This window comes from Stenotrophomonas sp. TEPEL, assembly GCF_004348785.1.
Lineage (GTDB): Bacteria > Pseudomonadota > Gammaproteobacteria > Xanthomonadales > Xanthomonadaceae > Stenotrophomonas > Stenotrophomonas indicatrix.
The window spans coordinates 4,206,218-4,263,046 of record NZ_QQXJ01000001.1; the positions used below are offsets into that span (position 1 = coordinate 4,206,218).

At 67.6% G+C, this 56,829-nt stretch carries 47 protein-coding genes and 1 tRNA gene (1 of these 48 running past the window's edge); 22 read left to right on the forward strand and 26 right to left on the reverse strand.

Annotation, left to right across the window (positions count from 1 at the left end; genetic code table 11):
• Positions 1 to 235: 235 nt before the first annotated feature.
• Positions 236 to 1,660, reverse strand: coding sequence for a sugar porter family MFS transporter (locus tag TEP_RS19225; RefSeq protein WP_132826349.1), 1,425 nt, complete (start codon positions 1,658 to 1,660; stop codon positions 236 to 238).
• A 186-nt stretch (positions 1,661 to 1,846) separates the two neighbouring features.
• Here TEP_RS19225 and fdxA point away from each other — a divergent pair, with 186 nt between their 5' ends.
• Entirely contained in the window at positions 1,847 to 2,170 is a 324-nt protein-coding gene (gene fdxA, locus TEP_RS19230) for a ferredoxin FdxA (protein WP_132826350.1), read from the forward strand.
• Between the two features lie 237 nt (positions 2,171 to 2,407).
• Here the strand turns inward: fdxA and TEP_RS19235 are convergent, their stop codons facing one another.
• On the reverse strand, positions 2,408 to 2,923 hold the full coding sequence (locus TEP_RS19235; RefSeq protein WP_105163848.1) for a hypothetical protein: 516 nt from the start codon (positions 2,921 to 2,923) through the stop codon (positions 2,408 to 2,410).
• A gap of 32 nt (positions 2,924 to 2,955) precedes the next feature.
• Positions 2,956 to 3,849, reverse strand: coding sequence for a 4-hydroxy-tetrahydrodipicolinate synthase (gene dapA, locus TEP_RS19240; protein ID WP_025879443.1), 894 nt, complete (start codon positions 3,847 to 3,849; stop codon positions 2,956 to 2,958).
• Positions 3,850 to 4,013: 164 nt separating this feature from the next.
• Between dapA and TEP_RS19245 the strand changes: the two genes are divergently transcribed.
• From TEP_RS19245 to TEP_RS19280, 8 genes are all read left to right on the forward strand, one after another.
• Entirely contained in the window at positions 4,014 to 4,574 is a 561-nt protein-coding gene (locus TEP_RS19245; protein ID WP_025879444.1) for a glycine cleavage system protein R, read from the forward strand.
• Between the two features lie 91 nt (positions 4,575 to 4,665).
• A complete protein-coding gene (locus TEP_RS19250) occupies positions 4,666 to 5,145 on the forward strand; it encodes a peroxiredoxin (protein WP_032977901.1) in 480 nt (159 codons plus the stop codon).
• 84 nt (positions 5,146 to 5,229) lie between these two features.
• The gene (locus tag TEP_RS19255; protein WP_025879446.1) at positions 5,230 to 6,630 is read left to right on the forward strand and encodes a PhoH family protein; all 1,401 of its coding nucleotides are present in this window, start codon (positions 5,230 to 5,232) and stop codon (positions 6,628 to 6,630) included.
• Positions 6,627 to 7,133: a hypothetical protein gene (locus TEP_RS19260; protein WP_132826351.1), complete on the forward strand. Its 507-nt coding sequence runs from the start codon at positions 6,627 to 6,629 to the stop codon at positions 7,131 to 7,133. Before TEP_RS19255 ends, TEP_RS19260 begins: the two co-directional genes overlap by 4 nt.
• 10 nt (positions 7,134 to 7,143) lie before the next feature.
• Entirely contained in the window at positions 7,144 to 7,812 is a 669-nt protein-coding gene (locus TEP_RS19265) for a YoaK family protein (RefSeq protein ID WP_059063786.1), read from the forward strand.
• Between the two features lie 319 nt (positions 7,813 to 8,131).
• Positions 8,132 to 8,941 carry a bifunctional hydroxymethylpyrimidine kinase/phosphomethylpyrimidine kinase gene (gene thiD, locus TEP_RS19270; protein WP_132826352.1) on the forward strand — a complete coding sequence of 270 codons (810 nt, stop codon included), beginning with the start codon at positions 8,132 to 8,134 and terminating at the stop codon, positions 8,939 to 8,941.
• On the forward strand, positions 8,938 to 9,864 hold the full coding sequence (locus TEP_RS19275) for an alpha/beta fold hydrolase (protein WP_132826353.1): 927 nt from the start codon (positions 8,938 to 8,940) through the stop codon (positions 9,862 to 9,864). The genes thiD and TEP_RS19275 overlap by 4 nt, the downstream gene beginning before the upstream one ends.
• Positions 9,855 to 9,931: transfer RNA gene (locus tag TEP_RS19280), tRNA-Arg, on the forward strand. The genes TEP_RS19275 and TEP_RS19280 overlap by 10 nt, the downstream gene beginning before the upstream one ends.
• 601 nt (positions 9,932 to 10,532) lie before the next feature.
• Here TEP_RS19280 and TEP_RS19290 read toward each other — a convergent pair.
• The 6 genes from TEP_RS19290 to TEP_RS19315 all read right to left on the reverse strand — a co-directional run bounded on the left by TEP_RS19290 (position 10,533) and on the right by TEP_RS19315 (position 17,673).
• Positions 10,533 to 12,137, reverse strand: a complete 1,605-nt coding sequence (locus TEP_RS19290; protein WP_132826355.1) for a glucan biosynthesis protein D — start codon at positions 12,135 to 12,137, stop codon at positions 10,533 to 10,535.
• Between the two features lie 48 nt (positions 12,138 to 12,185).
• Entirely contained in the window at positions 12,186 to 14,651 is a 2,466-nt protein-coding gene (locus tag TEP_RS19295) for a serine/threonine-protein kinase (protein WP_132826356.1), read from the reverse strand.
• A gap of 19 nt (positions 14,652 to 14,670) precedes the next feature.
• Positions 14,671 to 15,237 (reverse strand): ECF-type sigma factor, encoded by a 567-nt coding sequence (locus TEP_RS19300; RefSeq protein ID WP_025875449.1) that lies wholly within the window; start codon positions 15,235 to 15,237, stop codon positions 14,671 to 14,673.
• 69 nt (positions 15,238 to 15,306) lie between these two features.
• Positions 15,307 to 16,119, reverse strand: a complete 813-nt coding sequence (gene mutM, locus TEP_RS19305; protein ID WP_132826357.1) for a bifunctional DNA-formamidopyrimidine glycosylase/DNA-(apurinic or apyrimidinic site) lyase — start codon at positions 16,117 to 16,119, stop codon at positions 15,307 to 15,309.
• Positions 16,120 to 16,138: 19 nt separating this feature from the next.
• On the reverse strand, positions 16,139 to 16,474 hold the full coding sequence (locus TEP_RS19310) for a hypothetical protein (RefSeq protein WP_132826358.1): 336 nt from the start codon (positions 16,472 to 16,474) through the stop codon (positions 16,139 to 16,141).
• Complete coding sequence (locus TEP_RS19315) at positions 16,471 to 17,673, reverse strand: fatty acid desaturase (RefSeq protein ID WP_132826359.1); 1,203 nt, start codon at positions 17,671 to 17,673, stop codon at positions 16,471 to 16,473. Before TEP_RS19315 ends, TEP_RS19310 begins: the two co-directional genes overlap by 4 nt.
• A 209-nt stretch (positions 17,674 to 17,882) precedes the next feature.
• On the opposite strand from TEP_RS19315, the gene TEP_RS19320 reads away from it, so the two are divergent.
• Positions 17,883 to 18,641, forward strand: coding sequence for an ATP-binding cassette domain-containing protein (locus TEP_RS19320; RefSeq protein ID WP_240790767.1), 759 nt, complete (start codon positions 17,883 to 17,885; stop codon positions 18,639 to 18,641).
• A 46-nt stretch (positions 18,642 to 18,687) separates the two neighbouring features.
• Here the strand turns inward: TEP_RS19320 and TEP_RS19325 are convergent, their stop codons facing one another.
• Positions 18,688 to 19,887: a DUF4785 domain-containing protein gene (locus tag TEP_RS19325; RefSeq protein ID WP_132826360.1), complete on the reverse strand. Its 1,200-nt coding sequence runs from the start codon at positions 19,885 to 19,887 to the stop codon at positions 18,688 to 18,690.
• Positions 19,888 to 19,898: 11 nt separating this feature from the next.
• A complete protein-coding gene (locus tag TEP_RS19330) occupies positions 19,899 to 20,777 on the reverse strand; it encodes a hypothetical protein (protein WP_132826361.1) in 879 nt (292 codons plus the stop codon).
• Positions 20,778 to 21,010: 233 nt separating this feature from the next.
• Here TEP_RS19330 and TEP_RS19335 point away from each other — a divergent pair, with 233 nt between their 5' ends.
• Positions 21,011 to 21,838 carry a phosphatase PAP2 family protein gene (locus TEP_RS19335; protein ID WP_132826362.1) on the forward strand — a complete coding sequence of 276 codons (828 nt, stop codon included), beginning with the start codon at positions 21,011 to 21,013 and terminating at the stop codon, positions 21,836 to 21,838.
• Between the two features lie 85 nt (positions 21,839 to 21,923).
• Here the strand turns inward: TEP_RS19335 and TEP_RS19340 are convergent, their stop codons facing one another.
• A complete protein-coding gene (locus tag TEP_RS19340; protein WP_132826363.1) occupies positions 21,924 to 24,194 on the reverse strand; it encodes a TonB-dependent receptor in 2,271 nt (756 codons plus the stop codon).
• A gap of 159 nt (positions 24,195 to 24,353) precedes the next feature.
• On the opposite strand from TEP_RS19340, the gene TEP_RS19345 reads away from it, so the two are divergent.
• The gene (locus TEP_RS19345; RefSeq protein ID WP_132826364.1) at positions 24,354 to 25,358 is read left to right on the forward strand and encodes a TIGR00266 family protein; all 1,005 of its coding nucleotides are present in this window, start codon (positions 24,354 to 24,356) and stop codon (positions 25,356 to 25,358) included.
• Positions 25,359 to 25,522: 164 nt separating this feature from the next.
• On the forward strand, positions 25,523 to 26,515 hold the full coding sequence (locus tag TEP_RS19350) for a patatin-like phospholipase family protein (RefSeq protein WP_132826365.1): 993 nt from the start codon (positions 25,523 to 25,525) through the stop codon (positions 26,513 to 26,515).
• Positions 26,516 to 26,542: 27 nt separating this feature from the next.
• Here TEP_RS19350 and TEP_RS19355 read toward each other — a convergent pair whose 3' ends face one another.
• Positions 26,543 to 28,546, reverse strand: coding sequence for a hypothetical protein (locus TEP_RS19355; RefSeq protein ID WP_132826366.1), 2,004 nt, complete (start codon positions 28,544 to 28,546; stop codon positions 26,543 to 26,545).
• A 107-nt stretch (positions 28,547 to 28,653) separates the two neighbouring features.
• Positions 28,654 to 29,136: an Lrp/AsnC family transcriptional regulator gene (locus TEP_RS19360; RefSeq protein ID WP_025875473.1), complete on the reverse strand. Its 483-nt coding sequence runs from the start codon at positions 29,134 to 29,136 to the stop codon at positions 28,654 to 28,656.
• Positions 29,137 to 29,261: 125 nt separating this feature from the next.
• On the opposite strand from TEP_RS19360, the gene phhA reads away from it, so the two are divergent.
• Entirely contained in the window at positions 29,262 to 30,155 is an 894-nt protein-coding gene (gene phhA, locus TEP_RS19365; RefSeq protein WP_025875475.1) for a phenylalanine 4-monooxygenase, read from the forward strand.
• A gap of 30 nt (positions 30,156 to 30,185) precedes the next feature.
• On the forward strand, positions 30,186 to 30,836 hold the full coding sequence (locus TEP_RS19370) for a DUF4375 domain-containing protein (protein WP_132826367.1): 651 nt from the start codon (positions 30,186 to 30,188) through the stop codon (positions 30,834 to 30,836).
• A 29-nt stretch (positions 30,837 to 30,865) separates the two neighbouring features.
• Here the strand turns inward: TEP_RS19370 and TEP_RS19375 are convergent, their stop codons facing one another.
• From TEP_RS19375 to TEP_RS19415, 9 genes are all read right to left on the reverse strand, one after another.
• A complete protein-coding gene (locus TEP_RS19375) occupies positions 30,866 to 31,963 on the reverse strand; it encodes a GDSL-type esterase/lipase family protein (RefSeq protein ID WP_132826368.1) in 1,098 nt (365 codons plus the stop codon).
• Positions 31,964 to 32,065: 102 nt separating this feature from the next.
• Positions 32,066 to 32,821, reverse strand: coding sequence for a 2-dehydro-3-deoxy-D-gluconate 5-dehydrogenase KduD (gene kduD, locus TEP_RS19380; protein ID WP_132826369.1), 756 nt, complete (start codon positions 32,819 to 32,821; stop codon positions 32,066 to 32,068).
• 82 nt (positions 32,822 to 32,903) lie between these two features.
• Positions 32,904 to 33,752: a 5-dehydro-4-deoxy-D-glucuronate isomerase gene (gene kduI, locus TEP_RS19385; RefSeq protein WP_032978442.1), complete on the reverse strand. Its 849-nt coding sequence runs from the start codon at positions 33,750 to 33,752 to the stop codon at positions 32,904 to 32,906.
• A 187-nt stretch (positions 33,753 to 33,939) separates the two neighbouring features.
• Complete coding sequence (locus TEP_RS19390; RefSeq protein ID WP_093820319.1) at positions 33,940 to 34,998, reverse strand: LacI family DNA-binding transcriptional regulator; 1,059 nt, start codon at positions 34,996 to 34,998, stop codon at positions 33,940 to 33,942.
• 38 nt (positions 34,999 to 35,036) lie between these two features.
• Positions 35,037 to 36,626, reverse strand: coding sequence for a family 43 glycosylhydrolase (locus tag TEP_RS19395; RefSeq protein ID WP_132826370.1), 1,590 nt, complete (start codon positions 36,624 to 36,626; stop codon positions 35,037 to 35,039).
• Between the two features lie 17 nt (positions 36,627 to 36,643).
• Positions 36,644 to 37,927 (reverse strand): TRAP transporter large permease, encoded by a 1,284-nt coding sequence (locus TEP_RS19400; protein WP_025875489.1) that lies wholly within the window; start codon positions 37,925 to 37,927, stop codon positions 36,644 to 36,646.
• Positions 37,928 to 37,930: 3 nt separating this feature from the next.
• Positions 37,931 to 38,464, reverse strand: a complete 534-nt coding sequence (locus tag TEP_RS19405; RefSeq protein WP_032978576.1) for a TRAP transporter small permease — start codon at positions 38,462 to 38,464, stop codon at positions 37,931 to 37,933.
• Positions 38,465 to 38,474: 10 nt separating this feature from the next.
• Positions 38,475 to 39,476: a TRAP transporter substrate-binding protein gene (locus TEP_RS19410; RefSeq protein ID WP_132826371.1), complete on the reverse strand. Its 1,002-nt coding sequence runs from the start codon at positions 39,474 to 39,476 to the stop codon at positions 38,475 to 38,477.
• A gap of 39 nt (positions 39,477 to 39,515) precedes the next feature.
• Entirely contained in the window at positions 39,516 to 40,325 is an 810-nt protein-coding gene (locus TEP_RS19415) for a 2-keto-4-pentenoate hydratase (RefSeq protein WP_165933953.1), read from the reverse strand.
• A 175-nt stretch (positions 40,326 to 40,500) separates the two neighbouring features.
• On the opposite strand from TEP_RS19415, the gene TEP_RS19420 reads away from it, so the two are divergent.
• Genes TEP_RS19420 through TEP_RS19430 form a run of 3 tightly spaced genes read left to right on the forward strand, consistent with a single transcriptional unit; the run spans position 40,501 to position 43,742 of the window.
• Positions 40,501 to 41,484 (forward strand): alpha/beta hydrolase, encoded by a 984-nt coding sequence (locus TEP_RS19420; protein WP_132826373.1) that lies wholly within the window; start codon positions 40,501 to 40,503, stop codon positions 41,482 to 41,484.
• Positions 41,481 to 43,103: a carboxylesterase family protein gene (locus tag TEP_RS19425; RefSeq protein WP_132826374.1), complete on the forward strand. Its 1,623-nt coding sequence runs from the start codon at positions 41,481 to 41,483 to the stop codon at positions 43,101 to 43,103. Before TEP_RS19420 ends, TEP_RS19425 begins: the two co-directional genes overlap by 4 nt.
• Positions 43,104 to 43,154: 51 nt before the next feature.
• Positions 43,155 to 43,742 (forward strand): cysteine dioxygenase family protein, encoded by a 588-nt coding sequence (locus TEP_RS19430; RefSeq protein ID WP_132826375.1) that lies wholly within the window; start codon positions 43,155 to 43,157, stop codon positions 43,740 to 43,742.
• A gap of 92 nt (positions 43,743 to 43,834) precedes the next feature.
• Here the strand turns inward: TEP_RS19430 and TEP_RS19435 are convergent, their stop codons facing one another.
• Together TEP_RS19435 and TEP_RS19440 are read right to left on the reverse strand one after the other, a co-directional pair.
• Positions 43,835 to 47,638 carry a LamG-like jellyroll fold domain-containing protein gene (locus TEP_RS19435; protein WP_132826376.1) on the reverse strand — a complete coding sequence of 1,268 codons (3,804 nt, stop codon included), beginning with the start codon at positions 47,636 to 47,638 and terminating at the stop codon, positions 43,835 to 43,837.
• 136 nt (positions 47,639 to 47,774) lie between these two features.
• Positions 47,775 to 50,537: a TonB-dependent receptor gene (locus TEP_RS19440; protein ID WP_132826377.1), complete on the reverse strand. Its 2,763-nt coding sequence runs from the start codon at positions 50,535 to 50,537 to the stop codon at positions 47,775 to 47,777.
• A gap of 285 nt (positions 50,538 to 50,822) precedes the next feature.
• On the opposite strand from TEP_RS19440, the gene TEP_RS19445 reads away from it, so the two are divergent.
• On the forward strand, positions 50,823 to 51,842 hold the full coding sequence (locus TEP_RS19445; protein WP_132826378.1) for a sugar kinase: 1,020 nt from the start codon (positions 50,823 to 50,825) through the stop codon (positions 51,840 to 51,842).
• On the forward strand, positions 51,829 to 52,467 hold the full coding sequence (gene eda, locus TEP_RS19450) for a bifunctional 4-hydroxy-2-oxoglutarate aldolase/2-dehydro-3-deoxy-phosphogluconate aldolase (protein WP_099844519.1): 639 nt from the start codon (positions 51,829 to 51,831) through the stop codon (positions 52,465 to 52,467). The genes TEP_RS19445 and eda overlap by 14 nt, the downstream gene beginning before the upstream one ends.
• 50 nt (positions 52,468 to 52,517) lie before the next feature.
• Here the strand turns inward: eda and TEP_RS19455 are convergent, their stop codons facing one another.
• On the reverse strand, positions 52,518 to 54,368 hold the full coding sequence (locus TEP_RS19455; RefSeq protein WP_240790728.1) for a sigma-54-dependent Fis family transcriptional regulator: 1,851 nt from the start codon (positions 54,366 to 54,368) through the stop codon (positions 52,518 to 52,520).
• Between the two features lie 222 nt (positions 54,369 to 54,590).
• Here TEP_RS19455 and adh point away from each other — a divergent pair, with 222 nt between their 5' ends.
• Positions 54,591 to 56,120: an aldehyde dehydrogenase gene (adh, locus tag TEP_RS19460; RefSeq protein WP_132826380.1), complete on the forward strand. Its 1,530-nt coding sequence runs from the start codon at positions 54,591 to 54,593 to the stop codon at positions 56,118 to 56,120.
• Positions 56,121 to 56,194: 74 nt separating this feature from the next.
• Positions 56,195 to 56,829: the 5' portion of an alcohol dehydrogenase AdhP gene (gene adhP / locus TEP_RS19465; protein WP_132826381.1), read on the forward strand. Its footprint extends 394 nt past the window's final position; 635 of the gene's 1,029 nt are visible here — the first part of the coding sequence; it begins with the start codon at positions 56,195 to 56,197; the stop codon falls past the right edge of the window.

The following is a 56,829-nucleotide window of genomic DNA, read 5'->3' on the forward strand; positions in this document are numbered from 1 at the left end:
CCTCCTGACAGTTTCACGGTGCCAGCGGATGCACTGAAGCGCTGGTCGGCTGTTGCTGCAGCGCGCGGGAAACCGTCCAGAGCCGGCGGGGTCACCCAGGGCAGGACCGTTGGCGCCATGGATGGCGCCATCGAGCACCATGGATGGGCTTTTGCGTGTCCTGGAGAGGGCGGCCTGCCCCCTCACACCGTGGACAATCAGGCGCCGACGAAATGCAACCGAAGCCAGGCACACGTCAGCCTTCCATCTGCTCCAGTTCCTTGCCCTTGGTCTCGCGCACGTAGCGGATGACGAAGATGATCGAGAAGATCGCGGCGACGGTGTAGATGCCGTACGCACCGGCCAGGCCGATGCCGGCCAGCAGCATCGGGAAGGTCACGGTGATCGCGAAATTCGAGGTCCACTGCGCCGCACCCGCCACGGCCAACGCCGGGCCGCGGATCTGGTTCGGGAACATCTCGCCCAGCATCACCCACATCACCGGGCCCCACGACATGTTGAAGAACACCACATAGACGTTGGCCGCTACCAGCGCCAGCCGGCCCATGCCGTCGGACAGCTGCAGGCGCCCCTCGGCCAGGCTGCCGCTGGCGAAGGCCACCACCATCAGCACCAGGGCCACCGACATGCCGACCGAACCGACCCACAGCAGCGGCTTGCGGCCGATGCGATCGATCAGCACCACCGTCAGCAGACAGGCGCCGATGCTCAGCGCACCGGACAGGACGTTGATCAGCAGTGCATCGCTTTCCGAGAAACCCACCGCCTGCCACAGCACCGCGCCGTAATAGAACACCACATTGATGCCGACCAGCTGCTGGAACATCGCCAGGCCGATGCCGACCCAGACGATGGGGCGCAACTTGCCGGTGGCCTTGTTGAGCAGGTCGCCGAATCGCGGCTTGTGCTGGTCCTGGGCAAGGCTTGCTTCGATCTCGGCCTGCTTGTTCACCGCGGCACGTTCGCCGTACAACCGGCCAAGTACCGCCCTCGCCTGCGCCTGCCGGCCCTTCATCACCAGGAAGCGCGGGCTTTCCGGGATCACCAGCAACAACAGCAGGAACAGCAGCGACGGCAGTGCCTGCATCCAGAACATCCAGCGCCAGGCTTCCCGCCCCAGCCAGAGCGGCTCGGTCGACGCACCCGCCGCCCGGGCCAGCAGATAGTTGCTGAGGAACGCGGCGAACAGGCCGCAGATGATCGCCATCTGCTGCACGGTCGCCAGCCGGCCGCGATAGCGCGCAGAGGCGACTTCGGCGATGTAGGCCGGCGACATCACGCTGGCCGCACCGACGGCGAATCCACCGAGCACGCGTGCGCAGACGAACAACCAGGAGGCATGTGCAGCGCCGGCGCCCAGCGCCGACACCAGGAACATCACGGCCGCCACGATCAGCACACCACGGCGCCCCAGCCGATCGCCAAGCCAACCGGCCACGAACGCGCCGATCGCGCACCCCAGCAGCATCGAGGCGACCTCGAAGCCGAGCGCGGCCTCGCTGGAGTTGAAGGCCTGGCGCAGGCCATCGACGGTGCCATTGATGACGCCACTATCGAAGCCGAACAGGAACCCGCCGAGGGTGGCGGCGCAACTGATCAGGACGATGAAGGCTGTGTTCTCACCGCCGTTGGAGGCGGCACCGGGCTGGACTGGCGACATGAAGGATCCTGCAAGGAAGGGGGCCGACCGAAGCGGGCCGGCGGCCCTGGCAGCGTCGCACAGGGCGGGCATGCCGCCAAATAGGCCCTCGGGCCACCCATCCGCCCCACTTTCACACGGCAACCGACACCGGGGGCCAACCTGTTCTAGAATTGGCAGGTTCAGAAAGCGATTCGCCCTCTACCCATGCCATTTGTCGTCACCGAAAACTGCATCAAGTGCAAACACACCGATTGCGTGGAAGTGTGTCCCGTGGATTGCTTCCACGAAGGCCCGAACTTCCTGGTGATCGACCCGGACGAGTGCATTGACTGCACCCTCTGCGAGCCCGAGTGCCCGGTCAACGCGATCTTCCCGGAAGACGATGTTCCCGCGGGCCAGGAAGGTTTCGTCGCCCTCAATGCAGAACTGGCGAAGGATTGGCCGGTGCTGACCGTGCGCAAGGACCCGCCGGCCGACGCCGGTGAGTGGGATGGCAAGCCGGACAAGCTGAAGCTGCTGGAGCGCTGAGGCGCAGGCACCATGGCCCTGGTAGCTGCCAACCCTGGTTGGCACCAAGGCGCCGACCAGGATCGGCGTCCACCACGGCAAGTACGGACCAGCAGCAATGAAAAGGGCGCCCAAGGCGCCCTTTTCCGTTCTGGCCCTGGTAGCTGCCAACCTTGGTTGGCACAAAGGCGCCGACCAGGGTCGGCGTCCACCACGGCAGGTGCGAACCAGCAGGATCCGCACCCGCCCAACCGGCCATTACGGGGCCAGCTTGGCCTTCAGCGCGGCAATCAGCTTCACCGGGGCTTCGGCGGTGGCCGGCAGGCCACGCGGGTCGACCGCGGAGATGTAGGCACCGGCGTCGACGGCGACCACGCGGACCAGGAAGTTGCTGCCTTCATAAGCCACGTCGTACGAACCCAGCAGCTGCGCGCGGGTAGCGATGGTCAGGCCTTCCACGCCTTCCAGCGCGGTACCGACCTTGGCGAAGGCTTCATCCTTGCTGCCGGCAATGGTGAACCCGGTGGCGCTGACCGCGGGGGTGGCGGCGGCCGGGGTGGCCGGCTTGGTCGCCGAGCTCAGGGTCGGCACCTGGTTGTTGCCGGCGCCTGCCGGCAGGTTCAGGTCCGGCGGCACTTCCAGCGGACGCACTTCCGGGGCCAGAGCGTAGTCGCCCTTGACGCCACGCTTGAAGCAACCGGTGGTGCCGGCTGCGGTGGCCACGGCAAGGAGCGCGAAGGACAGCACGCGGACGGCGGAAACGGATTGGCGCATGTGAATCTCCTGGATCAGACCAAGACGGAAGGTCAGTGGCTGGAAAGGGCTTCGAGGGCGGCGATATCGCCGGCGAGATGGTCGGCGGCAGGCGCGTGTGCGGCCGAAAGCGGCAGCAGCGGCAGGCGCAGATCGTGACCGATGCCGATCCGACGCAACAGCGCCTTGACCGGAATCGGGTTGGATTCGACACCGCAGAAGTCATGGAACGGCTGCAGGCGCGCGTCCCAGGATTCAACGGCTTCATGGTCGCGGGCAGCGGCCAGGTCGCACATCCGGCGGTAGGCGCCGGGCAGCACGTTGGAACCGACCGAGATCAGACCGTCCATGCCGGCCTGGATCGAACGTGCGGCCGTGCCGTCATCGCCGGTGAGCACGGCAAAGGTCGGGCTGCGCAGGTCAAGCAGTGCCCGCACGCGGCCGGTATCGCCCACCGCTTCCTTGATGCCGACGATGTTCGGATGGCTGGCGAGCTCGGCCACGGTCTCCGGCAGCATGTCGCAGCCGGTGCGGCCGGGCACGTTGTACAGCACCACCGGCACTCCGGCCTGGTCGGCGACCGCGCGGTAATGCGCGATCAGGCCAGCCTGGGTCGGCCGCACGTACGGCGGGGTGACCACCAGCGCGTGGGTGGCGCCAAGCGCGGCAGCACGGCGGGTCTGTTCGATGGTTTTGGCAGTGCCGGACAGGCCGGTACCGGCCAGGACCGGAACGCGGCCGGCGATGCGTTCGACCGCGCTGGCCAGCAGCTGGTCGTACTCCGCATCGGAAAGGGTGGCTGCCTCGCCGGTGGAGCCGGCAACGACAACGCCTTGGACGCCGCCCTCCAGCTGCAGGTGCAGCAGGCGCTGCCAACCGTCGGGGTCGAGTGCGCCGTCGGCCCGGAAGGGGGTCGCCAGCGCGGTGATGAGGCCGGAAAGGGACAAGGACGTGCTGCTCTTGGCTGGGGAGGGAAAACGTCCGCCACGGAAGGGCGCGGGCGTTCTGAATGTTACTTGCGGCGCGAAAGCACGGGCAAGTATGCTGGACACCGGTGGATCCCCGCCTCTGGCGGGCATTCAGACTAACGCATGCATTACCCGGAATCGCCTTGACCGACACCACCCCGCGCCCAGCGCCGAGCGAAAACCACCTCCTGATCAACGCCTATACGACGCATCCGGAGTCCCCCCTGTTGTCCGTCACCCGTCGCATCGCCGACAGCGGGTGCAATCTGGTGGATGCACGCCTGGCCACCGTGGGCCGCGATGTCTCGGTGACCGCGCTGGCCACCGGCTCCTGGGATTCGGTCGCCAAGCTGGAAGCGATGCTGACCCGGCTCGAGCGCGAGGAGGGCCTGAAGCTGGTGTGGTATCGCACCGAAGCCAAGCAGGCGCAGTCCAACCTGCTGCCGTACATCGTCGAGGTGATCGCCGCCGACAAGCCGGGCATCCTGTTCCAGCTGGCCGACTTCTTCGACCGCCAGGGCATCACCATCGAGACCCTGCAGAGCACGCGCTACCGCGCCATGCAGACCGGTGCGGAAATGTTCAGCGCACAGGTCACCATCGGCGTGCCGGCCAACATGCATATCGCCGCCCTGCGCGATGATTTCCTCGAGTTCTGCGACCACTTGAACCTGGACGCGATCATGGACCCGATGAAGTTCTGATTGAAACCCTGATTCTTCGCGCGCTCCTCACGGGCGCGTGGCGTTTCATGCAATTGTCGTAGAAAGAACCCAGGCTCGACAGAAGGACCTCATGAACAACGGCGATACCCTGGACAGCACCACCCTTTCCCTGCCGCTGGCGCTGTCCGGCGGCGCCCAAGCCACCCTCGGCGATTACGCCGGCCAGTGGCTGGTGTTGTACTTCTACCCCAAGGACAGCACCCCGGGCTGCACCACCGAGGGCATCGACTTCAACGCACTGCTGCCCGACTTCAGGAAAGCGGGCGCGGTCGTGCTTGGCGTCTCCCGCGACTCGGTGAAGTCCCACGACAACTTCTGTGCCAAGCAGGGCTTCGCGTTCCCGTTGGTCAGTGATGCCGACGAAGCGCTGTGCAGCGCCTTCGACGTGATCAAGATGAAGAACATGTACGGCAAGCAGGTACGTGGCATCGAGCGCAGCACCTTCCTGATTTCCCCCGACAGCCGCATCGTGCAGTCATGGCGCAAGGTCAAGGTCGCCGGCCATGCCGACGCCGTCCTCGCCGAACTGAAGGCCAATCAGTCCAAGTGAGTCCCATCGCCCACTTTGTCCGCCACCACCCTGCCCTGCAGCAGGTCGTGGTGGTTTTTCCCTGTCCGTAACCAGGAACCGATGATGACCCGAGGCAAGCGCATCTACGTGCTGGATACCAACGTGCTGATGCACGATCCCACCGCGCTGTTCAAATTCGAGGAGCACGATGTCTACCTGCCCATGCAGGTGATCGAGGAGCTGGACAACGGCAAGAAGGGCACGACCGAAGCGAGCCGCAATGCGCGCCAGGTCAGTCGCTTCCTCAACGAGCTGGTGCAGGCTTCGGGCCTGGACAACCTGGCCGAGGGCATTCCGCTGCAGCGGCCGCAGGGCCTGCAGCTGCGCGGCAAGCAGAGCGTGGGCCTGCTGCGCTTCCAGACCAGCCATTTCGACGCGGGCAAGAGCTTTGGCAAGGTCATCCCGGACAACGCCATCCTCGGCGCGATCCTGGCGCTGAAGGAAGAAACGCCGGAGATCCCGGTGGTGTTCGTCTCCAAGGACATCAACCTGCGCATCAAGGCGGCCATCGCCGGCATCGTCTCGGAAGACTACGAGAACGACCGCGCGCTGGACGATTTCAGCCTGCTCTACACCGGCGCCACCGAGCTGCCGGAAGACTTCTGGAAGCGCCACGGCGAGGATCTGCGCAGCTGGAGCGACAAGGGTCGCACGCACTACGAAATCCTCGCCCAGGACGGCGAAGAGTGGTACCCGAACCAGTACGTGTACCTGCCGGGCGAAGACGAAGTCGAGCTGCGCGTCAGCAGGATCGTCGGCGATGGCAAGGTGGTGTTGTCGCTGGTCGATGACTTCCGCCACGGCAGCCATGCCGTGTGGGGCATCAGCGCGCGCAACCGCGAGCAGAACTTCGCACTCAACGCACTGATGGATCCGGAGATCGACTTCGTCACCCTGCTCGGTACCGCCGGCACCGGCAAGACCCTGCTGGCACTGGCCGCCGGCCTGGCGCAGACGATGGACCAGCAGCGCTACCGCGAGATCATCATGACCCGCGCCACGGTCAGCGTCGGCGAGGACATCGGCTTCCTGCCCGGTACCGAGGAAGAGAAGATGACGCCGTGGATGGGCGCGCTGACCGACAACCTGGAAGTGCTGACGCACAACCAGGAAGGCGGCACCTGGGGCCGCCAGGCCACCAACGACCTGCTCGCCAGCCGCATCAAGATCCGCTCGATGAACTTCATGCGCGGACGTACGTTCCTGTCGCGTTACCTGATCCTGGACGAGGCACAGAACCTGACTCCCAAGCAGATGAAGACGCTGATCACCCGTGCCGGCCCCGGCACCAAGATCGTCTGCCTGGGCAATGTCGAACAGATCGACACCCCGTACCTGACCGAAACCACGTCGGGCCTGACCTACGCCGTGGACCGCTTCAAGAACTGGCCGCACAGCGCGCACATCACGCTGCGTCGCGGTGAACGCTCGCGGCTGGCCGATTACGCCTCGGAGGTGTTGTGAACCGCTGCCCCCGTCTGCTGCTGCCATCGCTGGCGGTCGCCATTGCCACGCTGCTCGGTGCCTGCGCGACCACGCAGGGACCGGCCAGCGTGCCGACCACACAACGCAGTGGCCAGTCCTGGGTGGTCACCCGCCCGATCATCGCCGCGCAGGTGCTCGACACCTGCTCGCGCCCCAGTCCCGGCCGCGAGGCCGGGCGGGTCAGCGGCTACTGGGCACCGAGCCGGCAGCAGGTGGACCAGCTGGAAGCGAAGCTGGCATCGCTGGAAGCGCAGGTGCCGCACGTGCTGGATTTCGATCGCCAGTACGTCGGCATCGAGCTGGACGGAAAGCAGGTGATCTACATCAACGCGTTCCATCTGCCTGAAGACAACAGCCTGCGGCCCGCCCGCGAGGCGGTGCGGGTCTGCGATGGCGGCGCGCAGTTCTGGGGTGCGGTCTTCGACCCGGCCAGCGGGACCTTCAGCGAGCTGCAGTTCAACGGCGGCTTCGGCGGGCCCTGAGGGGCCTGCCATGGGAATCCGCCTGCCCACCTGGGTCTGGATCGGCGCGGTCGCCCTGTCGTGCGTGGCCGGCATGGTCAATGTGGTTGGCTTCCTCGGTTTTGAACACCAGGCGGTCAGCCACATGACCGGCAGCACCAGCCAGCTTGGCATGGCACTGGCGCAGGGTGACTGGCGCGCGGTCGGCCATCTGTGGGGGCTGCTGATCGCGTTTTCGCTGGGCGCGATGGTCAGCGGACTGCTGATCCAGGACAGCGCATTGCAGCTCGGCCGGCGCTACGGCGTGGCGCTGGCATTGGAATCGCTGTTGCTGCTGGCGGCCATTCCGCTGTTCAAGCAGCATCAGATATGGGGCGCATTGGCGGCCGCGATGGCCTGCGGACTGCAGAATGCGATGGCCACCACCTTCAGTGGTGCCGTCGTGCGCACCACCCATCTCAGCGGCATGTTCACCGATCTCGGCATCGGCCTGGGCCACCTGCTGCGCGGACTGCCGCTGCAGGTACGACGCCTGACCCTGAGCGGCCTGATCATCAGCGGCTTCCTTGCTGGCGGCGTGATCGGCGCCTGGCTGTTCGTGCGCTGGCAGTACGACGCCCTGCTGGCCCCTGCCCTGCTGACCGGCCTCACCGGGCTGGGCTATGTGTCCTACCAGCAGTGGGCGCGCTGGCGGCGTTGAGCATGGCGTCATCCACGCATGGCGTGGATCTACGTTGTCCATCCGATCATTTCTGCGATATCCACGCATGGCGTGGATCTGCTGACCGTCACCAGGAAGCTATCGAAGGCGGGGCGGTGTCGGATTGCGGGGTGTCCGCGGCATGGATGGCGCGGCCAAGCCTACAAGGACGTACTTGCGGCGTCCCCGCAATCCGACACCGCCCCGCCTCCCCCGCAGAAATCCAGAGCCGCTGTTGCTGTTGCCCCGGCTTGTGCCGGTGGCGGGCGCAGCCCGGCCGGCACTACCCCCTGGCAAGGCAGCACGGCACAATCGCTGCATGAGCCCGACCACCCCTGTTTCCGCCCTGACCATCGCCGGCTCCGACTCCGGCGGCGGCGCCGGCATCCAGGCCGACCTGAAGGCCTTCGCCGCGCATCGCGTGCATGGGCTGTCGGTGATCGCCGCACTGACCGCGCAGAACACCCGCGGCGTCCGCGCCGTGCACGTGCCACCGATCGACTTCCTGCGCGCGCAGATCGAAGCCTGCTTCGACGACTTCGACATCCACGCGGTGAAGCTGGGCATGCTGGCCAACGCCGAGGTGATCCACGCGGTGGCCGATGCACTGGAACGCCATCGACCACCGCACGTGGTGCTCGACCCGGTGATGGTGGCCACCAGCGGTGCGCGCCTGCTGGAGGACAGCGCGCTGCAGGCAATGCGCCAACGGCTGCTGCCACTGGCCACCCTGATCACCCCCAATGCGCCGGAAGCGGAGCTGCTAGTGGGCCGCAGCATCGCCAATGGCAACGACGCAGAGCGGGCCGCCGCCTCGCTCCTTGATCTGGGCGCCGGTGCAGTGCTGTTGAAGGGGGGGCACCTGCACGAAGGCAACCGCGTGGTCGACCGTTACTTCGATGGCGTCAGCAACGAAGACTTCATCCATGCCCGCCTGCCACTGGATGCGCATGGCACCGGCTGCACGCTGGCCTCGGCCATCGCCGCGCAGCTCTGCAACGGGCTGAGCCTGGCCAATGCCTGCGAAGCCGGCATCGACTACGTGGCGCGCGGATTGCAGCAGGGCTATGCGCCCGGCCGCAGCGAGGTGCTGGTACTGGACCACTTCGGCGCGGCGCCCCACGCATGAGCGATTCACCACGCGCGCTCACCGTGAACAGCGGCGATGGCCACCGTTTCGACGTGATCGCCTGCGTGCCCGCACAGCCGCTGGCACGGCTGTTGTGGCTGCCGGCGCTGGGCGTGGCCGCGCGCCACTACCTGCCGCTGGCGCAGGCACTTGCAGCCAAGGGCGTGGCGGTCTACCTGCACGAATGGCGTGGCAATGGCAGCAGTTCGCTGCGACCGTCGCGCAGCCAGGATTGGGGCTACCGGCAAATTCTCGACCACGATCTGCCGGCCAGCCAGGCCCTGCTCGCCGATGCCGATGACGCGCAGGAGGTACTGCCATGGATCATCGGTGGCCACAGCCTGGGCGGGCAGCTGGCCTGCGTGCACGCCGGACGCCAGCCACAGGCGTTCGATCGATTGTGGCTGGCCGCCAGCGGCACACCGTTCTGGCGCACGTTCCCGCCACCACGTGGTTGGCTGCTGCCACTGATCTATCGCTTCCTGCCGTGGATCGCGCGACGCCAGGGCGTGCTGCACGGGCGCCGGCTCGGTTTCGGCGGCACCGAAGCACGCGGACTGATCGCCGACTGGGCACGCGTAGGGCTGAGCAATCACTACGCCGCCGCAGGCATGGACGAGGACCTGGATGCGCAGATGAAACGCGTGCATGGCAGTGCGCAGGCGGTGCTGATGGAAGACGATTGGCTGGCGCCGAGCGGATCAATGCAGGCGCTGCTGGCGAAACTGCCGAATGTCGCCTCGGGATTACGCGTGCTTTCTGCGCAGGACCTGGGTAAGCAGGCCGATCACTTCGCGTGGATGAAACACCCGGAGGCTGTCGCAGAGGCGTTTTTCATTCAGTTGGGTGAAAATTTTCACAAAAGCGTTGACGACTCGCGCCGACATCCGCATAATTCCGCTCCTGTCGCAGGGCGCCCGTAGCTCAGTTGGATAGAGTACCTGGCTACGAACCAGGCGGTCGGGAGTTCGAATCTCTCCGGGCGCACCATTACACCGAAACAGCAGGCCTCGGCCTGCTGTTTTTTTATGTGTGTTTTTCGGCAGGGCTGCGCCCTGCACCCGCCGAAGCAACGGCCGGAGCAACAGCAACAGCTGGCATTCCGTGGGGTGGCGGGGCGGTGCCGGAGTGCGGGGACGCCGCAAGTACGTCCCTGTAGGCTTGGCAGCCGCATCCATGCGGCTGACACCCCGCACTGCGACACCGCCCCACCTCTGACAGATTCTCGCGATCCGATGGATCCACGCCATGCGTGGATGAATCTCCATCGAGTTCGAGTTGGAGTTCGAATATTTCGACAATTGATCGAAGAGCATCCACGCATGGCGTGGATCTACCGTGTCGACCAGGGTCGACACCCACCAACCGCACCAGCACCGACAGATCGCNNAAATCTGTCGAAGGCGGGNTGGGTCCGGTNGCGGGAGTGTCCGCGGCATNNATGCCGCGGCCAAGCCCCCATGGACGGGTTTACGGCGTCTGCCGCCACCGGACCCACCCCGCCATCCCACGGAATGCCCGCTTTTGACGTTGACGTTGACGTTGACGTCAGCAGGTGCAGGGCTGCAAGCCCTGCAAACCAGCACCCCTCTTAGTACAGCGTGCGCTCCGGTGCACCAGCCGGCGGCGGGCTGTACTGGTACAGCCAGGTTTCGGTAAGGGTCTTGCCACCACTACGCAGGTACAGGCGGATGTCGATCTGCTCGCTGCTGCCCTCCGGCGGCACCAGGTCGAACATCGCGCGGTAACCCTTGATCTCGCGCAACGGCCGCGCCGAGACGATCTCCACCCGGCCACGGCTGGTTTCGACAACGGCTTCGACGTCGGCCTTGTCGATCAGGCTGGCCAGTTCGCCGCCTTCGAAGTCGACCGCAAAGCGCCACGAGAAGTACTCGCGCTTCTTGCCGATCACCCCGCCCAGGCCGGTGCGGCTGGCAACGCAATGGGCCAGCGGCGTATGCGCCGGCGGCTGCGCGCCCCAGTACAGCCGGTAGCCGACCAGCAGTTCCTGGCCCGGCTGCGGCTTTTCCTTCGGGTTCCAGAAGGCCACGATGTTGTCGAAGGTTTCATCGACGGTGGGAATCTCCACCAGCTGCACCGAGCCCTCGCCCCAGTCGCCCTTCGGCTCCACCCACAGGCACGGTCGCTTCTCGTAGAACACGCCGTCGTCCTGGTAATGGTCGAAATTGCGGTCACGCTGCAGCAGGCCGAAGCCACGCGGATTGCGGTCGACGAACATGTTGAAGCGCAGGTTGCGCGGGTTCACCAGCGGCCGCCAGATCCATTCACCGGCGCCGGTCCACAGCGACAGGCCATCGGTATCGTGGATCTCCGGGCGCCAGTCCCAACCCATGCGGCGGTCGTTCTCGCCTACCTGGTACATGCTGGTGCACGGGGCGATGCCCAGCCGCTCGATGGTCTTGCGCGGGTACAGCGCGCTGTCGATGTCCATCAGCAGCACGTCGCCGTTGGTGACGGCGAAGCGGTAGGCACCGGCCACGCTGGGCGAATCCAGCAGCGCATAGACGATGATGGTGTCCGAGTCGGCCGCAGGCTGTTCCAGGTAATAGGCGATGAAGTCGGGGAATTCCTCCGGCTTGCCCATGCCGGTGTCGATGGCCAGGCCACGCGCGGACTGGCCGTACTGGCCTTCCTTGCCCACTGCGCGGAAGTAGCTGGCACCCAGGAACGCGGCGAAATCGCGGTCGGTGTCCTTGCGCGTGTTCAGCCGGAACCCGGCAAAGCCGAGATCGGCCGGCAGCTCACCATTCTTCAAGCCGCTCTTGCCGTAGTTGAACGCGGCACCGTCATAGGCCAGTTCCTGCGCCTTGCCGTCGACCACGTCGTACATGCGCACGGGCGAATGGAAGTACAGACCTAGGTGGAAGAACTTGGCCTGGAACTTGCCCGGCTGGTCGGCCCACAGGGCGTGGTCCTGGCGGTAGCCGATCGACTGGTACTGATCCCAGTCCAGCGCCTCCAGCTTGCCCGGCAGCACCCGCTTGTGGCTCTGGTAGGGCGCCTGTGCCAGCGCGCGCGCCTGGCCCTTCAGGGTGGCGAAATCGAACGGCTGCGGCTGGCCAAGCCGGCGCAGTCCAAGCTGGCCACTCTTGCTGGCCGCGCAGGCCGGCAGTGACGGCAGGCCGAAGGCGGCCAGGGCCAGGGAGGCATTGCGGATGAAGTCGCGTCGTTGCATGCAGGCGCGGGAGCAAAGGGAAGGTCGGCCATCATAGGCAGACAAACGTTAACGGGCAGCGGTGGACTCGATACCCTGTTCAGCCTGCGCCAATGCCGCAAGGCGGGCATCAAGCTCGTGCAGGGCCGGTGCCTGCGGACCGCGCTGGGCCAGCAGCAGCTGCCGTGCCTCGGCCAGCACGGTGCGGGCCTGCGCGATCTGGCCGGCCTGCTGCAGGACCTGCCCCTGTGCCAGCAGCGCCTGCGGCAGCAGGGCGACGTGATCCGGTTGCCGCCAGATCGCCACCGCGCGGGCATAGTGCGCTGCTGCTGCCGAGGGGTCGCCGCTGGCGCTGGCCCACTTCCCCAGCGCGAACTCGCCGTAGCCGATCTCGCGATGGTCCGGGCCCAGGGCGCCGAGCAGCTGTGCCTGCACCTGCCGCAGTTCCTGGCCGGCCAGCGCGTGCTGGCCGCGCTGCAGGGCCAGCAGCGCGCGTGCGCGGCGGACCACCAGTGCCTCCGGGTGGCGCGGTCCCCACGCGTCCTGTGCGGCCTGCCAGGCCAGCTCCAGCTCGGCCGCTGCCGCCTGCGTGTCGCCCTGCCGGGCCAGCACATCGCCCAGCTGGCGATGCAGGCTGATCACCTGCGGGCTGCTGGCGTCGGCGCGTTGGCCGAGCAGGGCCAGCGCCTGCCGGTACCCCGCCAGCGCGGCCGGCAGGCGTCCGGCGGTGGCGTCCAGGGCGGCCAGATCGGCCAGTGACTCAGCACGCCCGAAGCGCTCGACCATCCCCTGGTAGCGCAGCGCCAGCGCCTGCTGGAACGAACGTCGCGCCGCATCGGCGTCACCCAGTTGGGCCTGGCAACGCCCAAGCTGGCTGTGGAACTCGGCCACCGCCGCCGGCAATGCCGCCGCCTGGCTGGCCGCCAGCGGTTGCAGCGGCTGCAGGTGCGCCAGGCACTCGCGCCCTCGGCCGAGCATGCGCAGTGCACGCCCCCGCTGGGTCACCGCCTCGATCTGCAGCGCCGGCGGCACCTCGCCCACGTCCTGCAGCAGCTGGCGCTGCTGGTCCAGGGTCTGCAACGCCAGCTGGTAGTCGCCCAGGCCGATGCGCAGGCGGCCGATCACCCCTTGAAGCTCGGCCAGCGCCAGCGGCTGGTCAGCCAGTTCGGCTTCGCCCCGTTGCTGGCCGGTGGCCAGCAACTGCGGCACGTCGAAATGGCCGTGGCGCTGGCTGGCCGCCTTGTCGAACAGGCCAACAGTGAAATCCTGCATGGCCTGCGCACGCGCCATTTCCACCCGCGCCTGGCGCAACTGCCACAGGGCGAAGGACGTGGTCCCCAGCAGGGCCAGCGCGGCCAGCCCGGCCAGCGCCACGCCCCAGCGATGGCGGCCCACGTACTTTCGCACCCGGTAACCCACGCCCGGCGGACGCGCCTGGATCGGCTGCCCCTGCAGGTAGCGGCGCAGGTCGCCGGCCAGTGCTTCGGCCGAGCTGTAGCGCTGCTGCGGGTCTTTCTGCAGTGCCTTTTCCAGCAGCACGTCCAGATCGCCACGCAGTCGCTTGGCCTGCCGCAGCAGCGCCCGTCTCGGAGCCCCCGGCTCGGCGGCCAGCCGTTGCAGCAGCGCCGAGGCACGCGGTGCCTGCACATCCAGGATCGAGCGCTCCCATTCCGCATCGCTGTGCCGGCGCAGGCGATAGGGCTTGTGCCCGGTGACCACCTCGAACAGCACCACGCCCAGCGAATAGACATCGGTCAGGGTCGTCACCGCCTCGCCACGCACCTGCTCCGGCGCGGCGTAGTGCAGGGTGAACGCGCGGATTTCGGTAGCCGGATGGGCCGCGTTCGGGTCGTCGTGGTCGAGCAGCTTGGCGATGCCGAAGTCGAGCAGTTTCACCGTGCCATCGGCGCGTACCAGGATGTTGGAGGGCTTCAGGTCGCGGTGCACCACCAGGTTCGCATGCGCATGGCTGACCACCGCGCAGACCTGCAGCATCAGCTGCAGACGCGTTTCCAGGGGCGGTTGCAAGCGCCGGCAGTAGTCGCTGATCGGCTCGCCTTCCACGTAATCCAGTGCCAGGTAGGGCTGCCCATGCTGGTCCACCCCGGCGTCCAGCAGCTGTGCCAGGTGCGGGTGCTGCAGGCGGGCCAGGATCTGCCGCTCGCGGCCGAAGCGCTGGCGCAGGCCCGGATCGGCCACGCCACTGCGCAGCAGCTTCAGTGCCACCTGGCGCTGGTACAGGCCATCGCAGCGCTCGGCCAGCCAGACTTCGCCCATGCCGCCTTCGCCGAGCGGATGCAGCAGCCGATACGGCCCGACCTCGCTTCCGGCGCGGCCTGGCGGTGTAGCGGTCCACAAGGGCTGGGCCATGAACTCGTGGCTGTCGGCCTCCTGCTGCAGCAGGTGTTCCAGTTCGCGGCCCAGCGTCGGGTCCTGCGCGCTCACGCGCTGCAGGCGCAGCTGGCGAGCGGCCGGCGCCAGCTCCAGCAGCTGGTCCAGCCAGGACGACAATTGCTGCCAGCGGGCGGCGTCCATCGTTGGGTTCGGCCAGATGTCAGTCGCTGCGCATCGCGGCCAGCAGGAACAGCCGCGCTTTCTGCCAGTCGCGGCGGATGCTGCGCTCCGAGCGCTGGCTCAGTTCGGCAATCTCCAGCTCGGACAAGCCGGCGAAGTAGCGCAGCTCCACCACCTTGGCCAGGTGCGCATCGACGGCCTGCAGGCGTTCCAATGCAACATCGAGGGCCAGCAGATCCTCGTCCAGGCGCACGCCGCTGCTGCTGTTCTCGGGAATCTCGGCCACCCGCTTGAGGTCGCCACCGCGCTTGCGCGCCAGCCGGTTGCGCGCGTAATCGACGACCACGCTGCGCATCGCCGACGCCGCATAGGCGAAGAAGTGGGCACGGTCCTCGAAGCGCGCCGCACCGCGGCTGCCCAGCAGTTTCAGGTAGGACTCGTGGACCAGCGAGGTCGCATCCAGGGTGCGTCCCTGCTGCCCGGCCAGCTGCCGCCGGGCCATGCTGTGCAGTTCCTGGTACAGGGTGGTCAGCACACGGTCGAGCGCGGCGCGGTCGCCACCGCGCGCAGCATCCAGCCAGACGGTGATATCCGGGCCTTCGTCCATCGCCAACGCTCCCCCGCAGCGGATGTCGGCTGGACTATAGCGCTGCACGTGTGCAGCGCATGAAGACGTTCAGCGCTGGCAGCGACTGCACCACACGCTTGCCCGCTGGCCGATCATGGCGTGCTTGAGCGGGCGGCCGCAGCCGGGGCACGGCAGGCCATCGCGGCCATAGACCAGCAGCTCCTGCTCGAAGTAGCCCGGCGCGCCGTCGGGGCTGATGAAATCGCGCAGGGTGGTGCCACCGCGGGTGATGGCGTAGTCCAGCGTTTCCTTCACTGCCGTGGCCAGCCGCCGATAGCGCTCGCGGGTGACCTTGCCGGCCTCGCGCAGCGGGCTGATCCCCGCCTTGTACAGGCTCTCGGCGGCGTAGATGTTGCCCACCCCGACCACCACCGCCTGGTCCATCAGGAAGGTCTTCACCGGCGCGCTGCGGCCGCGGCTGCGGGCAAACAGGTAGTCGCCGTCGAAGGCGTCGTCCAGCGGCTCCGGGCCCAGTCCCCGCAGCAGCGGGTGGATCTCGCCGGCCGGCTGCCAGAGCAGGCTGCCGAAGCGGCGCGGGTCGTTGAAGCGCAGCAGGCGGCCGTTGTCCAGGCTGATGTCCACATGGTCATGCGCGCGCAACGGAGTGTCGCCGGGCAGCACGCGCAGGCTGCCGGACATGCCCAGGTGCAGCACGGCGCTGCCGATGGCGGTATCCAGCAGCAGGTACTTGGCGCGGCGGCGCACGTCTTCGATGCGCTGGCCGGGCAGCAGCTCGGCCACTTCCGGCGGGATCGGCCAACGCAGGTCGGCACGGCGCAGGATCACCCCGTGCACGCGGCGACCCTGCAGGTGGGGCGCCAGGCCACGGCGGGTGGTTTCTACTTCGGGTAGTTCGGGCATGGGACGATTCTATGCCCGCTCAGCGCGGCGGTGCAGCCAGTTCCCGTGCATCCAGGAAGCCGTCACCGTTGGCGTCCTGCTTGTGGAAGCGCTGCACGATCACCTGCCGCTGCTGTTCGCGGGTGATGGCCCTGCCCTTGCCACCGGGCAGCTCGTCGGCGATCAGCACGCCATCGCCGTTGCGGTCCATGCGATCGAAGGCGTACAGCATCCACTGTACGTACTCAGCTTCACTGACCTTGCCGTCGCCATCGCTGTCCATGCGCTGCAGATAGCTGGCGGTGTCGCTGACCTGGGCCTGCACGGCAGGTGCGAAAACGGCGGCCAGCAGCAATGCCGTCAGCGCAGCCCTCATCCGCCCACCAGGGTGTAGCCCTTCAGTCGCGCCGCATAGGCCTGCAGCGCGGCGATGCCGCTTTCCTCGGCCTCGCGGCACCAGGCCTGCAGTTGACGCAGGCGCTCGGCGGCATCGTGGCCGCGTGCTTCCAGCAGCGTCGCCAGGCGTGCGCGATATTCCACCAAGGTGCGGATGCGCGGGCGCTGGGCGACCCATGCGCTGAGCTGCGCGCGGCTGTCCGGCTTCAACCAGCGGCCGTCGTTGACCAGGCCACGGCGCAGCCGGCGCGGCAGCAACCGGCGCAGCTTGGCCCCTGCCTGTCGTGCTTCCTCGCGCAATGCCGGCATGAACACGTTGCGCTGGTAGTCGGTCATCGCCTGGAAGCGATGCGACAACAGTGCTTTCAGGGTGTCGGCGTCGGGCACGGCGATGTTCGGGCGCACGTCCATGGCCGGCGCAACACGCAGGACCTTGGCCAGGCGCAATGCCTGCAGCAGGCGGATCGCACTCCAGCCGATGTCGAATTCCCAGCGCCGCATCGCAAAGCGCGCCGAGCTGGGGAACGCATGGTGGTTGTTGTGCAGTTCCTCGCCACCAATCCAGAACGCCCACGGCGTCAGGTTGGTGGAGGTGTCGGCCGACTCGTAGTTGCGATAGCCCCACCAGTGGCCCAGGCCATTGACCACGCCGGCGGCCCAGAACGGGATCCACGCCATCTGGATCGCCCACAGGGCGACGCCCGGCAGGCCGAACAGCACCGTGTTGATGGCAAACAGCAGCACCGGGCCGAACGTGGCGTACGGGGTGTACAGGCGGCGCTCGATCGCGTCATCCGGGGTACCCCGGCCGTACTGTTCGATGTCCTCACGCATGCCGCGTGCTTCGCGGTACAGCTCGACGCCGCGCCAGAACACCTGGCCGATGCCACGGGTAACCGGGCTGTGCGGGTCGTCCTCGGTTTCCACCTTGGCGTGGTGCTTGCGATGGATCGCCACCCACTCCTTGGTGATCATCGAGGTGGTCAGCCAGGTCCAGAAGCGGAAGAAGTGCGCGACCACCGGATGGAAGTCCACGCCCCGGTGCGCCTGGCTGCGGTGCAGATAGAGGGTGACCGAGAAGATCGTGAGCTGGGTGAAGACCAGCAGCACCAGGGCCAGCTGCCACCAGCCCAGGCCCAGTACGCCACCGGTCAGCAGGGACATCAAGGCATCAGGCATGGCGACTCTCCAGAGCGACACAGGTATGGAAGACATCATGGGCGCTTGCGTTGCAAACTGCACCTTGCACCGCTGGATTGGCAGTGCCATTCCGTGGCTTCGTTCACAGTTGGGGACCCGTGTTGTCGAGCCTTGATCCGCGCACCCGCGCCGCAGCCCCGTCCGCCGGGGACCTGCCACCCTTGATCGAACTGGACCGCGCCAGCGTGATGCGCGGCCAGGTGAAGGTCCTGCACGGGCTGAGCCTGCGCATCGCACAGGGCCAGCACACCGCCCTGCTCGGCCCCAATGGCTGTGGCAAGTCCACCTTCATCAAGCTGATCACCCGCGAGTTGTATCCGTTGGCGCAGGCCGATGGCACGGTGGCGGTGAAGGTGCTGGGGCAGAACCGTTGGCAGGTCGACCGGCTGCGTTCGCAGCTGGGCATCGTCACCGGCGACCTCAGCAGCAACCTGGCCGACATGCCGGGACTGACGGTGGAGCAGGCGGTGCTGTCGGGGTTCTTCGCCAGCTACGTGGTGCCGGCCTTCCGCGAAGTCACCGCCGATATGCGCATGCGGGTGGGCGAGACGCTGGCGATGACCGGTGCGTCGGGCCTGCGCGAACGTGCCTACGCCGAGTTGTCGGCCGGTGAGACCCGCCGCGTGCTGATCGCCCGCGCGCTGGTCAACCGGCCGCAGGCACTGCTGCTGGATGAACCCTCCACCGGGCTGGACCTGGTGGCCCGCCAGCAGTTGATCGCCACCATGCGCGTGCTTGCGCAGCAAGGCATCACCCTGGTGCTGGTCACCCACCACATCGAGGAAGTGATTCCCGAGATCGAGCGGGTGGTGCTGCTGCGCGACGGTCGGGTGCTGGCCGATGGTCCACGGGCAGAACTGCTGCGCGATGCGCCCCTGTCTGCGGTGTTCGGTGGCGCGATCACGGTGGTGGAACAGGAAGGACGGCTGACCGCGTACGCGGGGTGACACCGCGTCTGTGGCGGGCCGGACATCCGGCCCGCCACGCCCTGCTTCAGAACCGCAGCGCCAGCGCGCGCGCCTCGATCGGGGCCATACGGCTCTGGTCCTGCAGCTGCAGGTCGCGCAGTTCATACGGCGCGCCGAACCCGGCGGGCAACGCGGCCTGGTCGAAGGGCAGCACCAGCGCGCCACGGCCCGGGCCATCGAACCACGCTGCGGCATGCGCCTGCGCCACCGGCTGCAACTGGCCGTTGGCTGCGGTGGCATACAGGGTGCCGCGCGCCTCGTAGCGGCCGGCGGCAGCAACCTGCAGCGGCAGGCTGACCTGGCGGCTGGCCGGGTCGGGGACGGCTTGGCCGGTGAAGCGTGCAGTTGGCCGCGCCACGGCGAAGGCGACCTTGCCATCGCGCAGCACGCCGTCGGCCTGGGCAAACACCTGCAGTTCCCACAGGCCCTGCGCATTGCTGGCCTCGGCCGGAATCCTCACCTGGGCACGCAGGCTGCCATCGGTGGTGCGCAGCAGGCGCTGCGGCCAGCTGCGGCCATCAGGTGCAACCAGCAACGCTTCACCGCCGAGGCTGCCACGCCGCGCGCGCAACGTCGCCGCGCTGGCACCGTCTTCCAGCAGACGCGCCTGCAGCTGCACGTTGCCACCGGCCAGCACCTGCGTCTGGCTGGCCTGCACTTCCAGCCGCAGCGGGCTGTTGGGCTCCAGCACCTGCACCACATAGCGGCCCTGCGCCTGCGCGCTCTGCAGGCGGTAAACACCGGCCGCGCTGGTGGTACCGGTGCGCAGCATGCTGCTGCCATCGCCGACCGGCATGCCCGCATCCTGCAGCTGGCGTGCATCGACGCTGCGCGCGACGCTGCTGCGCCCCGCCGGATCACGTACCTGCAGCGAGCTTGCCGGCAGCGCGCGGGCGCCCGCTGCCGGGCTGAGCTGGATCACCGCATCCGGTGCGCTCAGGGGCAGTTCCAGGCCGCGCTGCAGTTCGGCAGCGTCGACCTGCTGCCAGTAACTGCGGCTGATGGCGGCCTGGGGACCGGGAGCCTGCAGTGGCTGTGCCGGATCCAGTGCCCAGGCGAAGGCCAGCGACGCGCGCTCGCTTTCATCGGCCGGCAGCGGCGCGGCAACCAGGCCGGCGGGAATCTGGTCGCCAGCGGCAACACGCAGCGGCTGCGCAGCCTGCGCCGATGCAGTGGAAAGGACCGCCAGCACGGCGGCAGCCAGCAAGGTGGAATGGATCGTCATGGTCATCTCCCTCACTGGGTCAGGTCGTTGCGCAGGATGCCGCCGAGGCCGAAGCACTCACGGCGGCTCTGGTTGTGGCTGAGCGGCTCGGCGCCCTGGGTGCGCGCCTTGTCGGTGAACCACAGGGTGCCGGCCGCCTTCTGGCTGCTGCACTCCAGGAAACCGTCCGAGCACGACGACAGCCAGTTCTGGGTGAACTCCAGGCCGACATTGGCGGAGTAGCCGCCGCAGTAGCTGTTGCTGTCCCACACCGCCGATTCGACATCGCTGCCGACCACTGCGCGGAACGGCCTGGGCAGGGCCGGGCGGCCGGCGGTGCCGTACAGGTTCTGCGCGTTGTAGGTGGCCATGTGCCCCACCTGCTGCATGCGCACGGCATCGTTCTTGTAGCCCAGCAGCCAGCCCAGCGAGGTCTCGAAGGTGTTGCCGTTGAGTACGGCGTCGGCCAGCGGCGTACCTGCCGAGGAGGGCGCCAGCGCAGTGACCTTGCGCAGCCGGTTGATGATCTTCGGGTAGCGGCTGTCGTAGGTGGGGTTGGACAGGATCCAGCGCATCACGTTGCCGCCGTTGGAATGGGTGATCACCACCAGCTGGGTGATGCCCCGGCTGTCGATGAAGCCGGTGAGCTGGTTGGCCAGGCAGCCGGCCGCTTCCGGCTTCCACATGTACTGGGTGAAGTCGCAGTTGATGACCACGTAGTTGCTGCTGTTCGGCAGGCCCTGGCGGACGGTGTCGATGATCGCCGGCTGCCAGTAGTCCTGCGTGGCATTGGTCTGCGCGCCGGTGCCGTGCACGAAGGCGACGCCGTACACATCGGCGGCCTGCGCCGGTACGGTCGCCACCCCAAGGAGCAGGGCCAGAACGGTACTTCCTGTTGCGGTGCTGCGCATCGCGTCTCTCCCTTTCAGCGGATCCCCCCGGCCCGGCTGTGACCTGATGCTCATGGCGGCAGCGCGTGAAAGTCCGTGCGCTGCGCCCGGATTCAGCAGATTGCCGGCAATTGATGACCGTTTTCATCCAGTGCAGCGGGACCATGCCGGGTCTGGCCGTATGACCGATGGACGCTGCGGCCGGCAATCGAGGCTGCGATCATGACCGGCGAGTTCCCTGCCCGAGTCTGCCCATGTCGTCGATCCTCCCCCCTGCCCGGCCGCTGCTGGGCCTGGCCATCGCGTTGTCGCTGGCCGGCTGCGCCGCCACCACCGCCAGCAGACCGACCGCCGTCGAAGCCAACGTCACCACCAAGGCGGTGGGCTACCTGGACAAGACCGCCGTGCCGGCCAGCATGGACCTGGTCCCGGCACCACCGGCCGCCGGCTCGGCGGCCTTTGCGCTGGACGAGCAGGTCAGCCGCGAGGCACGTGCGCTGCGCGGCAGCCCGCGCTTCGCCCAGGCCGGCGTCGATGCCGAACTCGGCTTTCCGGAAGGTGCCAACCATTTTTCCTGTGCCGCCGACATCGACGTCGACGCAGTGAAGACCCCGGCCCTGTACCGCCTGCTGGAGCGCAGCCGCATCGACGCCAGTGCTGCCACCAAGGCCGCCAAGAACCACTACCAGCGCCCGCGCCCGTTCATGGTCAACGGTGAACCGACCTGCTCGCCGAAGGATGAGGAAGGCCTGCGCAAGAACGGCTCCTACCCGTCCGGCCACACTTCGATCGGCTGGGCCTGGGCATTGATCCTGTCGGAGATCGCACCCGACCGCGCCGATGCCATCCAGGCGCGCGGCCGCAACTACGGCGAGAGCCGCCTGGTGTGCAACGTGCACTGGCAGAGCGACATCCTCGAAGGCCGCTTCATGGGCGCCGCTGCTGTGGCCCGGCTGCACGACAACGCCGCGTTCAACAGCGACCTGCTTGCCGCGCGCAGGGAGATCGCTGCTGCGCGCAAGGCCGGCCTGCATTCCAGCCGCGACTGCGCCACCGAAAACGCCGGCGCGACGCATGGATAGCGCCGGGCCATGCCCGGCGGACGCGGAAGACAGAAGGGCCGGCAGTGCGCCGGCCCTTCGTCATTGCATTACTGCTGCAACCGCATCAGAACTTCGCGGTGAACTCCACGCCCCAGGTACGCGGCTCGTTGAGGAAGCCGGTCAGGTTGTTGAAGTCGATCGCGCCGACCACGCGGGTCTGGTTGGTCAGGTTGCGGCCGAACACGGCTACGTCGTACTGGCCGTAATCCCAGTTGTAGCCCAGGCGCAGGCCACCTTCCAGCGAGCTGCGGCCCCGGAACTCCGGCGACTCGTAGATGAAGAAGTTGACCGCACTGCGGTAGGCCCAATCGGTGTAGGCATACAGCTCGCTGCCATCGCTGAGCGGGAAGCCCACGCGCAGGGTCGCGTTGTGGATCCACTTCGGCGCTTGCGGCAGCGGATTGCCGTTGACCAGCGCGTAGGTGCCGCCATTGATGATGGTGGTCGGGTCGGTAATGGTGCAGCCGCCGCCACAGACCGCCACCGCCAGGTTCTTGTCCTTGATCTCGGTGTCGTTGTAGCTGCTGCCGAAGGTCAGCAGGACGTTGTCGGCCAGGTAGGCTTCCAGGTCCAGCTCCACGCCCTGGCCGATGGTCTTGTCGGCGTTGAGCAGGGTGGCGGTGTTGTTGCTGCCACCGACGGCGATCAGCTGCTGGCCGTCCACGTCATAGCGGAACACGCTGAAGCCCAGGCGCGCACGACGTTCGAACAGGTCGGCCTTGATGCCGGCTTCGTACGAAATCACCTTCTCCGAATCGGCCTGCGACAGGCCCGGTGCGAACGCCAGGCGACCCTGGATCGACGGTGCGCGGAAGCCCTTGGCCACGCGTGCATAGGCATTGACGTTGTCGGTCAGCTTGTACACGCCGCTGACATCCCAGCTGACGTCGTTGACGTCGGTGTTGGCCAGGTACGGGCCGCTGACCGGGGTGCCGAACGGCACGGCCTGCAGCACGCTGGCGCTGAAGTCCTTCTTGTCCTGCGTATAGCGAACGCCGGCACGCAGCTTGAAGCGATCGGTGACATCGAAGTCGCCCGAGGCGAACACCGCCCACGCCTTGTTGCGCTGCTGCTGCACGACGTGGCCGGTCTGCGGGTTGCCCGGGGTCAGCGAGTCGTAGTTGAAGTTGTTGATGGTGACGTCTTCATCGAAGTAGAAGACGCCGGCCTGCCAGTCGAAGCGGCCCCATTCGTTGGATTCCACGCGGAATTCCTGGGTCCACTGGCGGTGGTGCGGCAGGCCGTCGGCCGACTCGGACGAGAACGGAATCAGGCCCGGGCCGGAGTTGCCCGCGCCGAGGAACGCCGCGCCGTAGCCACCGTCGATGTCGCCGCGGTTGAGCGATTCGGCGGTTTCGTAGCCAGTGATCGAGTGCAGCGTCACCGAGCCGAGGTTCCACTGCAGGCGCGCGCTGCCGCCCCAGGTTTCCAGGTCGGAGAAGTTGACGCCGTCGTTGGCCACCTTGTCGCGGTCGAAGTTCTCGACCAGCGCGTTGCCGCCCTTCTCGATGATGTTGGCGCGGAACAGGCGGGCGGTGCCGTTGAGCTTGCGCTTGTGCAGGTTGAACAGCGCTTCGAAGTCATCGCCTTCGTACAGGAACTGCACGCGGCCGGCGGCTTCGTCATAGCCTTCGAAGCCGCTGTTGGGTGCACCGGCACGGGTGTTGTCGACCCAGTCGTCGCGACGCTGGTAGATGGCCGACACGCGCGCGGACCAGCGGTCGGTCAGCGGGCCGCCGTAGGCGCCCTGCACGTTCCAGCTGTTGTAGCTGCCATAGCCCACGCGCACGTAGCCATCGGCATCCTGCGACGGCCGCGCCGAATCGAACTTGACCACGCCAGCCGGGGTGTTGCGCCCGAACAGGGTGCCCTGGGGGCCGCGCAGCACTTCCACGCCGGCCAGGTCGAACAGCGGGAAGCCCTTCAGCAGCGGGCTTTCCTGCACCACATCGTCGTACACCAGCGAGACCGGCTGCGATGCATTGAGGTCGAAATCGGTGTTGCCCAGGCCGCGGATGTAGAAGCGCGGGAAGGCACGGCCGTAGGACGACTCGATGTTGAGGCTCGGCACGCGCGCAGCAAGGAAGCGGATGTCATCGCCTGCCGAACCGAGCACGTCGAGCTTTTCGCCCTGGATCGCGCTGATCGCAACCGGCACGTCCTTGGCGTTCTCGACACGACGCTGTGCGGTCACCTGCAGCGCATCGAGGGCGACCGGATCCTTGGCGGCGGGGGTTTCCTGGGCGGCTGCTACCAGCGGCAGCAGGGCGGAAAGAGCGACAACGAGCGGGCGCGCGACCGGAGAGCGGCCACGGGAAGTGCGGGTCGGGGACATGGCGGTAGGCTGTGTTTGGAGGGGTGGTAAAACGGCGCTACCAGATAATTGTTGCAATACAGCACCTGCCTCGCAAATGCCGATCGTTCATGGCCGCCTCGCGCGCCGCTGGAAGCTGCCGCTAGACTCGGGGTTTTCCCCCGCAACGGACCTGCTGTGATGACCCAGTGGTACTTCCATGCTCCCGGCCAGGCCGACCGTGTCGGTCCGTTCGACGAGGAGGCCGCGCGCCGCTTCGCCCAGGCCAATCCGCGCGCGCTGGCCTGGTGCCAGGGCATGACAGGGTGGACACCGGTGTCCGAAATCGCCGCCCTGCAGCAGGCCGGCACCGGCACCGCGGCTCCGCCGCCGATGCCTGCAGTCCCCCCTGCAGCCGCAGCAGCGTCAACCGGCGGCCGCGCCGACCGCATCGACTTCCGCATCGTCGGCCATGAAATGCAGTTCGTGGAAATCGAGCTGGATCCCGGCGAAGGTGCGGTGGCCGAGGCCGGCGCGCTGATGTTCAAGGATGCCTCGGTGCAGATGGACACCGTCTTCGGCGGCGGCGCGCGCAGCGACCAGGGTGGCGGTTTCATGGACAAGGTGATGGCGGCCGGCAAGCGCGTGCTGACCGGTGAAAGCCTGTTTGCCACCGTCTACACGCAGACCGGCCAGGGCCGCGGCAAGGTCGCTTTCGCCGCGCCCTATCCCGGCACCGTGCTGGCGATGAAGCTGGACCAGCACGGCGGGCGCCTGATCTGCCAGAAGGACAGCTTCCTGGCGGGCGCGCGCGGCGTGCAGATCGGCGTGCAGTTCCAGCGCAAGATCATGACCGGCCTGTTCGGCGGCGAGGGCTTCATCATGCAGAAGCTTGAAGGCGATGGCTGGGTGTTCATCCATGCCGGCGGCTGCGTGGTCGAGCGTGAGCTGGCCGCCGGCGAACGCCTGGACGTCGATACCGGCTGCATCGTCGCCTACCACCCGACCGTGGACATGGACGTGCGCCGGGTCAAAGGCATCCGAAGCATGCTGTTCGGTGGCGAGGGCGTGTTCCTGGCCACCCTGACCGGGCCGGGCAAGGTCTGGCTGCAGTCGCTGCCGTTCTCGCGCCTGGCCGGCCGCATGTGGATGGCCGCGCCGCAGGGTGGCGGCAAGAGCCGCGGCGAGAGTTCGCTGCTGGGCTGACGGGCCGCCGGTACCCCACATCGCATCGATCGCGCCGGGCCATGCCCGGCGAGCACAGCGGCAGCTGAACCATCCGCCGGGCATGGCCCGGCGCTACCCACGAATTTTGTGCGTTCGGTATGCTGGCGCCCTTTCCTGAATCCGGCGCCGCGAGCGCACTGCCGATGAGCCTGTTCCGCCCCCGCGTGCTGCTGTCTTTCGCCCTGATTGGCCTGCTGGCCGGTTGTGGTGGTGAAGAGGTCCGCCCCACCCCGCCCGCGCAGCCCACCGTGGTTCCGCAGGCCAAGCCGGTGAAGATCGGCATCGCGCTCGGCGGCGGCGCGGCCAAGGGCTTTGCGCACATCGGCGTGATCAAGATGCTCGAGGCCAACGGCTTCGAACCGGTGGTGGTGTCCGGCACCAGTGCCGGCAGCGTGGTCGGCGCCCTGTATGCCAGCGGCATGGACGCCTTCCAGATGCAGAGCAAGGCGGTGGCGCTGGATGAAGCCAGCATCCGCGACGTGCGCCTGTTCTCCGGTGGCCTGGTGCAGGGCCAGAAGCTGCAGGACTACGTCAACGAACAGGTGGCCAACCGCCCAGCCGAGCGCCTGAAGAAGCCGTTCGCCGCCGTCGCCACCCAGCTGGAAACCGGCGAGCGTTCGATCTTCGTGCGCGGCAACGTCGGCCAGGCGGTGCGCGCGTCCAGCAGCATCCCCGGGGTGTTCGAGCCGGTGAAGATCGGTGGCCGCAACTACATCGATGGCGGCGTGGTCAGCCCGGTGCCGGTGGATGCCGCACGACAGCTCGGTGCCGAGTTCGTGATCGCCGTGGACATCTCCAGCAAGGCCAGCGGCAAGGCACCGACCGGCATGCTCGGCATCGTCAACCAGTCGATCTCGATCATGGGCCAGCGCTTGGGTGAGCAGGAACTGGCGCGCGCCGACATCGTGATCCGGCCGAAGGTGCTGGACATCGGTGCTGCCGATTTCAGCCAGCGTGGCACGGCCATCCTGGAAGGCGAGAAGGCCGCGATGGCGGCGATGCCGCAGATCCGCGCCAAGATCCAGCAGCTGCAGAAGGCCCGCGCCGCCGCATTGGCACCGGCACCGGTGGCGGCGCCCAAGTGCGACGAGCCTTCGCGCCTGGGCAAGCTGATGGGCCGCAAGGAAAAGTGCTGACGCGCGGCGCTTGAACGGCCGCCGCGGTCAGCGCCGCGGTGGTGGGTAGCCACTGGCCAGGCGTCGCTGCCGGCGCCGCTCATCCACCGCCCGGTCATGCCGCTGTGCGCTCAGCTGCAACTGCTCCATCGCGTCCCCCGGCAGCCACAGCTGCTGCTGGGCACGGGTGATCGCCACATAGGCCGCGCGCACCGGGCTGTGCAGCGCGCGCGCATCATGGCCGCTGTCGAAGCAGCACGGCGCCATGGACACGGTGGCGAACTGCAGGTTCTTGGCGTGCTGGGCCAGGCACAGCACGACACTAGCCTCGTCCGCATCGACCAGTTGCCCGAGCAGGCGCTGCAGCGCCGCAGCATCGAAGCCACCGGCAAACAGCGCGGGGATGTCCGCCTGTCCACGCTTGGCACAGACCTGCACGAAGCTTTCCCAGCGTTGTCCGGGGCCGCCAGCGGCGGCGCTGCGCCAGGCGTCGATCGGACCGTCCACTTCTTTCAACAGCGCCTGCCGCGACGCAGGATGCAGATGCACGCGCGCGCCGCGCGCAACCAGCGCGTTGGCTTCCAGCAGCATCCGCCACAGGCTGCCGTACAAGCGGGCGCCGGTGCTGGGCACCGCCGACCAGTCGTCATAGCGGCGCAGGCCCGTGGCGCGGTCGCTGGCGCCCACGAAAGGCGCCGGCTCACCGAGATCGTCCAACGCCAGTGACTGGTTGACCAGCGCATCGACCTGCCGCCCCTGCCGCACCGACTGGTGCATCTCCAGCGTTTTCGCCGATGACCAGCGCTGTACGCGTCCGCTCAGCCGTTGATGCGGATCGCCCAGGCTGACCACGCCGGGCGCGTGGGTGGCCAGCAGCTGTTTCCATGCAGGGCTGAGATCGTGCGCCTCATCGACCAGCACCATGCCCAGCGACACCGGCAGCGGCACGGCACGCAGGGCCAGCCATTTGCCGATGTGTCCGGCATCCAGGCGCAGGCAGCCGCCCTTCTGCACCACCGGATCGAACATGCAGCGCCAGACGAACTCCGCGGCCGCGATGAACGGCGTGGCTTCCAGCTGCGCTGCGCCCAGCGAGCGCTGGAAGTGCCAGGCCTGCAGGTTCGGCGCTGACGACGCGCACCACCGGTTGATGGCGTCCAGGGCGATCATCAGGACCTGGTCCGGCCGGCGCGTACCGATGGCCGGCAGGCCGAGGCGGGCGGCCGCCTCGCGCAGGGTCAGCGTGCTCTGCCGGTAGGTCGGCACGAAGCCACCGGTCAGGCCGTTGGCAGCGGCATGGCGGGCGATCGCGTTGGCGAACTCGATCTGGGTCAGCAGGCGCGTGCCGGCGTCGGCCGGCAGCCGCGCGCGGAATGCCTCGACCTGGCCACGCGTGGGCGCCACATAGGTGTAACGGCCCGGGCGAGCCTGCAGCAGCGCCAGCACCAGATGGCCCTTGCCGGTGCCGGCATAGGCCTGCAGGTCGATCAATTCATCGGGATTGGCCGCGATCGCACGCAGCACGCGTGCCTGTTCGGAAGTGAACAGGCCGTTGTGCTGGGTCGCATGCGTTGTCTGTTCGTCATCACAGGTGCCTTCGTCATCGCCTTCGGCCAGCGATGTCGCCGGAAAGTGGATCGTGTGCTCTTCCAGGGTGATCCTGCACGCCGTCTGGAAGTCCGCGCCGGGATAGGCATCCGGCGATGCAGCCAGCACCGCCTCCATCACCTCGTCCGGTGCCAGCAGCACGTCCTGCGCGGCCAGCACGCCCAGCCACGCCTCCAGCGCCCGCGCGTCCTGTCCGGCGCTGGCCGCCAGCTGCGCCTGCGCAACAGAGCCATCATCGGCGGCGAACAGCGCACAGGCGTCGTGCAGCAACCGCTGCAGCTGGGTGGCTGGTGGCCTCTGCCGGCGGCACAGCATGGCCACCAGCAGGCCGGCCTGCTCCAGCGGTGTGTCCGGCGGCGTGCCGTCGCTCAGGTGCCGCAGCAGGCTCTGCTCGCGCAGCGGAAGGAACAACGGGGAAGACGTCGGGGATGGGGTATCAGACATGCCGGAGCCAGAGGGAATCACTGCGCGGCCTGCGTGTGCACGGCCGCCGCGGGCCACGATGCTCGGCCAGCGCGCGCGCGCCGTCAAACATCACCGCGGCCGCCGGTTCATTCCAGCTGCGACAACGGCAATGCCTGGAAACCCTTCACCGTGCGCAGCACGAAGCTGGAATTGGCATCGGCCACGCCACCGGCGTTGAGCAGCCTGTCCAGCAGGAAACGCGAGAAGTGCTCCAGATCGCGCACATACACGTGCAGCAGATAGTCCATGTCGCCGGTCAGGGCGTGGCAGGCCACCACTTCATCCCAGGCCTGCACGCTGTCGACGAAGTGCCCGATCGCGGCCTGGTCATGCTTTTCCAGCTGCACGCGCACGAACGCCTGCAGCCCCAGGCCGAGCCGGCGGGGCTCCAGGCGCGCGCCATAGCCGACGATCACCCCTTCGCTTTCCAGCCGCTGCAGGCGGCGCAGGCAGGCCGACGGCGACAGGTTCACCCGCGTCGCCAGCTCCGCGTTGGTGGCGCGACCATCACGCTGGATTTCAGCCAGCAGACGTATATCCGTGCGATCGAACTGGACTTCTCCGGCCATTGTTGCCCCGCAACATGGTGAGTACGCAAGGATATTGCGCCAACAAGGTCAATCCGCGCAACTTTTGCAACCCTGTTGCGCGCCCCCTGCCCTAGCATCGTGGGTATCCCGTCAAGGAGTCTTCCATGGACCTCGCCCAGCCCCGCCGCGTCGAACACCAGCAGACCGACAAGGGCTACGTGCCGGTGTACACCACCGCGCTCGTCGAGCAGCCGTGGGACACCTATACCGCCGACGACCACGCCACCTGGAGCACGCTGTACCAGCGTCAGCGCGAACTGCTGGTCGGCCGCGCCTGCCAGGAGTTCCTGGATGCGCAGGACGAGATGGGCATGAGCGCGCACATGATCCCGCGCTTCGACCAGCTCAATGAAGTGCTGGGCGCGGCCACCGGCTGGACCCTGGTCGGCGTGGAAGGCCTGCTGCCGGAACTGGATTTCTTCGACCACCTGGCCAACCGCCGCTTCCCGGTGACGTGGTGGATCCGCCGCCCCGACCAGATCGACTACATCGCCGAACCGGACCTGTTCCACGACCTGTTCGGCCACGTGCCACTGCTGATGAACCCGGTGTTCGCCAACTACATGGAGGCCTACGGCCGCGGCGGCGTCAAAGCACATGCGATCGGCCCGGAGGCGCTGCAGAACCTGACCCGCCTGTACTGGTACACGGTGGAGTTCGGCCTGATCGACACGCCCGAAGGCATGCGCATCTACGGTGCCGGCATCGTCTCCTCGAAGGGCGAATCGCTGTACTCGCTGGAGTCGGCCGCACCGAACCGCATCGGTTTCGACCTGCAGCGGATCATGCGCACGCGCTACCGCATCGACACCTTCCAGAAGACCTATTTCGTCATCGACAGCTTCGAGCAGCTGATGCAGGCGACGTCGCCGGACTTCACCCCGATCTATGCCGCGCTGGCCGACCAAGCGCACCTGCCGGCGGGCGACGTGCAGGCCGACGACCGCGTGTTCCAGGCCGGCACGGGCGAAGGTTGGGCGGACGGCGGCGACGTGTGAGCCACAGGCGGGTCCGCTATCCTGACTCGCATGACCGACGCTTTCGCTTCCCTGCGTGTCATCGACATCAGCTTCGATGACGACTTCATCCTGTTGACCCTGGCCGACGGCCGCCGCACCCGGCAGCCGTTAAGCTGGGCGCCTGCGCTGTTCGAGGCCACGGCTGAACAGCGCGCGCAGTGGGTACTCACGCCCGATGGGCTGGGCGTGAACTGGCCCGCGCTGCTACCGGCGCAGGGACGCGGCGTGGTCGATGTTCCGAACCAGGTGTGGGATGACCGCTATGAAGCCGCGCTGGCGCGCCTGAAGGCCGCCGCGTGGTCGCTCGATGCGCTGTCCGATGAAGACCAGCAGCTGGTGGCGCTGTGGCGGATGGAAGCGGACATCAACAACGGCGGCTTCATGCAGTTCCTGTGCAACTGGGGCGACCCGACCTGCCAGCTGGCACTGCGTGCATTGCAGGCGATGGGGGCAGTGCAGACGCACGCGATCCTGGCCGGCATGCGCGGTCTGCTGGACCGGCTGGAAGACGACCCGGCGATCAAGGAACTGACCGATCTGTACGGCGCGATGAGCGAAGACGAGCAGCAGGCGCTGGAGGCATTCGAGGGCGACTATTACGCCCGCCCGGAAGATCTGGCACGACTGGGCTTGAAGCATTTCGGCCCGGAGCCGTTGTAGAGCCGAGCGCACGCTCGGCTGCGTTTCAGCTACCGCGGATACGCCAGCAGCACCACCAGATCCTCATCACCCACCTGCTGCAGCGCATGGCTGCTGCCCTTGCGCGTCAGCAACGCATGCCCCGCACGCACATCGTGCTGTTTTCCATCCAGCACATAGCTGCCCTGCCCGCTCACGATGTAGTAGATCTCATCCTTGTGCTGCGGATGCAGGCCGATGCCCGCACCCTTGTGCAGCACGCGCTTGCGCAGCACGAACGGCAGACCCTGAGCATCGGCGAAGAACGGGTACGCCGTGGTCGGCCCGGCGCCGCCATGCGGGCCCGGCTGTGCGCGCGCCAGCGTGTCTTCGTGCAGTACCTGCGAGGCACGCGCAGGATCGCCGCCCTGCCCCACCCCCATTACATCGCAGTCGATATCGCGCACCAGTGCAGGCTGCAGCGCCGGCAGAACCTGCACCGCCTCGCGCAGCACCAGGCACGCCACGGCATTCGCACCGGCCACGCTGAAATGGGTGCCGTCGGCCTTCTTCTGCTCGGGCACGAACAGGAAGTACGGGCGTGCACCCTGCTCGCCCAGCGCGCGGATCCAGCGCATGCTGCGGTCGTTGAGGTCGATCAGTGCAACGTGCTCGCGTGTGGCCAGCTGCTGCATCGCCAACGTGTAACGCGCGTGCGTATCCAGCAGTGAACCAAAGTCGTACAGCAGCCGTGCCACCGGCGTGACCAGCACCGGCGTGGCACCCTTGTCACGCGCCACCTGCACATAGCGCATCAGCATCCGCGGGTAGTCACTGTCCGGATCGGTGTAGCGCGTGCGGTCTTCGAACTTGGCATCATTGTGGCCGAACTGGATCAGCAGCACGTCGCCGCGACGCAGCTCGCGGCCAATCGCATCCAGCCGCCCTTCGTCGATGAAGCTGCGCGTGCTGCGCCCACCCTTGGCGTGGTTCCGCACTTCGAAGCGCGCCGGATCCAGGTAGCTCTGCAGCGCCTGGCCCCACCCCGCCTGCGGCGCACGCTCGGGCCCGTATTCGGCCGCAGTGGAGTCACCGGCAATGAACAACCGCACTGGCGCCGCCTGCGCGGCGGCGCTCGACAACAGCAACAGCAACAACAGTTTCCGCATGGCCGGGCCCTGGTAGTGNCGGCCGCTGGCCGGCAACTTCATGGATGCGTTGAGCGTCGGTGGAAATGCCGGCCGGTGGCCGGCACTACCGAAAACCAGGCATTACCGCGCCAGCCAGCCACCATCGACCGGCAGCACCGCACCGTTGATGTAATCCGACGCCGACGAGGCCAGGAACACTGCCGCGCCGGCCAGGTCTTCCGGCGTACCCCAACGGCCGGCCGGAATGCGCTCGAGGATCGCCTTGTTGCGGTCCTGGTCAGCGCGCAGCGCGGCGGTGTTGTCGGTGGCCATGTAGCCCGGCGCGATCGCGTTGATGTTCACGCCCTTGCCCGCCCACTCGTTGGCCAGCAGGCGGGTGATGCCGGCGATGCCGCTCTTGCTGGCGGTGTACGACGGTACGCGGATGCCGCCCTGGAACGACAGCATCGAGGCGATGTTGATGATCTTGCCGCTGCCCTGGGCGATGAAATGGCGGCCGGCGGCCTGCGAGATGAAGAACGCCGACTTGATGTTGACGTTCATCACGTCGTCCCAGTCCTGCTCGCTGAAATCCACCGCGTCGGCGCGGCGGATCAGGCCGGCGTTGTTGACCAGGATGTCCAGCCTGCCCAGGCCCTCAAGGGTTTCGCGCACCACGCGCTCGACCGGCTCGATGCTGATCAGGTTGGCTTCCACCGCCAGGCAGCGGCGGCCCAGTGCGGTGATCTTCTCGATGGTTTCGGTGGGCGGGGCGATGCCGGCCACGGCGACATCGGCGCCTGCGGCAGCCAGCGCCACCGCGATGCCCTGGCCCAGGCCGGTATTGCCACCGGTTACCAGAGCGACTTTTCCTTCCAGGCTGAAGGGATTGGTCATTGCGTATGCGTTCCTTGGTAGAGGCGTGCGTGATGCGGGGCAGGTGGCCACCGGCACGGCGTGCGCGATGGCCGCCCGGCGCTTACTTGAGCTGGCAGATGTCCAGCACGTGCATGTCGGTGTAATCCAGGTTCTCACCACCCATCGCCCAGATGAAGGCGTAGTTGCTGGTGCCGGCGCCCATGTGGATCGACCACGGCGGCGACACCACCGCTTCGTTGTTCTGTATGACGATGTGGCGCTGTGCGTCCGGCTCGCCCATGAAGTGGTAGACGCGGTCGCTGTCGCCCAGGTCGAAGTAGAAATAGACCTCGCTGCGGCGGTCGTGCAGGTGCGGCGGCATGGTGTTCCAGACGCTGCCCGGCTTGAGCACGGTCAGGCCCAGCAGCAGCTGCGAGGACTGGCAGGTGGCCGGCACGATGTACTGGTAGATGGTGCGCTCGTTGCTGGTTTCCAGCGCGCCGCGATCCAGTGCCACCGCGTCCTTGATCGACAACTGCTTGGTTTCAAAGCGCGCATGCGCCGGGGTCGAGGCCAGGTAGAACTGCGCCGGGTTGGCAGCGTCCTGCGATGCGAAGACGACGTCCTTGCTGCCCATCGCCACGTACAGACCATCCTTCGGCCCCAGCGTGTACACGGTGCCATCGACGGTGACCGTACCGGTGCCGCTGCCGACGTTGATGATGCCCAGCTCGCGACGCTCCAGGAACGGATGGCCAGCGGCCGACGCCGGTTCGGTCTGCGCCGGCAGCGACAGCGGGCCGTTGACCGGCGCCGCACCGCCCAGCACGAAGCGCTCGTAGTGGGTGTACTTCAGGGTCACCGCATCGGCGTTGAACAGGCCATCGAGCAGGTACAGCTCGCGCAGCTGATCGTTGCTGGCGCCCTTGATGGCGTCGGGATGGGTGGCGTAATGGGTCTTGCAGTACATGGCTTCTCCAGAGCAGGGGGCGGGCCGATGGTTCGGCCCCGGCACGGTTCACGGTCGATTCTAGCCAGACAGGAAACCGGTGTCATTTTGCGCTGCACGATGCGGGGCGGACGGCATCGGCAGGGTGGGGGAACGTGAAAGGTGTCACGACCAACGGTCGTGACCTACAGGACTGATTCCTGCGGAATCAGTCCTCGGGCGGTTGGCAGGAATCGCGCACGATCAGGTGCGGGCGCACGCTGGCGATCTGCAGCGCAGGCTGGCCTTCGGGCTGGATCAGCATGGCCGCAGCGGTGCGGCCGGTGTCGCGGGTATGCCGCCGCACCGAGGTCAGCGAAGGCCACAGGCGCGAGGCCAGCGGGCTGTCGTCGTAGCCGACGATCGACAGCTGGCGCGGAATGTTGATGCCCGCACGCAGCGCGACCTTGTAGATACCGGCGGCCATTTCATCGTTGCCGGTGAAGATGGCGGTGGGCCGGCGCTTGCCCAGCAGCAGCTTCTCGGCGGCGGCCACACCCGATTCGAAGGTGTAGCCGGCCTCGATGATGCGATCCTTCGGCAGCTCGATGCCACGCTGCGACAGCGCCTCGATGAAGCCGGCAGTGCGTTCGTGCGCCGAGCGGTATGCACTGGGGCCGGTCACCAGGGCGATGTCACGGTGGCCCAGCGAAAGCAGGTAATCGGCCGCTTCGGCGGCACCGTCGCGGTCGTGGGTGACCACCATCTGCGAGGTCTCATCCAGCGGCAGCGCAGCCACCCGGGTGAAGCGGCAGCCGATCTCGTCCAGCATGTCCGCCAGCGCCTGGTCTTCGGACGCACGCGGCACCAGGATCACCCCATGCAGCTTCTGCTGCTGGGCGAAGCGGCGCACGCCATCGATGTAGCCCGGGCTGCGGCTGTCGCAGGGGTGCACTACCAGTTCGAAGCTGGAGCCACGCAGCGCATCCAGCGCGCCGTACTGCATGTCCACGATGTACTGCGCGGTGGGGTTGTCGTAGACCATGCCGATCAGGAACGAGCGGCGGAAGGCCAGGCCACGGGCCAGCGGGTCGGGGCTGTAGCCGACTTCGCGCATCAACGCTTCCACCTTGTCGCGCGTGTCCTTGCGCACCAGCGGCGAGTTGTTGATGATCCTTGAAACCGTTTTCTTGGATACACCCGACAGTCGCGCGATGTCGTTGATCGTGGCTGCCTTGCCCTTTGCCAATGCCGGCGTAGCGGCATCGTTCTTGTTGCGCACTGACATGTAGTGAACCCGATAAGCCTGGGGATTCCAGCGCGCGCTCAGTCCAGCGCGCGATAGCGGAAGCTGCGGAAGGTTACCGCACCGTTGCCGGCCGCATACAGGGCCGGTTTCAGTGCCAGGAACTTGCCGGCCACATTGTGATGGTAACCGGACACTTCCATCTGAACCGGATACTTCTGCCAGGTCTGGCCATCGGTACTGGAATGGATGGTGACGATGTGGCGGTTGTTGGTCACCCGCAGCCAGAGCCGGCCGCCCTTGGCGCTGGCCGCCAGCCGGGTGGGGCGCTCCTCGCCGTAGCGGTGCATGACGAACTGCTCGCCGTTGCTGCCCACGCCCACATACAGGCGGTCGCTGTAGAACAGCAGGGCACCGCCCACCGCGCCGGGGGCGATTTCCATCTGCACCTCGAACTGGTAGGCCGGATCCCCGGCAATGGTCGTCAGCGGCGAGGCGTCGCGCGGCGTGCTGCCCTTGCCCTGCAGTACCAGGCCATCACCGCTGAAGCGCAGGCGCCGGTATTCATCCAGCGCCGGGTTGAAGAACGCCCACTGCGGGCCCAGCGTACGGCCGCTGAAAGCATCCGACAGGGCCATGCCGTGCGGTGCCAGCGCGCTGCCCGATGGCTTGCGCAGCGGCCGCCCGAGATCGCCGCCCTTGGCCACGAACCAGCCATCGGCGGTCCATTCGATGGGTTCCAGCAGCGCCTGCCGGCCCAGCGTCCAGAAGCCGTTCTCGTAGCCGTGGTACATCATCCACCAGCGGCCGTCGGTGCCTTCGATCACCGTGGCGTGGCCACGCGACCACCATGGTTCAGCGGCCGACCGGGTGCGCATGATCGGGTTGTTCGGCGCGTTCACCCACGGGCCGTGGATCGAGCGCGAGCGCGCGGTGATCACCATGTGCCCGGTCGGCGGGCCGGCGGTGCCGCCCACCGCAGTGGTCATGTAGTACCAGCCATCGCGGAAGTGGATCTTCGGGCCTTCCTGCGCGTAGGCCTCCACGTCCCAGCTTTCCGGGTAGCGCCAGCCGTCGTACACATGCTTGGGCGTACCCACCACGCTCAGGCCGTCATCGGCCAGCTGCACGTAGTCGCCGCCGCTGAGGAACAGGTAGCGCTTGCCGTCCTCGCCAACCGCGTGGCCGGGGTCGATGTAGCCGCCCAGGCCGATGTCGATCGGCGCACTCCACGGGCCCTTGATGTCATCGGCCCAGACAACGAAGTTGCTGCGGCGCTCACCGGTGCGCGCCGGGAAGTAGATGAAGTAGCGGCCCTGGTGCTTGACGATGTCCGGCGCCCAGATCGCACCTACATTCTGCGTGATCGCATGGCCGAGCGGCTGCCAGTTGACCAGGTCGCGCGAGTGCCAGATCGGCAGGCCCGGGTAGGCGTCGAACGAAGACAGGGTGAGGTAGTAATCCTCGCCGTCCTTCAGCACCGACGGATCGGGCCTGTCACCGGCCAGCACCGGGTTGAGGAAGGTACCGTTGCCAAGGTCGCCCTGGCGCTGGTGCTCGATGCCGCGCTTCCACTGCGCGGGCGTGGGGTCGGCAGCCAGGGCAGGCAACGCCGCCAGCAGCAGGCCGAGCAGGGCGGATGCAGCAGTGCGGTGCAGCGTCGGTGTCATGTGATTGCCTCGGCTCATCAGGCGCGCAGCGCGGCGGGCAGCCACAGCGACAGCGACGGGAAGAAGGTGACGATCAGCAGCACGCCCAGCGCAGCGAACCAGAACGGCCAGATCGTGCGCATGCTCTGGCCGACGCTGATCTTGCCGATGGCGGTACCGATGAACAGCACCGAGCCCACCGGCGGTGTGACCAGGCCGAGGCCACCGGTCAGCACCAGCACCAGGCCGAAGTGGATCGGATCGATGCCATAGGCCTTGGCCACCGGCAGGAAGATCGGCGTGCAGATCAGGATCATCGGTGCCAGGTCCATGAAGGTGCCCAGCAGCAGCAGCATCACCACGATCATCAGCAGCACCATGAACTGGCTGTGCGCGAACGACTGCAGGAAGTCCACCGCCGCCGCAGGCACCTGCAGGTAGGCCAGCAGCCAGCCGAACACCGCCGCGGTGGCGATCACGAACAGGATCACGCCGGTGCTGCGCGCGGCATGGATGACGGTGTCGAAGAACTCGCGCCAGCGCAGCTGCCGGTACAGCACGGTGGTGACCAGCAGGGCGTAGACCACGGCGATGGCCGCGCTTTCCACCGCAGTGAAGATACCGGCGCGGATACCCACGAAGATCAGCGCCACCAGGCCCAGGCCGGGCAGGGCGGAGACGATGCGCAGCAGCACCGCACGCCAGCCCGGGAACACTTCCACGCCATAACCACGGCGACGCGCGACCACGTAGCCGGTGATCATCAACGCCAGGGTCATCAGCAGCGCCGGCACGATGCCGGCGGCGAACAGGTCGGCGATCGACAGGCCACCACCGGCGGCGGCCGAGAACAGGATCAGGTTGTGCGACGGCGGCACCAGCAGCGCCACCAACGCAGCGGTGATGCTGACGTTGACCGCGAAATCGCGGTCGTAGCCGCGCTTGACCATCTGCGGAATCATCGTGCCGCCCACCGCCGACACATCGGCGATGGCCGAGCCGGATACACCGCCGAAGAACAGCGAGGACAGGATCGAGACCTGGCCCAGGCCGCCGCGCATGCGCCCGACCAGCGATGACGCCAGGGCGATCAGGCGTTCGGAGATGCCGCCGCGCATCATGATCTCGCCAGCGAAGATGAACAGTGGAATGGCAATCAACGAGGCCGAACCGGTACCTGCGGAGATCTGCTGGACCAGCACGATGCTGGGAATGTCCAGGTAGAGCAGGGTGGCCAGCGCGGCGGCGGCCAGCGCGTAGGCCACCGGCACGCCCAACAGCAGCAGCGCGGCAAAAACAGAGAACAGGATGGTGATGCCCATGGATCAACGATCTCCTTCAGCGTCGTCGGCGTCGGCTGCCGCGGCATGCAGCGCTTTCCACGCACGGTTCAGCGCGAACAACAGCATCAGCGCACCGCCCACGGCCAGCGGCAGGTAGTTGATGCTCTGCGGCAGGTTGGCGCCTGCGGTCTTGATGTCCATTCCATCGAGCAGCAGGTCGGCCGACCAGAACGCGATGAAGCCGCCCAGCACGGCCACCACCAGCTGGGTGAACACATCCACCACCCGGCGCAGGCCGGCCCCCATGTAGGCGTGCAGCAGGAAGAAGCCGAAGTGGCGATTGGTGTGCACGCCGCAGGCCGCGCCCAGGCTCATGGCGGTGGCCAGCAGCAGCAGGGTCACCGGCTCGGTCCAGCTGGGCGAATCGTTGATCACGTAGCGGGCGAACACCTGCCAGCCCTGCACCACCACCAGCCCCAGCAGCGCGGCCACGGCGACATGGATGGCGATGTCGGCGATGCGGTCCAGCAGGCGTTGGCCGGGGCCGGGTCCGGTGGAAATCGTCGTCTCGGTCATGGCAGTGTCCTCAGGCGGCACGGATGCGGGCGACCAGCGCAGCCAGTTCGGGTTGCTGCAGGTACTGCTGCAGCAGCGGCTGGGCGGCGGCGCGGAAGGCGGGCAGGTCCACCTCGTTGGCTTTCACGCCCGAGGCCAGCACCGCGCGGCGCGCGGCATCTTCGGACGCATCCCATTGCTCGCGCATCACCTTCACCGAGGCGCGCGCGGTCTCCAGCAGCAGCTGGCGGTCGGCCGGCTGCAGGCGCTCGAAACTGGCGCGCGACATCAACAGCACGTCAGGCGCATATGAGTGATCGCTCTGCGACCAGTAGTGCGCGGCCTCGAAGTGGCGGCTGGAGTGGAAGCTGCGCATGTTGTTCTCGGCGCCATCGATCATGTGCGTCTCCATGCCGGAGAACGTATCGCCCAGCGACATCGGCGTCGGGTTGGCGCCGAGCAGGCGCATCAGCTGGATGAAGATGTCCGAGGACGCCACGCGCAGTTTCAGCCCGTGCAGATCACCGGGCTGCACGATCGGATGCTTGGTGTTGTAGAAGCAGCGCGCGCCGGAATCATAGATGGCCAGGCCGACCAGGTCGCGGCTCTCGAAACCACGCAGCACCGCATCGGCAATGCCGCCATCCAGTGCGGCGCGCTGGTGCGCCACCGACTCGAACACGTACGGCAGGCACAGCGCCTGGGTGAGCGGGAAGGCGTTGTTCAGTGCACCGGCATACACGCGGGTGATGTCGATGGCACCGAAACGGGCCATGTCGATCGCTTCCGATTCGCGACCGAGCTGGCCGGAATGGTATTGCCGCAGGCGCAGGCGACCGTTGCTTTCGCGCTGCAGGGTTTCGCCGATCCACTTCACCGCGGTCACGGTGGGGTAGTCGGCCACGTGCACGTCGGTGGCCGTCAGCAGCTGGCCGCCGTCGATGGCATCGGCAGGCCCGCGGCCACAGGCCGCGAGCATCGGGGTGGCCAGCGCAGCAGCGCCGCCGGCCAGGAAATGTCGTCGTGTGATCATCTGCGCCCTCCCGCGCGTGTTCACCGGATCGTGCGGCGGTTACCCGGCCGGCACGGCCCTGCAGGCAATTTCGCCGAAGCCGGCAAACCGCACCAGCGCCGTCTGCCCCACGGTGATGTCATGGATGCCGGTGGCGTTGCCGGTGGCGATCAGGTCGCCCCGTCGCAACGGCCGGCCGCGCAGCGCCGAACGGGACAACGCGAACGCATATGCCGCGCGCAGGCCGCCGGGCAGCCGGGTGGCACCACCCGTGCCGACCACCTCGCCCTCGATCAGGGTTTCGGCGCGCAGGTCGGTTTCGTCGCGGGCGGTCCAATCGGCGATCTCCGGCCCCAGCACCAGGCCGTTGTTGTTGCCGAAGTCGGACACCACCACGCGCGGGCCGAGTTCGTTGATCGTTGCCAGCGGGCTGCTGGCCACTTCCACGCCGATGTACAGGCGCGCCGGCAGCGCTTCAGCCTGCTCGGGGGTCCAGTGCAGCTGTGCTGCCGGAGCGTCCTCCAACAGCTCCAGCACGTACTCCGCCTCGACCGCGCCGAAGCCGCCGACGAACACCGGAATGTCTACTGTTCCACCGGTAGCATTTTTCAACTGACGCGAGAAAACCGGGCCCAGCAGGCGGTCGTCCCCGGACGCATCGCGGCGCTCGGCGGCGATGTAGCCGACCTTCCAGCCCACCACCCGGTCATCCCAGCTGGCAATGGCCAGATCCTGCACCTGGTAGGCAGCCACCAGGTCAGGCGGGACAAGGCCCGGGAAGCCGGGCAGGGACTGGCCGCCGCGGCGCGCGGTGGTGAAAGCGTGGGCGATCGCGGCCGCATCGTCCGGCGCCGGCGTCTGCCCATGTATGCCGTGTTCGTTGCTCAAGAACGGTCTCCCTCTGGCGTTGTTGCACTGCCCATCGACAGCGTCTGCAGGAGGTGTATATGGTAAACCGGTGTCATCGTGCAAGCCGCAGCGCATCACGAGCGCTTGCCGGTGAGCTCGGCCACTCTGTTGTCTCCCCGTTGGAGCCCTTTCCACCATGCGTTTTTCCCGTGTGCTGTTGTTGCTGTCAGGCCTGCTGCTGACCCTCCCCGCATCCGCGGCCGATGTGCCGTTGCGCGCAGGCGAAGACCTGGGCCGGGAGCTTGCTGGCGAGCAGCTGCCGCTGTGGCCGGCGGGGCAGGTCCCCGGTGAAACGGGCACGGCGCGGCCGGCGCGCGTGGTCGAGCGCAGCGATGATCCAGCCCACCCCGATCGCTTCATCGACCAGGTCGATGCACCCTACCTGCTGGTGCACACGCCCGCCCGTGCCAACGGCCGCGCGCTGCTGGTGATTCCCGGTGGCGGCTACCAGCGCGTGGTGATCGACAAGGAGGACAGCGCGCTGGTGCCGGAGTGGGTGGACCGTGCCGGCTACACCCTGTTCGTGCTGCGCTACCGCCTGCCGCAGGCCGGCCGCGACCGCCAGGCGGCACTGGCCGACGCGCAGCGCGCACTGCGCGTGGTGCGCGACCAGGCCACACGGCGCAGGCTGGATGCCGACAACGTGTCGGTGATGGGCTTCTCCGCCGGCGGTCATGTGGCCGCACGGCTGGCCACCGGCTTCGATGCGCCGGTCTACCCGCCACGCGATGCCATCGATCGCCTCAGCGCGCGTCCCGCACGCGCGGTGCTGGTATATCCGGTGATCGACATGGGCGCGCATGCACACAGCGGCTCGCGCGGACGCCTGCTGGGCGAGCAGCCCGATGCGACGCTGGCTGTGCAGTATTCGATGCAGCAGCACGTCCGCGCAGACATGCCGCCGACGCTGCTGATCCATGCCAACGACGATCGGGTGGTCAACGTGCACAACAGCGAGGTGATGGCGCAGGCACTGGCCAAGGCGGGTGTCGAACACGAGCTGCACCTGTTCGCCCATGGCGGCCATGGCTTCGGCATGCGCATGCCGCCTGATTCAACACTGGCGGTGTGGCCGCTGCTGGCACAACGTTGGCTGCAGGCGACGGAGGCGGCACGATGAGCGAAGCGGAGACCAACCTGCAGCGCCGCCGTTTCCTGCGCGACAGTGCACGCTGGGCGCTGGCCACGGCCACCCTCGCAGCGCTTCCTGCCGCCGCGGTGCCTGGGCCACGTGATGACACACAGGTGATGGCACGCCTGCGTGGCGGCCGCGTGCGTGGCCAGCGCGAGCACGGTGTGCACGTGTTCCGTGGTCTGCGTTATGGCGCTGACACCTCCGCCTACCGTTTCCAGCCGCCACGGCGCGAGACGGGCTGGCGGGGTATCGCCGACGCCCTGGAATACGCCGCATCTGCGCCACAGAGCGGAGCGGACGGGCCGGGCAGCGAAGATTGCCTGTTCCTCAACGTCTGGACGCCGGCACTGGGCGACGGCGGCAAGCGGCCGATCCTGGTATACATCCATGGCGGTGGTTTCAACAACGGCTCCGGCAGCGATCCGCTGTACGACGGCAGCGCGCTGTGCCGACGCGGCGACGTGGTGGTGGTCACCGTCAATCATCGCCTGAACACCTTCGGCTACCTGTACCTGGGCGCGCTCGGCGATCCGCGCTATGCAGCCTCCGGCAACGTCGGCCAGCTCGACCTGGTGCAGGCGCTGCAGTGGGTGCGCGAGCATGCAGCGGTGTTCGGCGGCGACGCCGGCAACATCACCGTGTTCGGGCAATCCGGCGGCGGCGCCAAGATCGCCACGCTGATGGCGATGCCCGCAGCGAAAGGCCTGTTCCAGCGCGCGTGGACGATGAGCGGGCAGCAGGTGACCGCCGCCGGCCCGCGTGCGGCGGCGCAACGGGCTTCGATTGCGATGGAAGCCGTGGCCGCGCGCGACCTGCAGGCGTTGCTGCGCCTGCCGGCGACCGAGCTGCTGGCCGCCACCCGCGCACGCGATCCCTCGCGGGTGGAAAGCAGCGCGCTGTACTTCGGCCCGGTACTGGACGAGGTGGTGCTGCCGGTGCACCCGTTCTGGCCACAGGCACCGGCGCAGTCCGCGTCGATTCCGATGGTGATCGGCAACACCCGTGATGAGACGCGCGCGTTCCTTGGCAACGACCCGGCCAACTTCACACTGACCTGGGAGGATCTGCCGGCGCAGCTGGAGAAGCAGCAGTTCGTCGATCTGCTGCCCTCGGTGGTGATCGCAGAGTATCGACGCCTGTATCCGCACTACACGCCCTCAGAGGTGTTCTTCGCGGCCACCACCGCCGGCCGCTCGTGGCGCGGTGCGGTGGAGGAACTGGAAGCACGGGCTCGGCAGACAACCGGGGCCGCACCCACCTGGGCCTACCAGCTCGATTGGCCATCTCCGGTGGAAGACGGACGCCTGCGTGCCTTCCACACGCTGGATATTCCGCTGGTGTTCGACAACGCCGGCCTGCCGGGCGCGCGTACCGGCGGTGGTGAAGAAGCCCGGGCACTCGCAGCGACGATGAGCGATGCGCTGATCGCCTTTGCGCGTACCGGTGATCCCAATCACGCGGGAATGTCGCAATGGGCTCCCTATGGCGTGCCACAACGGCAGACGATGGTGTTCGATCGGCACAGCCGTGTGGTTGACGATCCGCGCGCCGGCGAGCGTGCGCTCTATGCAAAAGTGCCGTTCTTGCAGCGCGGTACGCAGTGATGACACCGCGATGCAAACATTCTGTTAACCCGCCTCGGCTAGAGTCGGTTCATGGAAGCGATGTTCACGCCACCGCCATTCACCGGCCGCGAGCGCTTGATTGCTGGGATTGATGCCGCCGTCTGCCTGGTCGATCCGCAGGCGATTACCGGTGCGCTGCAACGGGTGCTGCGTGACGCCATCGTCGATCCGCTGATCGAGCTGCCGCCCTGCGTACGTCGCCCCGTGGATGGCCATTACGCGCGCCGTGAACTGTACCGGAGCCCTACGCTGGGCTACAGCGTGATCGCGATGTGCTGGGGCCCGGGGCAGGGCACGCCACTGCACGACCACGATGCGATGTGGTGCGTGGAGGGCGTCTGGGAGGGCGAGCTGATCGTGACCCCCTACGCGCTGCTGGAACAGCGTGGCGAGCGTCACCGCTTCGCTGCGCAGGACACGCTGTACGGGCACCGTGGCAGCGCCGGCAGCCTGATTCCGCCGCACGAGTACCACACGCTGCGCAACGCCAGCGACCAGGACGTGGCAGTGTCCGTGCACGTCTACCAAGGCGTGATGGAGCGCAGCGCGGTGTTCGATCCGCTGGATGACGGCTGGTACCAGCGCCGGGTGAAGGTGATGGAGACCGAGGCGTCCTGATTGCGTTCCGCCGAGCGTGGCCCGGCGCTACCAGGGCGTGTGGCCAATCGATTCATCGGCAGCGCCGGGCCANGCNCGGCGGAACGCGGAATTCACCGCGGCACATCCACCACATTGTTGAGCCGCGTGACTTCCTCTCCACCGTCGGCCAGCGCAACACGCACGCGCAGGTCACGGCGATCCCCTGCCGGCAACGGCAACGACACCACCGCCGTCTTCGGCAGCAGATCGGTCGGTGCGGCCATCGCCGGCACTTCGGTGCGTGCGATCTCGCGGCCCCGCGCATCTTCCAGTATCGCCACGCCCACACCGCTGGCCACATGCCCAAGGCCGTGCACGGTCACGTGTACCTGGCGCCCATCCACCCGCACATCGCCACGGCCCACGCCCAGGTCCGGACGCATTTCCACCGGCGTGCCCGCAGACACACGCTCGAATTCGAAGACCTCGGTGCGACCGGGCTGGAACTGCATCGGTACCGACGCACTCGTCTCCAGCTGCACCGTGCGCTCGCGCGGCCTACCGTCGATGCGGCCATCGCCATCGGCATCCACGCCACTGCGCACGCGCCAGGTCCCGCTGCCCACGTTCCAGCCGGTCATGTCGGCGGCGATCACGCGCGCGCCGAGGTTGTGGCTGGTGATCGTGAAGCGCTCACGTGAGGGCGCATGCACCAGCAGTGCCACCTGTTCCGCGGCGCCCTCACGATCGAAGCGCCAGCTCACGGTGTGCCCGGGCCAGCTCTGGTTGCGCTTCAGGGCGATGCCGCCCAGCCGCGCACGCTGCAGGAACTCGCTCGGTGCTTCCACCCGGTCGGACCACCAATGGCCCTCGGTGTTCATGTACGCGCGTTGTGCCTTGGCCTGCAGGCCCTCAGCATGCAGCGCGTCGATGTACGTCCGGTCGCCGCTGGCCTGCCATGCCATCAGGCTGGCGAAACCGGTCTTTCCGGCGTCGGCCTCGGCGGTCAGCAGCGGGTACCAGTCCTGCTGCCGGCCAAGTGCCTCTACATAGTTCTCGCCAAGGTTGGCCAGCGCGCCGGGGCCGCCGCGCTGCACGCGATAGTCCAGTGCCTGCAGGTACTTCGCATCACCGGTCCAGCGCCATGCCGCCCAGAAGGTGTGCATCGTGTCACCGCTGCCGGAACCGTTGTTGAGTTCGCCGCCGCGGGTCGCCCCCGTCGCCCAGTTGATCTCGTTGGGCAGGGTGAAGCGGCCCTTGTCGTCGGTGCCGGCGTGGGCCAGATAGCCATCGGCCAGGCCGATCACCAGCCGGCGCCCGGTCGGGTCGGCGTTGTACTGGCCCAGCAGGAACGCCGGGTGCAGCACCGGGAACGAGTACGGCTTCTGCCACTGCCAGTTGGGTTCGCGGTAGACCTTGTTGCCACCGAACCAGTTGCTGGAGAACAGCACATGGCCCTGCGGGTTGCGCAGGATGATGCGCTCGTCGAACGCCTTCACCGTTTCCATCAGCCGTTCCAGGGTCAGCGGATCGCCCCAGTTGAGGTACAGCATCGCGCTGTTGGTGTTGATGCCTTCCTCGTAGGCATGCAGCTCGTCGGTCTCGATGGTGCTCAGGCCATTGCTGAACATACCGTTGCGGTACACCGCATCGGACAATGCGGTCAGCGAGGCATTCAGGCGGTCCGGCTGCACGCCCATCAGGGCAAGGCCGGGCCACTGCTGGGTCAGGTCGGAATCATCGGAGATGCCACCACCGAAATCACCGTAGGCCACCTGCCGCTGATCGATCCACCAGTCGACGAACTGCCGCACCTGCGCCAGGTCCTGCACCTGGTGGAAGGCCCACGCCGGTACGCCCTTGGGCACCTCCGGCGCGGTGTACGGCGGTCGCCCCTGGCTGTTGTAGCTGATGTAGTTCCAGTACAGCCGGCCCAGCTCGTGATCGGGATCGACCCGCAGCAGATCGCTCAGGTCCGCATACACGCGCGCGTACAGGCGCTGGCGCTTGGAGGTGGTGTGTTCCTCCACCAGGAAACCCCAGTTGTCGCGCACCTGGTTGAAGCGGTCGGCCACGTGCTCCTTGAGCGCGTCGGCGCGAGGCTTGAACACCAGCCGCACCTGCGCACCGTCCAGTGCCTTGGCGTCGAAGCCGGGCGCAGCCGAGGCGATGCTCAGCCACAGGCTGTCGGCGGTAAGGATGCGGTCCCGCAGGTCCAGCCACAGCGTGCGCTTCTGCCCCGGCTGCACCGAGACCGATACATCGATCATGTCGCGCGCCGGCCAGATCGGATCCTTGATGCGGAGGTTCAGCGGGATCAGGCCATCGTGCGTGGCCGGCAGGTCGAGTGCGGGAATATCGATGGCCACGCCATCCAGGCCGTCGTGCATGTTCTCCCAGCTGTAGGCCCAGCTGCGGATCAACGGCTGGTTGGCCGGCGCATCGCCCACGCCGGAGGGAATCAGCACGTGGACGATCGGCTTCGGCTTCAATGGCAACGAATCGGCCGGACGCCGGCGCGAGCCCGCCCCCTTGGGCAGCGCCATCACCGTGCTGCGTTCGGCCGCCGGGTAGCGGCCTTCGATGTAGCGGCGCAGTGTGTCCAGGTTGGTGTAGTCCGGCAGTGCCTGGCTGTCGATGACATAGGTCTGCTTGACCGTGCCGTCGGGCTCGGCACCTTCGCTCACGCCATACGCCCAGATCTCCTGGATCGGCGTTTCCTGTTCAACGTTGCTGAAGCGCAGCACGCCACCGGTCTGTGCCGGGATGTCGTCCACGCTGCGCACCACACCCTGCGGACGCGTGGCCAGCACCTGGGTGGCGTGCGCGGCATCGCGGCCATGAGCCAGCGTGCCGAAGGCCGCGCCGCGGATCTCCACCCGGTTGACGGTCTCGCCGGCCGGCACGGTCAGGTCCAGATGCTGGCCGCTTTCCACATACGTGTTCCAGTCCGGCAACTGGAAGTAGTCGTTGCGGCCGGGCAGGCGCGAGCGGTTGTAGACACCGGGCCAGGTGGTCTCGGCGATGCCGTCGGTGGCCTTCCACATCCACGCCTTGAGGTCGCGGGCATCGTCGAATTCGATCTTGCGGATGCGCGTGCCGGCTGCGGTCAATGGCGGTGGCGGAGCGCCTTCCCAGCCGAAGCGATGGCGCCAGGCGCGGTCATCGGCAGCGCTGGCAACGGCGCTTTCGGGGGCCTTGCCGCGCGCGAGCGCACTGACGGCCGCAGCATCGAGCATGCGGTCATACACGCGGATGTGCTGGAAATCGCTGCCGCGCAGGAAGTTGTAGCGGCTCTGCACTTGGTAGGGCGCCATCACCCGTCCGGCCAGGCCGAGCTGGTCCAGCGCGGCATCGTAATCGCCGCTGGCCTGCACACGCGCCACCTCGCGGCCATCGACGAACAGGCGTACGCCCTGGTCTTCGTCCCAGGCAAAGGCCAGGTGCAGCCACTGGTCCGCACGTGGCGGGGTCTCCATGCGGAACGACACGCGCGTGCGGGCGAGGTTGGCATCGGTGACGAACGCATCGAACCCGTGCCCATTCCAGTCGATGCGCAGCCAGGCCATGTCCCAGCTGCTGTGGTCGGCATAGCCGACGCGGAAGATCACGAACGGTGCTTCGCCCACCGCGTAGCGCGCGCGCCAGTCGAAGGCGAGGGTGCCACGCTGGGCGAGGATGTTGCCGGGTGCATCCCAGGCCAGCACGCCGTCGTCCTGCCACTGGATGGCCTTGCCGCGCGCTCCGTCGTCGACGATGTCGACCTTGTCGCGGAAGTTCGGCACCGCCTCACCCTGCGCCACCACGGCCTCAAGGCCTTTGCCGGCATCGACATGGAACAGCAGCGTGGGCGCATCGGCGGCGGCCATCGCGGGGCCGGCAGCCAGGGCCACCGCCAGCAACAGGCAGCGGGACAGGGTCGAGCGGTGCGGCATCAGGCGTTTCCTTTCAACGGGCGACGGCCGGCGAGGGCCGCCGGACCGTAGCAAGGCCACGCCGCGACGGCACCTTGCGGCGCAGCAGCGGTCGTGGCGAACGACGGCGTGCCGGGTGGCACGCCGTCGGCGTTGCTCAGAACTTGTAGCGCAGCCCCAGCAGGTACTGGCGGCCGGTCTCGGTGTACTGCAGCGGCAGGCGACCGGTCAGCGGCGAGTACACCCACTCGTCGGACGCTTCGTTGGTCAGGTTGATGCCTTCCAGGCTCAGTTCCAGCTGGTCGCTGATCTTGTAGCGGATGGATGCATCGAACACCGTGGTGCCGGTCATGCCATGGTAGCCATCGAGATTGAAGCCGGTTTCCTGGCCCGGTGCCTGGGTCAGGTAGTCATCGCGGTTGGTGGCCGAGATGCGCCCGGCGAACTTCTCGCCTTCATAGAACAGCGTGGCGTTCCACGAGGACTTCGACAGGCCGGTCAGGTCGGTCTTCATCACCGGCTGCCCGGCCGCGTTGATGTACTGGATCTTCGATTCCACCCAGGTGTAGTTCAACTGCATGCCCAGGTTGGCCCACTTGCCCGGCAGGAAGGTGAAGGGCTGGGTGTAGTTGGCTTCCACGCCGTGCAGTTCACCGCCCGGGGTGTTGACCGGCTTGCTGTAGGTGAAGTCATCGGTGGCCGAGGCGCCGGTGCCGACCAGCAGCGAAGCCGGCAGGCCGCTGTCACTGTACGGACGCACTTCGCGGGTGGTCTGTACGAAGCTCTCGATGTCCTTGTAGAACAGGCCGATGCCGGCCATTGCGCCCTCGGCGAAGTACCACTCGAAACCGAGGTCGACATTGGTTGCGCGGATCGGATCCAGCACCGGGTTGCCGCTGGAGATCGTGCGTGCACCACCAGCCACGGCCACCGTCGCGCCCGGGGTCAGGCTGCCCAGCCCCGGACGGCTCATCACCTTGGCCGCTCCCAGCCGGATCAGGAAGTCCGGGGTGACTTCGGCCACCAGGTTGAACGAGGGCAGGGTGTCATCGTAGGTACGGCTGACCGTGGTTTCGACGGTGCCGTTGGCCAGCGTCGACTGCCCGGTGGACGACTGCTTGGTGCGCACGTAACGCACACCGAAGTTACCCGACAGTGGCAGCGAACCGAGCTCGGTGGAGAACTCGCCCATCAGGTAGGCGCCACGGTCCTTCTCTTCGACGCTGCGCACGTTGTTGGCGCGCGGGGCGACGGCGAAGGTGCCGCTGTTGCTGTAGATGTCGAGCTGTTCGGCGATCGCATCCAGGTCCGGCACGACCCAGTTCGACGGACTGCCGTTGATGCCCTTCAGCCCGGCCTGCTCGGTCAGGTTCACCGGCACGATCTTGTTGCCGCTGGCGAAGTTGGGCACGGCCAGTTCGCTGGCGCGGCGCAGTTCGACGGTCTTGAACGTGTAGTCCTTGGCCAGCACGCCGCCCTTCAGGCGGAAGCCCGGGCTGATGTTCCAGTTGAAGTCGATCTGGCCGGTGTCGAAGTCGTTGTCCACGTACTGAGGACGCAGGCGGATCTCGGCCAGTTCCCAACCGTTGGGATTGGTCGGGTCGATGCCGTAGTTGAGGATCGGCGCACGGCTGTTGCCGCGGTAGTCGTAGCTGTAGCCCTTGACGTCGTACTTGTCCATGATGACGGTGGTCTGCACCGGGTTCTCGTGCTTGGAGCGCGAGATGCCGATCTTGCCGGACAGGGTGAAGTCATCACCGAAGCGGTGCTGGCCGTTCAGCGCGATCTGCTTGAACTCGGTGCTCCACTCGTCGTGGCGGTTCTCGGTGCGGATGTCGACGTTGTCGAATTCGCCGTAGAGCAGTGCGTTGTCGCGGATCTCGCCGTTCTTGACGATGGTGGTCGGCTTGCCCGACAGGCGTGCGCTCGCATTGGCGCCGCGGCTGAAGGAAATCGCCTCGATGTAGTGCTCGTCGCGCGTTGCGTCGATCTTCGAGTACAGCGCATCCAGCGAGATCTCGGTGGCGTCGTTCGGCTTCCACTGCAGCGAACCGGTCACGCCCAGACGTTTCTGCTCATGCTCCATCTGCACGTAGCGCGGGAAGCGCGGATGGAACACGTTGGCGCCACGCGCAGCCGCGAACGGCGAGGATGCGGCGAAGTTGCCGTTGCTCGGGCCGTTTGCCCAGCGACCGGTGTTGGAGCCTTCTTCCAGCGCCTGGCGCTCGGAGTAGGCCACCGACAGCAGCGCGCCGAAGGTGCCGTCGGCGAAGGTGTTGGAGACCAGCGCGGCAATGCGCGGGTCGGCCTTCTCGGCCATCGCGTTGTAGCTGGCCTGGCCACTGGCGGCGAAGGTGAACCCGTCGTAGTCGAACGGGCGCGCGGTGCGCAGATCGACGGTAGCGCCCAGCGAGCCTTCCTCGACGTCGGCCGAGGCGGTCTTGCGCACCAGCAGCTGCGAGAACAGGTCCGAGGCGAACACGTTGAAGTCGAAGCCACGGCCGCGGTTGGTGCCGCCGCTCTGGTCACCGGCGCCGACCGTGGTCAGCGCTTCCATGCCATTGATGCGCACGCGGGTGAATTCCGGGCCGAGGCCACGCACCGAGATGTTGCGGCCTTCGCCGGCCTCGCGGGTGATGACCACGCCCGGGATGCGCTGCAGCGACTCGGCCAGGTTCAGGTCGGGGAACTTGCCGATGTCCTCGGCAACGATGGCATCGACCACGCCGGCTTCGCCGCGCTTGATGTCCAGTGCCTTCTCCACGCTGGCGCGGTAGCCGGTGACGGTGACCGTATCCAGGTCGGTAGCGTTCGGGTTGGCGCTCTGCTGCTGCGCGCCGGCATTGCCTGCCAGCGCCAGTGCGACGCCCAACGCGAGCAAGGTAACCGGTGTCTTTTTTTCATGGTTCCGAGAATGCATGCCTTTCCCCTCTCCCAAAGGTCTGGTATCGCGGCTGTTTCAGCGGGATGACACCGCTGGTCAGGCCGGACGTTAACAGCACGTTCCCGATCCGGCATCTTGCACCGCAACAGATCTGAAATGTCTCCAAGACGCTTGCAGGACAATGCTTCCAACAGTTTGGTAGGCTAAGGGCAAGGTCGGGCGGGGTTGAAATGACACCGCTAGCCAATTCCACGCCCCACGCGTGGTCCACTACCACGCCGCCCAGTGTCACATGCGGGCGGCACGCGTGAAGGAGCAGAAATGGGTCGTATCGTGTGTTTCGGGGAACTGCTGCTGCGCCTGGGTGCGCCCGGTCGCGAACTGCTGCTGCAGTCGCCGCAGCTGCAGGTGCATGTCGGCGGCGCCGAGGCGAACGTGGCTGTCTCGCTGTCCCGCTTTGGACATGACGTGGCCATGGTCAGCACCGTGGCCGGCAACGCGCTCGGCGCGCATGCGCTGGCCGAACTGCGCCGGCATGGGGTCGATACGCGCGGCGTGCGCGAAGATGCCGAAGGCCGCATGGGCCTGTACTTCCTGACCACCGGCGCGGTGCAACGGGCCAGCGAAGTGGTCTACGACCGTGCCGATTCGGCATTCGCCAACAGCACCGCCGCCGACTACGACTGGCCCGCACTGCTGCAGGGCGCGCAGTGGCTGCACCTGTCCGGGGTCAGCCCGGCGCTTGGCCCGGACGTGGCGCAGGCCACCCTGGCCGCAGCGCGCGCTGCGCGTGCACTGGGCGTGCGCGTGTCCTTCGATGGCAACTTCCGGCCGAAGCTGTGGCAGCGCTGGGGGGGCGATGCGCGGGCGATCCTGCACGAACTGTTCGCGCAGGCCGACATCGTCTTCGCCGACTACCGCGATATCGAAGTCATCCTCGGCCAGCGTTTCGAACAGGCCGACGTGGTCGCGCGCGTGGAAGCGGCGGCCGCGGCCGCGTTCGAAGCGTTCCCGCAGCTGCAGTGGATGGCCTGCACCCAGCGGCAGACGCTGAGCGTGGACCACCATGCGCTGGGCGCGCTGCTGCTGGGCCGCGATGGCACCCGCGCACAGGCCCCGGTACGCCAGCTGCAGGGCATCGTCGACCGCATCGGCGGCGGTGATGCCTTCGCGGCAGGCATCCTGCATGGCATCCTGTCGGCCTTCGATGCCGACGCCACCGTGCGCTTCGGCCTGGCTGCCGGGGGCCTGAAGCATTCCATTCCCGGCGATTTCAACCCCGTCAGCGAAGCAGATGTGTTGGCCCTGGTGGGCGAGGAGCGATTCGATGTCCGGCGCTGATCCACGCGTTCGTGCGGTACTGAAGCTGGCACCGGTGATTCCGGTGTTCACCCCCGATGACATCGACGATGCCGTACAGGTCGCGCAGGCGCTGTTCCGCGGCGGCCTGCCGGTGATCGAGGTGACCCTGCGCACGCCGCGTGCGCTGGAAGCCATCAAGGCGATGGTCGAGGCGGTGCCGGATGCGGTGATTGGTGCCGGCACCGTGCTCGATGCCGCGCAGATGCAGGCGGTGAAACAGGCCGGTGGCCGCTTTGCGGTGTCGCCCGGGGCGACCCCACGGCTGTATGCCGCCGCGCGCGATGCCGATCTGCCCTACCTGCCTGGCGTGGCCACCGGTTCGGAGCTGATCGTCGGCCTGGAACACGGCCTGGACACCTTCAAGTTCTTCCCGGCGGTGCAGGCCGGCGGTGCCGCGATGCTGTCGGCGTGGCACGGCCCGTTCGGCGATGTGCGCTTCTGCCCGACCGGCGGCATCAGTGCGCAGACCGCCAGCCAGTTCCTGCATCTGCCCAACGTGCTGTGCGTGGGAGGTTCGTGGCTGACCACCGCCGCGCTGATGCAGACCCGCGACTGGGATAGCGTCGAGCGCCTGGCACGCGAGGCTGCGGTGCTGGCGGGCTGATCCCTCGATGCTGCTGGAGCCGGGCACAGACCCGGCACCAGCGCATCCGCTCAGCCGCGTGGCGTACCCAGCCGGCGGTACAGGGTGCTGCGGTTGATCCCCAGCCGCTTGGCGGCCGCGCTGACGTTGCCCTGGCACTCGGCCAGCGCCTGGCGCATGGCCGCCTCGGCGATCTCCTCCAATGCCCCGCTGGCAGGCACTGCTGGCGCGGTCGGCGTGCCAGCACGCACGTCCGCGGGCAGCAGCTGCGGGCCCACCGGTTGACCCGGCTCAGCCAGTGCGGCCAGCGTGCGCAGGCAGGCACTCAGTTGGCGCAGGTTGCCGGGCCAGGCATGGGCGGCCAGCGCCGCGCGGGTCTGTGCCGACAATGCATGGCCCTGTCCCAGCTGCTGCCACAGGGCATCCACCACGGCAGCGCGATCGGGGTGCTGTCGCAATGGCGCCAGGGTCACCACGTGGTCGGCGATGCGGTAATACAGATCCGCACGGAAGCGACCGGCATCCACCGCCTGCGGCAGTTCGCAGTGGCTGGCGCAGACCAGCGCGAAATCCAGTTTCACCGGCTTGCCGCCGCCCAGCGGTGACAGTTCGCGTTCCTGCAGCACGCGCAGCAGGCGCGGTTGCAGCGCCAGCGGCATGTCGCCGATCTCATCGAGGAACAAGGTACCGCCCTCGGCCTGCCGCAGCAGGCCCGGGCTGCCCTGCCGGCGCGCGCCGGTAAAGGCACCCTCCTCGTAGCCGAACAGCTCTGCTTCGATCAGCCCTTCCGGCAGCGCGGCGCAGTTCACCGCGACGAAGGGCTTTCCCGCACGCGCGCTGCGTGCGTGCAGTTCCCGCGCGAAGACCTCCTTGCCGGTGCCGGTCTCGCCCTGCAACAGCACCGGCAACCCGGCCTGCAGCACCCGTCCTGCGGTGGCCAGCAGCTGTTGCTGCCCGCAATCGAACAATGGGCCCTGCGCACGGGCCGGCAGCGGCGCGGTCGGCCCAGGCGCAGCCACACTGCGTCGCGACGCACGGGCCTCGCGCACGCCGTACAGACGACGGCCCTGGCGATCAAGCAGCACGCCGTCATCTGCCAGCCGCGACAGCGGCTGTTCGAACAGCGCTTCGTACGGCGTGCGGCCGATGTCCTGGCGATCCAGCCCGAACAAGGCAAGGCCAGCACGATTGGCCGCCACCAGGCGACCGCCGCGGAAGCCGAGCACGCCTTCGCGCGCACTGCCCAGCAGCGCGGGTTGATGATGCAGGCGCAGCAGCTCGCAGTCGGCCAGGCCGTCGGCAAAACCGCGGTGCTCGATCTGCGCTACCGCCTGCCGCACCAGCGCCAGCGCGTGCACGTGTGGCAGCCGCGCGTCGCCGGACACATCGAGCACACCCAGGCATTGCCCGTAGGGATCCAGGATCGGCACGGCCGAACAGGTGAGGATGCCGTGCGGGGCGAAGTAGTGCTCGCCGCCACGCACCTGCAGCGCGCGCCCGTCGACCAGCGCGGTGCCGATCGCGTTGGTGCCGACCGTGCCCTCGTCCCAGCGCATGCCCGGCATCAGCGCGACACGACCGGCCTTGTCGAGGAAACCGGCACTGCCTTCGGCGTCGAGGATCCAGCCGTCTTCATCGGTCAGCAGCACGATGCTGCCGCTGTGGGTCATTTCCGCCGCCAGCCCATCCAGCTCCGGGCGCGCTTGTCGCCACAGGCGCTCGCGGCGCTGGCGCAGTTCGCGCAGGCGGTTGTCGGTCAGTGGTTCGGCGGCCGGCTGCGCATCCACCAGCAGCCCGTGCCGTTGGCAGCGTTGCCAGGAATGCAGGATCGCCTCGGGCACCGCGCCGACGGGAGCAGCGCCGCGCTCGAAGAAACTGCGCCGGGCACTTCCCAGGCGGGGATCGGGAGCAAGCGGGGACACCGACAGCCTCCTGTGTCGCACATTGCGACAGTTGTTGCGGGACCTGTCCCGATTAACAGCACACCCCGCGTCGACCTGCAACGGCCGCGCCTGCTGCGCTGCCGCAGGGCGCGCGACAGGATGACCTACAGCAGGGCGATGAAGGCGTGATGCAGCGCAGCAGGCCAGAGTTGGCATCGTCTTTGCGCCTGTGGATGCACCATGCCCACCACAGGAGCCGCCATGAACGCCGTACCGTCCACCCGCCCGCATGCCACCGATCCGCGCTCCCTGTTCAAGCCGCGCTATGGCAACTACATCGGTGGCGAATGGATCGCCCCGCGCAGCGGCCAGTACTTCGACAACATCTCGCCGGTGAACGGCCAGGTGTTCACTGAAGTTGCCCGCTCCAACGCCGAGGACATCGACGCCGCACTCGATGCCGCCCACGCTGCAAAGGACGCCTGGGGCCGCACATCGGCCGCCCACCGTGCGCTGCTGCTCAACCGCATCGCCGATCGCATCGAACAGAACCTGGAACTGCTGGCTCATGCCGAGACCTGGGACAACGGCAAGCCGATCCGCGAGGCGCTCAACGCCGACGTGCCGTTGATGGCCGACCACTTCCGCTACTTCGCCGGTTGCCTGCGTGCGCAGGAGGGCAGCCTGTCGCAGATCGACGACGACACCGTGGCCTACCATTTCCACGAACCGCTGGGCGTGGTCGGGCAGATCATCCCGTGGAACTTCCCGCTGCTGATGGCGGCCTGGAAGCTGGCGCCGGCGCTGGCCGCCGGCAACTGCGTGGTGCTCAAGCCGGCCGAGCAGACCCCGGCGTCGATCCTGGTGCTGATGGAGGTGATCGGCGACCTGCTGCCGCCGGGCGTGCTCAATGTGGTCAACGGCTTCGGCCTGGAGGCGGGCAAGCCGCTGGCCAGCAGCCCGCGCATCGCCAAGATCGCCTTCACCGGGGAAACCTCCACCGGCCGCCTGATCATGCAGTACGCCAGCCAGAACCTGATTCCGGTGACGCTGGAACTGGGCGGCAAATCGCCGAACATCTTCTTCGCCGACGTGATGGCCGAAGACGATGATTTCCTCGACAAAGCGGTGGAAGGCTTCGTCATGTTCGCCTTCAACCAGGGCGAGGTCTGCACCTGCCCGTCGCGCGCACTGGTGCAGGAATCGATCTACGAACGCTTCATGGAGCGTGTGCTCGAACGCGTGGCGGCGATCCGCCAGGGCAATCCGCTGGACCCGAACACCATGGTGGGTGCGCAGGCATCGGGCGAACAGCTGCAGAAGATCCTGTCCTACATCGCCATCGGCCGCGAGGAAGGCGCCGAGGTGCTGATTGGCGGTGACAGAGCCGCGCTCGGTGGCGACCTGGCCGGCGGCTTCTATGTGCAGCCGACCGTGTTCAAGGGCCACAACGGCATGCGCGTGTTCCAGGAGGAGATCTTCGGGCCGGTGGTGTCGGTGACCACGTTCAGGACCGAAGAAGAAGCACTGCAGATCGCCAACGACACGCTGTACGGGCTGGGTGCCGGCGTCTGGAGCCGCGACGCCGCGCGACTGTACCGGGTGGGCCGCGCGATCCAGGCCGGGCGGGTATGGACCAACTGCTATCACGCCTACCCGGCGCACGCCGCGTTCGGTGGCTACAAGCAGTCGGGCATCGGCCGCGAGAACCACCGGATGATGCTCGACCACTACCAGCAGACCAAGAACCTGCTGGTCAGCTACGCACCGAAGAAGCTCGGCTTCTTCTGAGGATTGATCGGGATCAAGGCGCGGGCATGGGGCCGGCGCCATCCTGTCTGCAAGCGCACTACGGAGAAGCACGCATGAACAGAACCATGAAGGCCGCCGTCGTCCGTGAGTTCGGCAAGCCGCTGGTCATCGAGGAAGTCGCGGTACCGCGCCCGGGGGCGGGCGAGGTGCTGGTCAAGATCGAGGCCTGTGGCGTCTGCCACACCGACCTGCACGCCGCCGAGGGCGACTGGCCGGTGAAACCGAACCCGCCGTTCATCCCCGGCCACGAGGGCGTGGGGCACGTCGTGGCCGTGGGAGGCGGGGTAGGGCACATCAAGGAAGGTGACAGGGTCGGCATCCCCTGGTTGTACTCGGCGTGTGGCCATTGCGAACACTGCCTGGGCGGCTGGGAGACGCTGTGCGAAACGCAGCGCAATACCGGCTACTCGGTCAACGGCGGCTTCGCCGAGTACGCATTGGCCGATGCCAACTATGTCGGCCTGCTTCCGAAGGAAGTGGGCTTTGTGGAGATCGCGCCGGTGCTGTGCGCCGGCGTCACCGTGTACAAGGGCCTGAAGGTCACCGACACCAAGCCCGGTGACTGGGTGGCCATTTCCGGTATCGGCGGCCTCGGCCACATGGCCGTGCAGTACGCCCGCGCGATGGGCCTGAACGTGGCAGCGGTGGATGTGGACGACGCCAAGCTGGCCCTGGCCAGGCGCCTGGG

Excerpts from the sequence above, each read along its gene's own strand:
- eda (WP_099844519.1), top strand. The coding sequence starts at position 51,829 with ATGTCCGGCGCTGATCCACGCGTTCGTGCGGTACTGAAGCTGGCACCG.
- TEP_RS19275 (WP_132826353.1), top strand. The coding sequence starts at position 8,938 with ATGAGCGATTCACCACGCGCGCTCACCGTGAACAGCGGCGATGGCCAC.
- kduD (WP_132826369.1), bottom strand. The coding sequence starts at position 32,821 with ATGACCAATCCCTTCAGCCTGGAAGGAAAAGTCGCTCTGGTAACCGGT.
- TEP_RS19390 (WP_093820319.1), bottom strand. The coding sequence starts at position 34,998 with ATGTCAGTGCGCAACAAGAACGATGCCGCTACGCCGGCATTGGCAAAG.
- TEP_RS19400 (WP_025875489.1), bottom strand. The coding sequence starts at position 37,927 with ATGGGCATCACCATCCTGTTCTCTGTTTTTGCCGCGCTGCTGCTGTTG.
- TEP_RS19315 (WP_132826359.1), bottom strand. The coding sequence starts at position 17,673 with ATGCCTGATGCCTTGATGTCCCTGCTGACCGGTGGCGTACTGGGCCTG.
- thiD (WP_132826352.1), top strand. The coding sequence starts at position 8,132 with ATGAGCCCGACCACCCCTGTTTCCGCCCTGACCATCGCCGGCTCCGAC.
- TEP_RS19330 (WP_132826361.1), bottom strand. The coding sequence starts at position 20,777 with ATGCGCAGCACCGCAACAGGAAGTACCGTTCTGGCCCTGCTCCTTGGG.
- TEP_RS19295 (WP_132826356.1), bottom strand. The coding sequence starts at position 14,651 with ATGGACGCCGCCCGCTGGCAGCAATTGTCGTCCTGGCTGGACCAGCTG.
- TEP_RS19325 (WP_132826360.1), bottom strand. The coding sequence starts at position 19,887 with ATGACGATCCATTCCACCTTGCTGGCTGCCGCCGTGCTGGCGGTCCTT.
- TEP_RS19255 (WP_025879446.1), top strand. The coding sequence starts at position 5,230 with ATGACCCGAGGCAAGCGCATCTACGTGCTGGATACCAACGTGCTGATG.
- TEP_RS19335 (WP_132826362.1), top strand. The coding sequence starts at position 21,011 with ATGTCGTCGATCCTCCCCCCTGCCCGGCCGCTGCTGGGCCTGGCCATC.
- fdxA (WP_132826350.1), top strand. The coding sequence starts at position 1,847 with ATGCCATTTGTCGTCACCGAAAACTGCATCAAGTGCAAACACACCGAT.
- TEP_RS19370 (WP_132826367.1), top strand. The coding sequence starts at position 30,186 with ATGACCGACGCTTTCGCTTCCCTGCGTGTCATCGACATCAGCTTCGAT.
- TEP_RS19440 (WP_132826377.1), bottom strand. The coding sequence starts at position 50,537 with ATGCATTCTCGGAACCATGAAAAAAAGACACCGGTTACCTTGCTCGCG.
- TEP_RS19265 (WP_059063786.1), top strand. The coding sequence starts at position 7,144 with ATGGGAATCCGCCTGCCCACCTGGGTCTGGATCGGCGCGGTCGCCCTG.
- TEP_RS19435 (WP_132826376.1), bottom strand. The coding sequence starts at position 47,638 with ATGCCGCACCGCTCGACCCTGTCCCGCTGCCTGTTGCTGGCGGTGGCC.
- TEP_RS19320 (WP_240790767.1), top strand. The coding sequence starts at position 17,883 with ATGCGCGGCCAGGTGAAGGTCCTGCACGGGCTGAGCCTGCGCATCGCA.
- TEP_RS19300 (WP_025875449.1), bottom strand. The coding sequence starts at position 15,237 with ATGGACGAAGGCCCGGATATCACCGTCTGGCTGGATGCTGCGCGCGGT.
- kduI (WP_032978442.1), bottom strand. The coding sequence starts at position 33,752 with ATGTACTGCAAGACCCATTACGCCACCCATCCCGACGCCATCAAGGGC.
- phhA (WP_025875475.1), top strand. The coding sequence starts at position 29,262 with ATGGACCTCGCCCAGCCCCGCCGCGTCGAACACCAGCAGACCGACAAG.
- TEP_RS19350 (WP_132826365.1), top strand. The coding sequence starts at position 25,523 with ATGAGCCTGTTCCGCCCCCGCGTGCTGCTGTCTTTCGCCCTGATTGGC.
- TEP_RS19430 (WP_132826375.1), top strand. The coding sequence starts at position 43,155 with ATGGAAGCGATGTTCACGCCACCGCCATTCACCGGCCGCGAGCGCTTG.
- adh (WP_132826380.1), top strand. The coding sequence starts at position 54,591 with ATGAACGCCGTACCGTCCACCCGCCCGCATGCCACCGATCCGCGCTCC.
- TEP_RS19395 (WP_132826370.1), bottom strand. The coding sequence starts at position 36,626 with ATGACACCGACGCTGCACCGCACTGCTGCATCCGCCCTGCTCGGCCTG.
- TEP_RS19290 (WP_132826355.1), bottom strand. The coding sequence starts at position 12,137 with ATGCAACGACGCGACTTCATCCGCAATGCCTCCCTGGCCCTGGCCGCC.
- TEP_RS19420 (WP_132826373.1), top strand. The coding sequence starts at position 40,501 with ATGCGTTTTTCCCGTGTGCTGTTGTTGCTGTCAGGCCTGCTGCTGACC.
- TEP_RS19250 (WP_032977901.1), top strand. The coding sequence starts at position 4,666 with ATGAACAACGGCGATACCCTGGACAGCACCACCCTTTCCCTGCCGCTG.
- TEP_RS19225 (WP_132826349.1), bottom strand. The coding sequence starts at position 1,660 with ATGTCGCCAGTCCAGCCCGGTGCCGCCTCCAACGGCGGTGAGAACACA.
- TEP_RS19340 (WP_132826363.1), bottom strand. The coding sequence starts at position 24,194 with ATGTCCCCGACCCGCACTTCCCGTGGCCGCTCTCCGGTCGCGCGCCCG.
- TEP_RS19375 (WP_132826368.1), bottom strand. The coding sequence starts at position 31,963 with ATGCGGAAACTGTTGTTGCTGTTGCTGTTGTCGAGCGCCGCCGCGCAG.
- TEP_RS19345 (WP_132826364.1), top strand. The coding sequence starts at position 24,354 with ATGACCCAGTGGTACTTCCATGCTCCCGGCCAGGCCGACCGTGTCGGT.
- TEP_RS19410 (WP_132826371.1), bottom strand. The coding sequence starts at position 39,476 with ATGATCACACGACGACATTTCCTGGCCGGCGGCGCTGCTGCGCTGGCC.
- mutM (WP_132826357.1), bottom strand. The coding sequence starts at position 16,119 with ATGCCCGAACTACCCGAAGTAGAAACCACCCGCCGTGGCCTGGCGCCC.
- TEP_RS19310 (WP_132826358.1), bottom strand. The coding sequence starts at position 16,474 with ATGAGGGCTGCGCTGACGGCATTGCTGCTGGCCGCCGTTTTCGCACCT.
- TEP_RS19425 (WP_132826374.1), top strand. The coding sequence starts at position 41,481 with ATGAGCGAAGCGGAGACCAACCTGCAGCGCCGCCGTTTCCTGCGCGAC.
- TEP_RS19360 (WP_025875473.1), bottom strand. The coding sequence starts at position 29,136 with ATGGCCGGAGAAGTCCAGTTCGATCGCACGGATATACGTCTGCTGGCT.
- TEP_RS19405 (WP_032978576.1), bottom strand. The coding sequence starts at position 38,464 with ATGACCGAGACGACGATTTCCACCGGACCCGGCCCCGGCCAACGCCTG.
- TEP_RS19445 (WP_132826378.1), top strand. The coding sequence starts at position 50,823 with ATGGGTCGTATCGTGTGTTTCGGGGAACTGCTGCTGCGCCTGGGTGCG.
- TEP_RS19355 (WP_132826366.1), bottom strand. The coding sequence starts at position 28,546 with ATGTCTGATACCCCATCCCCGACGTCTTCCCCGTTGTTCCTTCCGCTG.
- TEP_RS19235 (WP_105163848.1), bottom strand. The coding sequence starts at position 2,923 with ATGCGCCAATCCGTTTCCGCCGTCCGCGTGCTGTCCTTCGCGCTCCTT.